51 protein-coding genes (1 of these 51 running past the window's edge) are annotated in these 57,671 nt (G+C 56.1%); 21 read left to right on the top strand and 30 right to left on the bottom strand.

The window, feature by feature from the left end:
* Positions 1-2,534 carry the 5' portion of an EAL domain-containing protein gene (locus PTZ19_RS05985; RefSeq protein ID WP_276353050.1) on the bottom strand. Its footprint begins 529 nt before the window's first position, so 2,534 of the gene's 3,063 nt are visible here — the first part of the coding sequence; its start codon is at positions 2,532-2,534; the stop codon falls past the left edge of the window.
* A gap of 153 nt (positions 2,535-2,687) precedes the next feature.
* Complete coding sequence (locus tag PTZ19_RS05980) at positions 2,688-4,064, bottom strand: MATE family efflux transporter (RefSeq protein WP_276353049.1); 1,377 nt, start codon at positions 4,062-4,064, stop codon at positions 2,688-2,690.
* Between the two features lie 259 nt (positions 4,065-4,323).
* Between PTZ19_RS05980 and PTZ19_RS05975 the strand changes: the two genes are divergently transcribed.
* Together PTZ19_RS05975 and PTZ19_RS05970 are read left to right on the top strand one after the other, a co-directional pair.
* Positions 4,324-4,719: a MerR family transcriptional regulator gene (locus PTZ19_RS05975; protein ID WP_276353047.1), complete on the top strand. Its 396-nt coding sequence runs from the start codon at positions 4,324-4,326 to the stop codon at positions 4,717-4,719.
* On the top strand, positions 4,716-5,477 hold the full coding sequence (locus tag PTZ19_RS05970) for an SDR family oxidoreductase (protein WP_276353046.1): 762 nt from the start codon (positions 4,716-4,718) through the stop codon (positions 5,475-5,477). The genes PTZ19_RS05975 and PTZ19_RS05970 overlap by 4 nt, the downstream gene beginning before the upstream one ends.
* Before the next feature lie 115 nt (positions 5,478-5,592).
* On the opposite strand, the gene PTZ19_RS05965 is transcribed toward PTZ19_RS05970, so the two are convergent.
* Genes PTZ19_RS05965 through PTZ19_RS05955 form a run of 3 tightly spaced genes read right to left on the bottom strand, consistent with a single transcriptional unit; the run spans position 5,593 to position 8,880 of the window.
* Positions 5,593-6,417 (bottom strand): phosphate/phosphite/phosphonate ABC transporter substrate-binding protein, encoded by an 825-nt coding sequence (locus PTZ19_RS05965; RefSeq protein ID WP_276353044.1) that lies wholly within the window; start codon positions 6,415-6,417, stop codon positions 5,593-5,595.
* 36 nt (positions 6,418-6,453) lie between these two features.
* Complete coding sequence (locus PTZ19_RS05960; protein WP_276353042.1) at positions 6,454-7,581, bottom strand: acyl-CoA dehydrogenase family protein; 1,128 nt, start codon at positions 7,579-7,581, stop codon at positions 6,454-6,456.
* Between the two features lie 36 nt (positions 7,582-7,617).
* Positions 7,618-8,880, bottom strand: a complete 1,263-nt coding sequence (locus PTZ19_RS05955; protein ID WP_276353039.1) for a sulfurtransferase TusA family protein — start codon at positions 8,878-8,880, stop codon at positions 7,618-7,620.
* A gap of 238 nt (positions 8,881-9,118) precedes the next feature.
* On the opposite strand from PTZ19_RS05955, the gene PTZ19_RS05950 reads away from it, so the two are divergent.
* The 8 genes from PTZ19_RS05950 to PTZ19_RS05915 all read left to right on the top strand — a co-directional run bounded on the left by PTZ19_RS05950 (position 9,119) and on the right by PTZ19_RS05915 (position 21,040).
* Positions 9,119-11,749, top strand: a complete 2,631-nt coding sequence (locus PTZ19_RS05950) for a glycoside hydrolase family 38 N-terminal domain-containing protein (RefSeq protein WP_276353036.1) — start codon at positions 9,119-9,121, stop codon at positions 11,747-11,749.
* Positions 11,750-11,858: 109 nt separating this feature from the next.
* On the top strand, positions 11,859-13,187 hold the full coding sequence (locus PTZ19_RS05945; protein ID WP_276353033.1) for an ABC transporter substrate-binding protein: 1,329 nt from the start codon (positions 11,859-11,861) through the stop codon (positions 13,185-13,187).
* Between the two features lie 109 nt (positions 13,188-13,296).
* Positions 13,297-15,015, top strand: coding sequence for a sensor histidine kinase (locus PTZ19_RS05940; RefSeq protein ID WP_276353030.1), 1,719 nt, complete (start codon positions 13,297-13,299; stop codon positions 15,013-15,015).
* Positions 14,993-16,567: a response regulator gene (locus PTZ19_RS05935; RefSeq protein ID WP_276353028.1), complete on the top strand. Its 1,575-nt coding sequence runs from the start codon at positions 14,993-14,995 to the stop codon at positions 16,565-16,567. Before PTZ19_RS05940 ends, PTZ19_RS05935 begins: the two co-directional genes overlap by 23 nt.
* Positions 16,568-16,643: 76 nt before the next feature.
* Positions 16,644-17,507: a carbohydrate ABC transporter permease gene (locus PTZ19_RS05930; RefSeq protein WP_276353026.1), complete on the top strand. Its 864-nt coding sequence runs from the start codon at positions 16,644-16,646 to the stop codon at positions 17,505-17,507.
* A 1-nt stretch (position 17,508) separates the two neighbouring features.
* A complete protein-coding gene (locus PTZ19_RS05925) occupies positions 17,509-18,336 on the top strand; it encodes a carbohydrate ABC transporter permease (RefSeq protein ID WP_276353023.1) in 828 nt (275 codons plus the stop codon).
* A 15-nt stretch (positions 18,337-18,351) separates the two neighbouring features.
* Positions 18,352-20,088, top strand: coding sequence for a class I mannose-6-phosphate isomerase (locus PTZ19_RS05920; protein ID WP_276353021.1), 1,737 nt, complete (start codon positions 18,352-18,354; stop codon positions 20,086-20,088).
* The gene (locus PTZ19_RS05915) at positions 20,060-21,040 is read left to right on the top strand and encodes an ROK family protein (RefSeq protein WP_276353019.1); all 981 of its coding nucleotides are present in this window, start codon (positions 20,060-20,062) and stop codon (positions 21,038-21,040) included. Before PTZ19_RS05920 ends, PTZ19_RS05915 begins: the two co-directional genes overlap by 29 nt.
* An 86-nt stretch (positions 21,041-21,126) precedes the next feature.
* Here PTZ19_RS05915 and PTZ19_RS05910 read toward each other — a convergent pair whose 3' ends face one another.
* Together PTZ19_RS05910 and PTZ19_RS05905 are read right to left on the bottom strand one after the other, a co-directional pair.
* On the bottom strand, positions 21,127-21,645 hold the full coding sequence (locus tag PTZ19_RS05910) for a DinB family protein (RefSeq protein ID WP_276353017.1): 519 nt from the start codon (positions 21,643-21,645) through the stop codon (positions 21,127-21,129).
* Between the two features lie 51 nt (positions 21,646-21,696).
* The gene (locus tag PTZ19_RS05905) at positions 21,697-22,710 is read right to left on the bottom strand and encodes a helix-turn-helix transcriptional regulator (protein ID WP_276353014.1); all 1,014 of its coding nucleotides are present in this window, start codon (positions 22,708-22,710) and stop codon (positions 21,697-21,699) included.
* A 108-nt stretch (positions 22,711-22,818) separates the two neighbouring features.
* Here PTZ19_RS05905 and PTZ19_RS05900 point away from each other — a divergent pair, with 108 nt between their 5' ends.
* Entirely contained in the window at positions 22,819-23,247 is a 429-nt protein-coding gene (locus PTZ19_RS05900; protein ID WP_276353011.1) for a DUF2243 domain-containing protein, read from the top strand.
* 43 nt (positions 23,248-23,290) lie between these two features.
* Here PTZ19_RS05900 and PTZ19_RS05895 read toward each other — a convergent pair whose 3' ends face one another.
* Positions 23,291-24,526: an endo-1,4-beta-xylanase gene (locus PTZ19_RS05895; protein ID WP_276353008.1), complete on the bottom strand. Its 1,236-nt coding sequence runs from the start codon at positions 24,524-24,526 to the stop codon at positions 23,291-23,293.
* 180 nt (positions 24,527-24,706) lie between these two features.
* Between PTZ19_RS05895 and PTZ19_RS05890 the strand changes: the two genes are divergently transcribed.
* Positions 24,707-25,972 carry a hypothetical protein gene (locus tag PTZ19_RS05890; protein ID WP_276353007.1) on the top strand — a complete coding sequence of 422 codons (1,266 nt, stop codon included), beginning with the start codon at positions 24,707-24,709 and terminating at the stop codon, positions 25,970-25,972.
* Positions 25,973-26,012: 40 nt separating this feature from the next.
* Here the strand turns inward: PTZ19_RS05890 and PTZ19_RS05885 are convergent, their stop codons facing one another.
* Complete coding sequence (locus tag PTZ19_RS05885) at positions 26,013-26,687, bottom strand: MmyB family transcriptional regulator (protein ID WP_339329309.1); 675 nt, start codon at positions 26,685-26,687, stop codon at positions 26,013-26,015.
* 319 nt (positions 26,688-27,006) lie between these two features.
* On the opposite strand from PTZ19_RS05885, the gene PTZ19_RS05880 reads away from it, so the two are divergent.
* The gene (locus PTZ19_RS05880) at positions 27,007-28,392 is read left to right on the top strand and encodes an MFS transporter (protein ID WP_276353005.1); all 1,386 of its coding nucleotides are present in this window, start codon (positions 27,007-27,009) and stop codon (positions 28,390-28,392) included.
* A 61-nt stretch (positions 28,393-28,453) separates the two neighbouring features.
* Here PTZ19_RS05880 and PTZ19_RS05875 read toward each other — a convergent pair whose 3' ends face one another.
* Complete coding sequence (locus PTZ19_RS05875; RefSeq protein ID WP_276353003.1) at positions 28,454-29,116, bottom strand: hypothetical protein; 663 nt, start codon at positions 29,114-29,116, stop codon at positions 28,454-28,456.
* Between the two features lie 200 nt (positions 29,117-29,316).
* On the opposite strand from PTZ19_RS05875, the gene PTZ19_RS05870 reads away from it, so the two are divergent.
* Positions 29,317-31,404 (top strand): sensor histidine kinase, encoded by a 2,088-nt coding sequence (locus PTZ19_RS05870; RefSeq protein ID WP_276353001.1) that lies wholly within the window; start codon positions 29,317-29,319, stop codon positions 31,402-31,404.
* Positions 31,401-32,081, top strand: coding sequence for a response regulator transcription factor (locus PTZ19_RS05865; protein WP_276352998.1), 681 nt, complete (start codon positions 31,401-31,403; stop codon positions 32,079-32,081). The genes PTZ19_RS05870 and PTZ19_RS05865 overlap by 4 nt, the downstream gene beginning before the upstream one ends.
* Before the next feature lie 38 nt (positions 32,082-32,119).
* Here PTZ19_RS05865 and PTZ19_RS05860 read toward each other — a convergent pair whose 3' ends face one another.
* Complete coding sequence (locus tag PTZ19_RS05860; RefSeq protein ID WP_276352995.1) at positions 32,120-32,755, bottom strand: hypothetical protein; 636 nt, start codon at positions 32,753-32,755, stop codon at positions 32,120-32,122.
* A 644-nt stretch (positions 32,756-33,399) separates the two neighbouring features.
* Here PTZ19_RS05860 and PTZ19_RS05855 point away from each other — a divergent pair.
* Positions 33,400-34,647 carry a saccharopine dehydrogenase family protein gene (locus PTZ19_RS05855; RefSeq protein ID WP_276352994.1) on the top strand — a complete coding sequence of 416 codons (1,248 nt, stop codon included), beginning with the start codon at positions 33,400-33,402 and terminating at the stop codon, positions 34,645-34,647.
* Position 34,648: 1 nt separating this feature from the next.
* Complete coding sequence (nspC, locus tag PTZ19_RS05850; RefSeq protein ID WP_276352991.1) at positions 34,649-35,776, top strand: carboxynorspermidine decarboxylase; 1,128 nt, start codon at positions 34,649-34,651, stop codon at positions 35,774-35,776.
* Positions 35,777-36,350: 574 nt separating this feature from the next.
* On the opposite strand, the gene PTZ19_RS05845 is transcribed toward nspC, so the two are convergent.
* The 9 genes from PTZ19_RS05845 to PTZ19_RS05805 form a co-directional block, all read right to left on the bottom strand.
* Positions 36,351-36,500 (bottom strand): hypothetical protein, encoded by a 150-nt coding sequence (locus PTZ19_RS05845; protein WP_276352989.1) that lies wholly within the window; start codon positions 36,498-36,500, stop codon positions 36,351-36,353.
* Between the two features lie 16 nt (positions 36,501-36,516).
* A complete protein-coding gene (locus PTZ19_RS05840) occupies positions 36,517-37,731 on the bottom strand; it encodes an NAD(P)/FAD-dependent oxidoreductase (RefSeq protein ID WP_276353681.1) in 1,215 nt (404 codons plus the stop codon).
* Positions 37,732-37,942: 211 nt separating this feature from the next.
* Entirely contained in the window at positions 37,943-38,110 is a 168-nt protein-coding gene (locus tag PTZ19_RS05835) for a hypothetical protein (protein WP_276352987.1), read from the bottom strand.
* Positions 38,111-38,308: 198 nt separating this feature from the next.
* Entirely contained in the window at positions 38,309-38,641 is a 333-nt protein-coding gene (locus PTZ19_RS05830; protein ID WP_276352985.1) for a hypothetical protein, read from the bottom strand.
* A complete protein-coding gene (locus PTZ19_RS05825) occupies positions 38,638-39,111 on the bottom strand; it encodes a hypothetical protein (protein ID WP_276352983.1) in 474 nt (157 codons plus the stop codon). The genes PTZ19_RS05830 and PTZ19_RS05825 overlap by 4 nt, the downstream gene beginning before the upstream one ends.
* A gap of 138 nt (positions 39,112-39,249) precedes the next feature.
* Positions 39,250-40,032, bottom strand: a complete 783-nt coding sequence (locus PTZ19_RS05820; protein WP_276352982.1) for an alpha/beta fold hydrolase — start codon at positions 40,030-40,032, stop codon at positions 39,250-39,252.
* Positions 40,033-40,198: 166 nt separating this feature from the next.
* Positions 40,199-41,623, bottom strand: coding sequence for an L-arabinose isomerase (gene araA, locus PTZ19_RS05815; protein WP_276352980.1), 1,425 nt, complete (start codon positions 41,621-41,623; stop codon positions 40,199-40,201).
* 46 nt (positions 41,624-41,669) lie between these two features.
* Positions 41,670-42,365, bottom strand: coding sequence for an L-ribulose-5-phosphate 4-epimerase (locus tag PTZ19_RS05810; RefSeq protein WP_276352977.1), 696 nt, complete (start codon positions 42,363-42,365; stop codon positions 41,670-41,672).
* Positions 42,366-42,367: 2 nt separating this feature from the next.
* Complete coding sequence (locus tag PTZ19_RS05805; RefSeq protein WP_276352975.1) at positions 42,368-43,984, bottom strand: xylulokinase; 1,617 nt, start codon at positions 43,982-43,984, stop codon at positions 42,368-42,370.
* 285 nt (positions 43,985-44,269) lie between these two features.
* On the opposite strand from PTZ19_RS05805, the gene PTZ19_RS05800 reads away from it, so the two are divergent.
* Entirely contained in the window at positions 44,270-45,361 is a 1,092-nt protein-coding gene (locus PTZ19_RS05800) for a GntR family transcriptional regulator (RefSeq protein WP_276352974.1), read from the top strand.
* Between the two features lie 69 nt (positions 45,362-45,430).
* Here PTZ19_RS05800 and PTZ19_RS05795 read toward each other — a convergent pair whose 3' ends face one another.
* The 5 genes from PTZ19_RS05795 to PTZ19_RS05775 all read right to left on the bottom strand — a co-directional run bounded on the left by PTZ19_RS05795 (position 45,431) and on the right by PTZ19_RS05775 (position 50,969).
* Positions 45,431-47,743 (bottom strand): M13-type metalloendopeptidase, encoded by a 2,313-nt coding sequence (locus PTZ19_RS05795; protein ID WP_276352972.1) that lies wholly within the window; start codon positions 47,741-47,743, stop codon positions 45,431-45,433.
* Between the two features lie 236 nt (positions 47,744-47,979).
* Complete coding sequence (locus tag PTZ19_RS05790; RefSeq protein ID WP_276353680.1) at positions 47,980-48,831, bottom strand: MBL fold metallo-hydrolase; 852 nt, start codon at positions 48,829-48,831, stop codon at positions 47,980-47,982.
* A 26-nt stretch (positions 48,832-48,857) separates the two neighbouring features.
* Complete coding sequence (locus tag PTZ19_RS05785) at positions 48,858-50,141, bottom strand: MFS transporter (protein WP_276352971.1); 1,284 nt, start codon at positions 50,139-50,141, stop codon at positions 48,858-48,860.
* Positions 50,142-50,286: 145 nt separating this feature from the next.
* Positions 50,287-50,550, bottom strand: a complete 264-nt coding sequence (locus PTZ19_RS05780) for a hypothetical protein (RefSeq protein ID WP_276352970.1) — start codon at positions 50,548-50,550, stop codon at positions 50,287-50,289.
* The gene (locus PTZ19_RS05775; RefSeq protein WP_276352968.1) at positions 50,547-50,969 is read right to left on the bottom strand and encodes a MerR family transcriptional regulator; all 423 of its coding nucleotides are present in this window, start codon (positions 50,967-50,969) and stop codon (positions 50,547-50,549) included. The genes PTZ19_RS05780 and PTZ19_RS05775 overlap by 4 nt, the downstream gene beginning before the upstream one ends.
* Before the next feature lie 160 nt (positions 50,970-51,129).
* Here PTZ19_RS05775 and PTZ19_RS05770 point away from each other — a divergent pair, with 160 nt between their 5' ends.
* On the top strand, positions 51,130-52,593 hold the full coding sequence (locus PTZ19_RS05770; RefSeq protein ID WP_276352966.1) for an HD-GYP domain-containing protein: 1,464 nt from the start codon (positions 51,130-51,132) through the stop codon (positions 52,591-52,593).
* Positions 52,594-52,791: 198 nt separating this feature from the next.
* On the opposite strand, the gene PTZ19_RS05765 is transcribed toward PTZ19_RS05770, so the two are convergent.
* A complete protein-coding gene (locus PTZ19_RS05765; protein WP_276352965.1) occupies positions 52,792-53,235 on the bottom strand; it encodes an SgcJ/EcaC family oxidoreductase in 444 nt (147 codons plus the stop codon).
* A gap of 153 nt (positions 53,236-53,388) precedes the next feature.
* Between PTZ19_RS05765 and PTZ19_RS05760 the strand changes: the two genes are divergently transcribed.
* Positions 53,389-53,883 carry a MarR family transcriptional regulator gene (locus tag PTZ19_RS05760; protein WP_276352962.1) on the top strand — a complete coding sequence of 165 codons (495 nt, stop codon included), beginning with the start codon at positions 53,389-53,391 and terminating at the stop codon, positions 53,881-53,883.
* A gap of 165 nt (positions 53,884-54,048) precedes the next feature.
* Here the strand turns inward: PTZ19_RS05760 and PTZ19_RS05755 are convergent, their stop codons facing one another.
* From PTZ19_RS05755 to PTZ19_RS05740, 4 genes are all read right to left on the bottom strand, one after another.
* The gene (locus PTZ19_RS05755) at positions 54,049-54,552 is read right to left on the bottom strand and encodes a VanZ family protein (RefSeq protein ID WP_276353679.1); all 504 of its coding nucleotides are present in this window, start codon (positions 54,550-54,552) and stop codon (positions 54,049-54,051) included.
* Between the two features lie 335 nt (positions 54,553-54,887).
* Entirely contained in the window at positions 54,888-55,355 is a 468-nt protein-coding gene (locus PTZ19_RS05750) for a phage tail protein (RefSeq protein WP_276352961.1), read from the bottom strand.
* A 21-nt stretch (positions 55,356-55,376) separates the two neighbouring features.
* Positions 55,377-55,856, bottom strand: coding sequence for a GyrI-like domain-containing protein (locus PTZ19_RS05745; protein WP_276353678.1), 480 nt, complete (start codon positions 55,854-55,856; stop codon positions 55,377-55,379).
* A 124-nt stretch (positions 55,857-55,980) separates the two neighbouring features.
* Positions 55,981-56,403, bottom strand: a complete 423-nt coding sequence (locus PTZ19_RS05740; protein WP_276352960.1) for a DoxX family protein — start codon at positions 56,401-56,403, stop codon at positions 55,981-55,983.
* Between the two features lie 88 nt (positions 56,404-56,491).
* Here PTZ19_RS05740 and PTZ19_RS05735 point away from each other — a divergent pair, with 88 nt between their 5' ends.
* Positions 56,492-57,457, top strand: coding sequence for a helix-turn-helix transcriptional regulator (locus tag PTZ19_RS05735; protein ID WP_276352959.1), 966 nt, complete (start codon positions 56,492-56,494; stop codon positions 57,455-57,457).
* Positions 57,458-57,671 lie beyond the last annotated feature (214 nt).

Here is a 57,671-nt window from a genome sequence, read left to right as displayed (position 1 = left end):
CAGCTTTTCATTTGGCTGCAGGCTTCCCGCAACACCCATTGGCCGATTTCCGTAATCCATCCGGTTTCCTCGGCCAGAGGGATGAACTCCGTCGGATAGATCCATCCGCGATCCGAAGAGTTCCAACGGATTAATGCCTCGACTCCGTAGATCTTGTCTTCGTTCAATTTCACCTGCGGTTGATAATGAAGAACGAATTCCCGGCGCTCCAATCCTTTTCTGAGCTGGTTCTCCATCGAGAAGCGCTCTATCGTCAGGGAATGCGTATGGCTGTTGTACAATTCGCTCCTGTTTTTGCCGTTTTCCTTGGCCTTGTACATGGCGATATCCGCGCTTCGGATCAAGGCATCCAATTGATCCGCATCGTCCGGATACATGCTGATTCCCATGCTTGCCGTGGTGAACATCTCGATCCCTTGGATGAGGAAGGGTTCTTTAAACTTCCGTATGATCCGGTCCCCGATTCGCTGCAAGTCCGCCGCGTGGTGGATATGGGTCAACAAGACGATGAACTCGTCGCCCCCGAATCTGGCGACCGTCGATCGTTCGGATCCCCCCCTCGCGACGGAATCGGAAGAACGGACGACGCCGTCCAGCATATCAGCAACTTGTTTTAGAAGTTCATCCCCCGCTTGATGGCCCATCGTATCGTTAATGACCTTGAACCGGTCCAGGTCGATCAGCAGGACGCCCAGCTTATAGCCGTAACGGTTCGCTTGTTCCTTGCATAAGTGGAAGCGGTCCTGGAATAACTTCCGGTTCGGGAGCCCCGTCAGTACGTCATGAAAGGCGAGATGGGTGATCTGTTTCTCCGCGAGCTTCTTCTCCGTGATATTGGTGAGGGAGCCGATGATCCGGACGCTCCTGCCGTTCTCGTCGCGAATGGAGTCGCCTGCCGCGAATACCCACAGCTGTTGCCCTTCATGCCTCCCCCGGATCCGAAACTCCAATTTCAGAGAAGCCCCGTTCTCCAGATGGTCGCGGAACTTGTCCATGACGGCGTCGTAATCCTCGGGATGAATGAGGCGGAAAAAAGCCTCCGGCTCGCCCGTCAACGTCTCGCCGATCGAGTTCAGCATGTCGTGGCTGCGAATGTTCCAATGGATGCGGCCGGCGGCGAGATCCCAATCCCATATGCCGTCGTTCGTCGTCCGGGAGACGATCTCCAGCTGCTCCGCGATGGATTGCACTTGATGGAACAAGCGGTCCCGCTCGAGTGCCGCCACGGTGATGAGAAAGCTGATCCGGTTAATGTCCGCGCCGGAGATTAAGACCAGCTTGTCGATCGGGGCCACGATCATCACGAATCCCAAGTCTTCTTTATCCGTACGGATCGCTTGGATACGGACGTATTCATGATCCTCCATCTTGGGGATCCACTCGGCAGGCGGGAACCGTTCCATCGGGATTCTGTATCCGATCGGAGGAACGGGATCGCCGTCATTGCTGAACGCTTGCTTGATGATCAGATGCTTATGCTCTTTCTCGCTTGGATCCCATAAAGCCAGACACCCCCACTTGCTGACCTCCCGGAACATATTCGAGAGATGGAATTTGTCTTTACGGGTTGCCGCTACCCAGTTGGATGCCAGCTGATAGTGGCGCTGAACGATGAGATCGATGTTCGTTTGGGCCTTGGCCAGTTTATTATGGATTTCCGTTATCGGTTGCCCTTGGGTTCGATAAGGGCAGCCGCAGGAGGCGCGAACGATGAACTCCGTGGGCAAGTACGTGACGGACTCGCGCGGCTTCTTCCCCATAATCTGCTGATAGAGAAGCTCGAAGCCGGCCTCCGCGAAACTCGAGAACGATTGGCGAACCGTCGTCAAGGGAGGATGGAAAGCCTCGGCCGACGGCAGGTCATCGAATCCGACCACCGCGATATCTTCGGGGATCCGATAACCGGCTTGTTGCAACGTTTCGATCATCCCAATGGCGTTTAAATCGGTGGAAGCGAATACGGCCGTAAAATCGATCCCCTTCGCCAGCATGGATTTCGCGGCCGCCGTCCCCCCGAGCCGGATCGAGTCGGAGGTCCGATAATAAAGCGTTTCGTCGTATATGATACCGCTTTCAAATAAAGCCTCTTTGTATCCTTCGAACCGTTCCACGAGATCCACGTGTTCCATGCTCCCGACGAAAGCGATCCGCCGATGTCCATGCTCCCGGATCAAGTGAAGGACGGCTTCCTTGGTTGCTTGCCGGTTATCGATCACGATCGAGTGAGAGGCAATGGCTTGCTCCCGGTAACCGATCGTCACGATCGGCTTCCCGGTCGATGCTATGGTTCGAAGAAAGCCAAGGTTGGCCGGCAGAACGGACTGAGGGTTCATCATGATCAGCCAGCCGTCCGCCGACTCCGCCCCGACGTGATAGTGGAAGGAAGTCGGATTTTCCACGCCGGCATTCGCCAATATCGCGATCAGCGCAGCGCCTCTTTTGTTCGCTTCGCTGTGCAGGATGGTAAAAATCGTTCCATAATATTCGCCGTCCAGATAGGGAATCAACAAATTGATCCGAGTACTAGTGGTCATGCTGTCAACACTCCTCTAGTAAGCACAAAGTACCATTTGCTAGTTATATCGAACTACCATCTCTTTCCTCAGTATATCGCTTTGCCTGTACTCCGTATAGACCAAAATCGAAAGAGCACCCTGACGGGTGCCCTGATCGCGGTGCGGATTCTATTAGATCGCCATTCCCGTATCCGAAGCGGAAGCCGGCTTGACCAGCGCCTTTTTCTCCCACACCCGGCTTCTCCAACGCAGCAGCATCAGGACCCCGCGCAGCCATTCGTCCAGCGCGAACGCGATCCATACGCCCAGCAACCCGATCCCGAGATGAACGCCCAGCAAATACGAGAGCGGCACCGATACCCCCCACATCGAGAATACGCCCATCAGGACGGGAAAACGCGCATCCCCCGCGGCGCGCAGCGAATTGATGATGACCATGTTGAACGTCCGTCCCGGCTCCAGCACGATGGAAACCAGGAAGATACCGGCGCCGACGGCGATGATCTCCGGATTCTCCGTGAATAGGCCGATGATCTGATGTCGGAATAGCGAGGCCGCAGCCACGACGGCGAACGTCAAGCCGAAGCTGATTTTGACGCTTCGGAGCAGCCTCTTGTATGCCGCGTCCATTTCCCCCGCGCCGACCATTTGGCCGACGATGATCTCCGTGCCGTTGCCGATTGCCATCGCCAGCGCCATGAAATAATTCGAGACGTTCATCACGTAAACGTGGGTGTTGAGCGCCGTGACGCCGATCATGTTGACGAAACTGACGACCGTGAGATATTGCGATTGCCAGGACAGATGCTCGCCCGCGGCCGGCAAACCGACGCTCAATATTTTCTTCACGTAGGAACCGTTCCAGGTGACGTAATCCTTCAGCCGGATCGGCGAGGGAATGCGGCGATACAAAATCGCGAACAGCACGACGATCCCGAGCAAACGGCTGACGACCGTGGACACGGCCGCTCCCGTCACCCCCCATTCCGGGAAGCCGAAAATGAGCAAATAGTTGCCCGTCATATGGATCACGTTGACGCCCAGCGTCACGTACATCACGCTCTTCGTGTGCCCGCCCGCCCGGATAATCGACGAAACCGCGTAAGAGAGCGCCTCGATCCAAATAAACCCGCCGATGATCTTCAAATAACGGCCGGCAATCCCGATTTGCTCGGGACTTAAGTTCATCAGCCGCATGAGCGGCTCCCCGAACCCGACCAGCGCGACGCTGACGAGAATCCCGAACGCGAGATTGATCGAGACGGCCAGCGCCGAGATCCGGCTCGCTTCCTGGCCCCTTCCGGCGCCGATATATTGGGAAACCACGACGCTGGTTCCGATTCCGACGAAACCGAACATCAGGATGCAGAAGAAGATGATTTCGTTGGCCAGCCCCACCGCGCCGGTCGCCGTATCCGAAATCCGGCTCAGCATGAACACGTCCACCGCTCCCAGCAGCATCCGAAGGACGGAATCGACGAAGATGGGCCAGGTTACGGCGAAGAGGCTGAGTTTCTTCCAGGAGGGAAGACGATCCGAAGTTGTCATGTTATTCAAATACTCCTATTATGCCAAATCTGTACATCACCCTAGTCTAGTGCCTATATACGCAAACGTCTACGGTCAATTTTAAAGGGCCGGTCGCCCCCCCTTCTCCTCGGAATATATGCAAAGCTGCGCGGGCGCTTACGAATCTCCGGCGTGTCGTGCCCCGAATTTTTTTGGATGGACCTGTTGACTTAAACCATGGTTTAAGTCGTATTCTATTCCTGCCGACAAGGCAAGATCCGATTTTGGAGGTCTCCAGATGAAATATAGTTCCATCAGCGAAGCTGCGGCCGTATACGGCATTCCCGAATCCACCATCCGTTACTACGAAAAAAAAGGATTGCTGCCGCTCATCGAGCGCGATCAAGCGGGGAGGCGGTTGTTTTCGGAGCGTCAGCTTGCGCTTCTCGGAGCCGTCATTTGTTTGAAAAACACGCACATGCCCATAAGCAAGATTAAGCAATATATGGAATGGATCGTTGAAGGAGATTCCACCCTTGAACGCCGGCTGGAAATGATGCAGCGTCACAGACAAGCCGTGCACGATGAGATTTCGCTCATGACGCAGTATTTATCGGGAATTGAGGAAAAGATCGAACGTTATACGAAACAGATTCAGGAAATCAAAAATGGAGAAGAGGTGCGATCAAGATGAAACTTTCAGGCAATACCATCCTGATTACGGGCGGAAGTACTGGGATTGGACTCGCATTTGCAGAACGCTTTATAAAAGCCGGAAATACGGTCATCGTTACCGGACGGCGTGAACATGTACTGCGGGAAGCGAAGGAGAAATTCCCCGGCCTCGTCACTCGAGCATGCGATTTGAACGTGGAATCCGAGCGCGTTGCCTTGTTCGATTGGGTAACGGCCAACTATCCGGACGTGAACGTGTTGGTGAACAATGCCGGTACCCAACAACGCTTCAATGTGCTGAAAGCGGACGCGAAAAACAACTGGGGTTATTTCAATCAAGAAATCATCACGAACCTGGAGGCGCCGTTTCATCTCTCCATGTTGTTCGCTCCCTATTTCGCGGCAAAACCAAAGGCGGCGATCCTGAACGTGACCTCGGGGTTAGCTTTCACGCCGTTCGCGATCGCTCCGATTTATTCCGCAACGAAAGCGGCGCTTCATTCCTTTACGATGAGCTTAAGACTCCAACTTTCCGATACGTCCGTAGAAGTCATCGAAATCGCCCCTCCGGCCGTGAATACGGATTTAGGCGGGACGGGACTGCATGTCCATGGAGAACCGCTGGATGCTTTCGCGGACGGGATTTTCAAAGGATTGGAAGAGGGGAACCGGGAAATCGGATACGGCACTTCCGTGGCTCGCTTGCGCATGTCGCGCGATGACATCGACGAATACGCGGCCAAGATGTATGCGGCCACGAGGAACGCCATTGAATGATGACGCTCCGCTTCCGGCAAATTTTACGGCCACCCCCGCAAGGGATGGCCGTAATCGGTTGAAGGCACCCGGTTCGGGTGCATTTTTCGTTGCGATCAGCGGAGAATGACGGCGATCAGAGCTTCTGGTCCGCCATCGCTTCGAACAATACCCGATAGCCTTCGAGCCCCGCGCCTTCGGGGCTGACCCACTCGTTCAGCCCTTCCATCTCCATCATCTTGCGGATCTCCGGCTCGGTCGGATCCATCGCGAACAGCAGGTCCGCGAACCGCCGCGCCTTCTCATCGTCGAATTCGGGCAGCGCCGTGAAATTGCAGTGGCTGTAGCCCGGCGAGGTCCAGATCGCCCGGATCTCGTCCGTGTTCACCTGACCCTGCTCCAGCAAGCGGATCCACGTGGACTCGCCGATCGCGCCGGCGTCCGCTTCGCCCTGCTTCAGCGCGCGGACGACCTCCAGCTCGCTCGTGCCGGTGTCTCCGTGCTTGCCTACGTCCAGGTTATAGCGCAGCAGCGTCAGGTCCGTCTCCGGATCGACCCCGCTCGCTTTCACGTAATGGTACGGCAGAATGGCGGCTTGGCCCGAATCCGCGCTGCCGAGCGCCAGGCGCTTGCCCTTCAGGTCGGCGAGCGAAGCGATGCCCTTGTCCGTGCGGGCGATGATCTTCGAGGTGAAGCCGATGTCCGTGTCGCGCATGGCCAGCGCCTTGGCTTTGCCCTCCAGCAGCCGCTGGATGCGCACGTAGGCGACGTTCGTGTTCCAGGCGATATCGATGAACCCGTTCAGCAGCGATTCGACCTGCGCTTCGTAATTGGAGAACAGGACGTAGTCGATCGGAAAACCGTTCCGATTATAGTAGTCCCGGATGATGTCCCATATCGGGATGACCTTGGGGTCGTAGGCGACCGCTCCGATCATGAGCGCGTTTCTTTGCGTAGGCATAACGTTCGGCGAACTCCCTTCCATGTGATCCTCGAATTAAAATAACGGAACGCCGGCAACCGATTTGCCGACCCATTCCTTCAGCACTTCCGTGGTCGGAGCCATAACCGCGCCCGCCCGGGCGTCCCGCAGGTATCGCTCCACGGGCAGCGCCTTGGTGTAGCCTTGGCCGCCGCATACCTGCATGGCGAGGTTAGTGACCCGGATCGCCTGCTCGGAGGCCAGCACCTTGGACTGCATCACGTGCAGGATCGCGTCCCCGTCGCCGCGCACCGCCTTGGCCGCCGCGTTACGGACGAACAGCGAAGCCGACTCGACGCCGCCGAACATGTCGGACAGATAGAACTGGATCGCCTGGATCTCCGCCAAGCTGCGGCCGTCCGCGTACTTGCGCGCCTTCGCGTGGCGAAGCGCGGTCTCGTACGCGCCGCGGGCGATGCCCGCGTTGACGCCCGCCACGCCGAGGATGAATGTCGGCGCCACGACCTGGAACACGAGGCCCATGCCGTCGCCTTCCGCGCCGACGAGCTGCGTTGCGGGCACCTTGACCTGCTCCAAATGCAACGCGATGCTGTTGTTGCCGCTAAGGCCGATGCCTTCCCACTCGCCTTCGAACCGAAGGCCCGGCGCGTCCGTGTCCACGATGATCATGTCCAAACCGAGCTCAGGCGAGGAGGCGTTGGTGATCACGATCAGGAAGTCGGCCTCGCCGCCGTTGGTCACGAAGCTTTTCTTGCCGTTCAGCACGAATCGGTCGCCCTCCAGGACGGCCTTGATCTCCGGCGAGTAGAAGTGCGCCCCGGTGCCGGTTTCGCTGAAGGCCAGCGTCCCGAGCTTCTCGCCGCGGGCGATCGGCTTCAAATACCGTTCGGCCTGGTCGGGCGTTGCTTTGGCGGCAACGACCGCCGTCGCGCAGCAGTGCATCAGATAGCACATCGCGGACGAGCCGCAGGCCGCGGCGATGATCTCGGTGACGGCGGACAGATCCGTCAGGTCTCCGCCGAGTCCTCCCAGTTCCTTGGGTACGAGCAGGCCGAGCAGCCCCGCCTTGCCCAGCGCCTCGATCGACTCCTTCGGGAACCGGCGCTCGGCGTCGACGGCCGCGGCCATCGGAGCGATGACTTCATTCGTGATTTGTCGGGTCATCTCCAGAATTGCGGACATGGGTGAACCTCTCCTTTAGGTATGGGATAAGCGCGACTACATGAAATTCGGGGTATGCGTCTTGGAGATCGCTGCGGCGATGTCGGGCGTGAGGCCGATTTGCAGCAGCCGCTGAACGCGGTGCTCGTACATGACGTCCTTCAGCCGGCGGACCCGCTCGAAGCCGGTCTTGAGCTGCTCCGGCGTTCGGCCGCCTCCGGCCAGAATGGCAAGCGCCTCCATGAGATGGGAGTTCTCGCCGGCATCGGCCGCGCCCAAGTATTCGTTGCGCTCGTTCGCCGCGTCGACGAGCGCCTGGACCATGCCGGGATGGGTCTCGATGATATGGCGGACATGGCCGATCCCGTACGCGACATGGCGGCCTTCGTCGATCTTGGCCAGCGTCACGATCTGGCGGGTGACCGGGTCCGGGGCATGCTCTTCGATGAACGTCAACAGGTCGAGGAAGGTGCCTTCGCCCAGCACGTGCAGGAGGAAGGAAGATTTGAAGTAGTCCTCCTGAATGAACAGGCTGTGCAGCGAACGCTCGGTCAGCGCGGACGAATACTGCAGTCCGCCGCCGCCCGCCAGCGCCCGCTTCGTGAACGCCTCGATATGGCGGGACTCGTCCTGGATCAGGGTGGACAAGTACATGAGCGCCTCGATGTAGTGCGGATTGATCCGGGCCATGAACTTGGCCGGGATGTACAAGGCCGAATACTCGTTCTCCGCGAGGAACGTCATGATCTGGCAGACGGCCCACTCCATCTCTTCGGGCAGCTCCGGCAGTTCGTCCCACGCGATATCGGTCGTCGCGTTCCACTGCTTTTCCTTGGCCTGCTCGTACAAATCCAGCAGGTTGTTCGACCACACGTCGTCCTTTTGGTTCAGGCTGAAGCCGAAATCGGGAACGCCCGGTTCGGCGACCGCCCCGCGCGGCACGAAACCGACATAGGCCGGCGCCTGCTCGCGCAGCTCGCCCACCCGGCCCTGGAACCAGTCCCGGATGTCCAGCCGGCCGTCTTTGCGCAGCGGCAGCTTGATGCCCCAATCGGGCTGCTCCAGCGCCTTGACGGGATTGTTCCGAATGAGGAACCGGTAGTGGTCTCCCGCGTCCATCGCCATCACGAGCGAATGCCGGTTCAGCCTGCACCAGCTCCGCAGATCGTCCTTGATTTCGATGCCGGATCCGATGACCTCCAGCAACTGCCCTTGCTCCATGCGCTGCAGCGCGTTTTTGACCAGCAGAAACAAATCCGCCCCGACGGGAAAATCCACGAGATTCAACTGTCGGTCGGGCGTCAGGCCGTGCACGTCCATTTGGTCTTCCGTTGGCTCGTTTATCGCAGATCTCTCCGTTTCGAATCCTCTGGCGTATTGTTAGATTTATCCTATGATTATACCATGTTCGGACGTTGTATTCGCATCCCTCCCCCGACAATCCGATAGATCTATAAAAATTATAGGATTTCTATATTTCCTTCATTTCTCGCGTCTTCCCGGTTCCCTATAATTTGTTGGGAAATCGAATCATCCTATGTTGGCAGGAGGGACCGGAATGCCTAAAATCAAAACGTTCTATTTCGTCAACCACTCCCATACGGACATCGGATTCACCGACTACCAGGACGTCTGCTTCCGACAGCATATGGAATACATCGACTACGCCTTGGAAATGTGCGAGAGAACCGCGGATTATCCCGAGGAAGCCCGGGCGAAGTGGGTGTGCGAAGTCACGGGCGTGACCGAAAAATATTTGAACGCGTGCTCGTCCTCCCAATTGGAACGGTTTCTTCATTGGCACAAAGCCGGCCAGATCGACATCGCCGGCATGCAGTACAACCTGACGCCGCTGCTCAACGTGGAGCAGCTGCACCGCACCTTGTATCCCGTCAAACGGCTGCGCGACCGGTTCGGGGTGGACATCCGCGTGGCGATGAACTGCGACGTGGACGGGGCGAGCTGGATTTTGGCGGATCTGCTGCCGGAGATGGGCATCGAATTGTTCACGATGTCCATCAACCCGGTGCGCGGCAGCGTGCCCAAACCCCGGCCTTCCGCGTTCTGGTGGGAGGGCCCGGCCGGCGGCAAATTGCTGGCCTGGAACGGCTATCATTATTTATTCGGCGGCCTGGCGGGATTGGGCCACCGGGAGCTGGCCGACAAGTTCGTGCCCGGCATCGTGTCCAAGCTGGAGAACGATCCCGACTATCCTTTCGATTTCGTTTACGGTCCGGCCACCAACCCGGTCCGGGTGGACAACGGGCCGCCGGACGTCAGGCTGTACGACTTCATCCGCGAATGGAACGAAGCCGGCAAAACCCCGCGCATGGCGCTCATTACCGTATCCGAACTGAACCGCCTGCTGCGGGCGGAATACGCGGACAAGCTCCGCACGGTCAAAGGCGATTGGCTCGACTGGTGGTGCGACGGCGTCGCGTCGAGCGCTTTCGAGACCGGGCTGAACCGGTCGACGCACGAGCTGCTGCACGGCTCGGAAATGATGGGCGCATGGCTCCACGCCCTCGGCGAGAAAGGCTGGGACGTGCAGCGGCTTACGCAGGCCTACGAATCCATGACCCTGTACGACGAACATACGTGGGGCGCTTTCTCCAGCATCGAATCGCCGAACGGCTTGTTCACGCGTTCGCAGTGGAACAAGAAAGCCAACTATGCCTACCAGGCCGCCGCGGAAGCGCACGACATTCTGGCCAGGGCGGCGCGCCGACTGGCTTCCGGGTTGGCGCGGCAAGAGGACGAGGTCCGGTTCGACCTGGGGCATCTTCCCCCGGAGCTCGCCAAGCCGGCCCCGACCTACCAAGAACTGCTCGTCTTGAATACGCTCCCGCACGACCGGGAGATCGTCGTCGAGGAACCGATCCGCCGAGGCGGCCAGGCACCGAACGGGATGCTGGAAATGTTCATGCCGCGCGGCTTGACCTGGGGCATCAAGCCCGACGCGGAGGGCCGCAGGGTGGCGGGCAAGGTGGCGGGCTTCGGCTACGCCTTCCTGCCGCTGGCCGATGCGCCCAAGGGCGACGATCTGAAGGCCGGCCCGGGCACGATCGAGAACGCGTACTACCGCATCCGGATCGACCCGGCAAGCGGCGGCTTGTCCGAGTTCTACGACAAGCGGCTGAATTACGACTTCGCGGGAACGTACCGCGGCTGGCGAATCGGACAGTATGTCTACGAATGGGTGGACAGCCCCAAAGGCCGCGACGCCTTGTACGAATCCGACTGGTCCAACGAGTATTTCGGAACGGGCGTGCGCGATACGCCGTTCCGCCGCGAAACGCCGACGGAGGTCGAAATCGCCGAGCCGACGCTGACCGCCTACGAGGCCCGCATCGCGGTCACGATTCGCGCCCAGGGCATCCGAGCCGCGACTTGCACGTTCGTCTTGCCGACCAACGAACGGTCTTTGAGCATCCATTGGCTGCTGGACAAAGAACACGTCACCGACCCGGAATCCGTGTATATCGCGTTCCCGTTCCGTCTGCAGGAACCCCGGTTCCGGGCGGACATCAACGGCATCGCCCTGACGCCGGACCGGGAGCAGCTGCCCGGAACGGTCCGGGACTGGTTTCCGATCCAACGCTGGATCGACGTGGGCGACGGCCGGCGCGGCGTAACCCTCGTGCCGCTGGACGCCCCGCTGGTGCAGCTCGGCGGGATCACGACGGGCCGCTGGGCTGAAGAGCTGAACGCCGAATCCCCGACCGTCATGTCCTGGGCGCTGAACAACCATTGGATGGTCAACTTCAAAGCCAGCCAAGGCGGTCAAATCCCGCTCCGCTACAAATTGACGACCCACGACGGAACGGCGAAGGACGCGGACCGCGCCCGCTTCGGCGCGGAGGCGGTAACGCCGCCGATCGTCCTGCGGGATTTCGTGCGCCGGGACGGCGTCAAGCCGGCCGGCCGGTTCATGGAAGTCGAGGGCGCCGAACCGTTCTGGATTACCGCCAAACCGGCGGAGGACGGCAACGGAGTGATCGTCCGCGTGCAAAACATGGAGGAACAAGCAGGCGGCTGCCGGATTTCCTTTCCGGAGCTGCGCCCCGTCTCGGCTCATCTGGTGTCACCGGCGGAGGAGAACCTGCGGGAGCTCGAATGGGCCGGTGGCGCCGTCGCATGCGAAGTGCCGGGAAGGGCGGTCCGTTCGTATCGGATCTCGTTTCGCTAAAAATTTTACAAGATATCCATAGATCCTCCATAGGTTGCGAAAATGGCGGTTCTTATAATGGGAGATGCATCAACCGAAACCTGTCCCATTGAATAAAGGAGGTCACGACATGAAGAGAATCGGATTATTCGCGCTTCTGACCGTGCTGATCCTGTCCGCGCTCACGGCCTGCGGCGGAAACGGCAAGGAGCAGGCGCCGTCCAGCAGCGCGCCGGGCAGCGCGCCGGCCGGCAGCGCGGCGGCGTCCCCGACCGGGGGCGGCGAGCAAGGAACGGTTCAGGCGGATTTCTATTACGACAATCCCGCCTGGACGGATTATTTGAAAGAAATCAATCCCATCACGCTGAAAAACAGCCAAACCGAACTGAAGGGCGTCCCCTACAACGAGCCCACCTCGTTCCAGACGGCGATCCGCGTAGGATTCACGACCAAAGAAGCCGCCGATATTTTCAAGTGGTGGAACGGTTATCAGATGAAAGAGCTGGTAGACGCGGGTTATTTGGCCGACATGACGAACGAGTGGAAAGAAATGGTGGCCGACGGCGTTGACCCGGCGGTGGCCAGCACGCTGACGTTCGACGGCAAAACGTACGGCATTCCGGCCGGCATCCATTATTGGGTGATGTTCTACAACAAGAAAATTTTCGACGAGAACAACCTTCAGCCGCCGAAGACGTGGGATGAATTCATCAACATCAACGAAACGCTGAAGTCGAAGGGGATTACGCCTATCGGCACGACGTCGGTCGACGTGTGGAACGGATTCATCTGGTTCGAGGAATTCATGATCCGCACCCATCCCGACGTCTACCGGAAGCTGGTGGTCGGAGAAGCGAAGTATACCGATCCGGAAGTCGTGGAAGCGATGAAGCTCTGGCAATCCTTCTATGACAAAGGATATTTCGACAAACCGACCGACTTCCAGAAAGAAAGCGCTCCCGCTTTCGCCAAAGGGCAATTCGCCATGTACCTCATGGGCAGCTGGTACTCGGATTATTTCAAAGGGGCGGGCATGGAGCCCGGCAAAGACTTCGGCGCGTTCGTGCTGCCGTCGGTCACGCCGGAAGCCGGCAACGTCGTCATCTCGGAAGTCACCCCGTTCCTGGTCTCCCAAAACGCGAAGAACAAGGACAACGCCGTCAAGGCGCTGGTGGCGCTGACGAAGAAAGAAGCCAACGAAAAGATGCTTTCGCTCTACGGCGGGGTTCCGATCCGCAAGGACGTCGAATCGCCGGACCCGATCATCCACTCGCTCACGAGCGATATTTCCGCGGGCCAATACCAGACGATCACGCGGTTCTGGGAAGCGACGCCGTCCGAGCTGTCCGAATACGCGTCCAGCGAATTCATCCGCTTCATGCTCAATCCCGACCAGCTCGATCGCGTGCTTGACAACGTTCAGAAAAAGGCCGAACAATATTGGGCGGAACATAAATAAACCGCGATTCCGCGATTCCGCGATTCCGCGCTTTCGAATTTCCATAACGTTTCCAGAAGGGGGCCCTTGCCGGGGTCCCCCTACTTGCTTTTCATCCGGAGGGGTTCCCGTGTCCATTTCGTTTCCTAATCGGCTCGTGTTCATTCTGGTCGTGGCCGTGCTCCTTCCGACTTTGCTGATCAATCTGGCCACGTTCAGCTTCATCAAGAAGGAAATGCAAGCGGACGCCACCTCCTGGCTTCAAGACATGACCTTGAACACGGGAAAGACGATGGACAATTACGTTCGGCTGCTCAGCGGCATTACCAAAAATCCGGCTTACGACTTCACGCTCAACAACATTCTGGAGAAACACTTGAACAATCGCGAAGGACTGCTTGGGTACTCCTATGAAGATACGGCTCAGATCAACGGGTGGCTGTCCATGATGCTGGCGACGGATCGGAGCAATATCGCGTCGGTGGAAATCTTCGACCGCAACGGGAACCGGTTCCATCTCGGGAGCCAGATCGCGGACCCCGATACGTCCTGGATCCAGCGGACCAAGGCGCTGGCCGGAGCGGCCTACCTGTTCCCGCCGATCGAGGAAGAGGACGGACGCGCGCTGTTCGCGATTTCCCGGCTGCTGTACAACCCGCAGACGTTCCATGAGATCGGGATGGTCCGCATGTACTACCGGCTCGATTTCACCTTGGACGCCGGCCGCAAATTGCTCAACCAGAACGGGAATCTCTACTTGGTGAACGACCGGAAGCAGGTCCTCTTCGATCTCCAGCATCGGTGTCTCGGCCGCTCGTTGACCCAATGCGCCGGATCGGACCATTTCCAAAGCCGGTTCGTTTCGGACGTGACCAACTGGACCTTGGTGACCGCCATTCCGAAGAGCCAGCTCTTCCTGAAAGTCGAAAGCATCCAGCGCCTCATTCTCCTCGTCAACCTATTCTTCTTTCTCGTCGCCCTGATCACGGTCGTCGGCGTCAGCTACCGGATCTCGCTGCCTCTGAAACGGCTGAGCCGGCTGATGCTGAACGCGCCGAAGCACCAATTCAACATCGAAATTCCCGATACCCGAAGGACGGACGAAATCGGCGTCATCACGGCCAGCTTCAAGCACATGATCGGGCGCATCCACGAGCTGATCCGGGAAGTGCTGTCCATCGAACGCCGGCGCAAAAGGTCGGAGATCGCCTCCTTGCAAGCCCAGATCAATCCGCATTTCCTGTACAATACGCTCAGCGCCATCGTCATGCAGGCGGAGATCGACGGCAATTACAACATTTCCACGATGGCTTCCAAGCTGGGCAAGCTCCTTCGCTATTCGATCGGCAAGGAGGAAGAGCGGGTCACCGTCCGGGAGGAATGCGCGTATATCCAGCTGTACATCGAAGTCATGAAATACCGCTACCCGAAGCTGATATTGGATCTGGAGGCCGAAGAAGCGGTGCTCGACTGGCCCATGATGAAATTGCTGTTTCAACCGATCGTGGAAAACGCGATCATCCACGGCATCGTCCCCTCGGGCCAAGAAGGGGCGATCCGGATCGAAATCGCGGGAGATCAGGAGTCGGGAACCGAAAGCCTCTTGATCCGGATCCGGGACTCCGGCGCCGGCATGAGCGAAGATCAACTGCGGGATCTGAAGCTCGCGCTGCAGGAGGAAGATGTCCTGTTCAAGGAACATCTGGGCGTCCGCAACGTGTACGGCAGAATTCAACTCGCTTATTCGAACGGGAGGTATTCCTTTGACATCGACAGCGCCCTCGGACAAGGAACCACTTATACCATCCGGCTTCCCCGAATGGACCATGAAGCTGCTGATCATCGATGACGAAGAGCTGATCCGGATCGGCCTGACGAAAATGATCGAGCGGATGGATCTTCCCGTGGAGGTCGCGGGCACCGCCGCCGACGGGGAGCAGGGGCTGCGGATGATCGCGGAGCTGGAACCGAACGTCGTGTTCACGGATATCCGCATGCCGAACATGGACGGCCTGGAGTTGATCGAACGGCTGGCGGAGTCGCACTTCGGCATCCGTTCCGTCATCCTGAGCGGATACGACGACTTCGAGTACGCCAAACAGGCGATCAAGCTGGGGTGCAAGGATTATTTGGTCAAACCGCCCGACTTCGCGGAGATCTACGATTTGCTGCGCAGGATTTACGAAGAGTTCGCGCAAGAACGGACGAAAATCGTGGAGGAAAGCCGCAAGAACGAATTATTGAACCGGAATCGATGGCTGCTGCAATCCGATTTTCTCCGCAAGCTGGCGACCGAACCGTCGAAGCTGTCTCTCCGGACGATCGAGGAGCAAGCCGGCAAGCTGGGCATCCGCTTGTCGCCCAGCCTGCATGCCGTCGCGCTGTTCCAATGCGAGAACCGCTATGAAGTCGGCCGGAAATACGACCGTTCGGAATGGGAGCTGCTCAAATACGCCTGCTGGAATATCGCTTCGGAAGTCACGCAGAACCTGCCCTGCTTCTACGACGGAGAGGACAGGCTGGTCATTCTGATGCCGGCGCAGCATGCTTTCGAAGACAGCTGCGAGAAGCTGCAGGAAATCCGCAGACATCTTTCGCACTACTTGAATTTGTCCTTCTCCGCCGCGCTGTCGTCCTCCGCGTCCCTCCCCTTGCTCGCGAACGGGTATGCCGAAGCCCGCCAGCTGCTCGCGCTGCGCCGGCCGCGCGACAACAGCGTGCTGATCACGTACCGGGACGCGGTCGCGCACGTCAAGGCCGACTGCCAAGCCCACGTGTCGCAGTTGAAGGCGTTGCAGCAGCCGGGAGCGCCGGAGGACGCCGTGCCCGCGCTGAAAGCTTGGCTTTCCTCCGTGAAAGCGTCTTCCTATGCGCCGGCGGCGCTGGACGTTCTGGCGCGGGAACTGCAAATCGCGCTGATCGTCCTGTCGCGCAAGCTGCCGGCATTGCCCGAAGGATGGACGGAGCGGCTGGCGCTGGCGGATTCTTTCGCCGAGCAAATCGCCCTGTTCCAAGAGCTGGCCGAACCCGAAGACCGGCAGGAACCGGGCAAGCCGTATGCCAACCAGACGGTCGACAAGGCGATCGCCTTCATCCGCGCCCATTACGCCCGCGACATCAACCTGACGGCCATCTCGGAGCACGTCAACATGAATCCCGCCTATTTCAGCGTCATGTTCAAGAAAAAGACCGGGCTCGGGGTCATCGAGTATTTGACCGACTTCCGGATCGAGGCCGCCAAGAAGCTGCTCGCCGAAACCGGGATGAAAATGTACCAGATCGCGGATGCCGTCGGATATCGGGACGCCGCCTATTTCTCCAACATTTTCAAGCGCTGCGCCGGCATGACGCCGCAGGAATACCGGAATTCGGCGGCTATAAATACTCCAAGAAATCCATAGATCCTCTATTATCCCTCTCCGCTCCCCTCATTACAATGAAGGTACCAATGCCATCATGAGGACAGGAGGAGAGCGGATGAACGCTTGGAAGAAGCATGGCGCCGCCTTGTGCTACACGTTACCCGCCGCGCTGATCATTGTGGCGTTTTTCATAACGTCCATCGCATACACGCTTTACGTCAGCTTCACCGACTACGACGGGCTGGATTCGCCTCACTGGGTCGGCTTCGAGAATTACGCGCGTTTGTTCCAGGACATGACCTATATCACCTCTTTGAAAAACACGTTGATCTGGGTGGTCGCGACGCTCGTGTTTCCCGTCGGGCTGGGCCTGCTGTTCAGCGTGATGCTCCAGAGGATCAAGGGGCAGCGCCTGTTCAAAAACATTTTCTATCTGCCCTACGCGATGTCGCTTACGGTGGTCGGCGTCATCTGGGTGCTGCTGTTCTCCCGGACCGGCATCAACTTCGTGCTGACGCAGGTCGGCCTGGACAAGCTTGCGCTGGATTGGCTGAACACGCCGCCTTACAATACGTACGCCATGATCGTCGCTTCGATCTGGCAGGGCACCGGCACGAACATGCTGCTGTTTCTGATCGGACTGGGCTCCTTGCCCAAAGAGCCGTTCGAGGCCGCCGCCATCGACGGGGCCGGCCGCGCGCGAACGTTCTGGAACATTACGCTGCCGCTGCTGAATCCGATCACGATCGTCGTCTTGGGCATGTCGCTCGTCAACAGCTTCAAAATTTTCGACATCATCTGGGTCATGACCATGGGGGGACCTTACCGTTCGTCCGAGACGCTGGCCGTGACGATGTACCGGGAGTCGTTCGTCATCTTCCACTTCGGGCAAGGCGCCGCCATTTCCATCGTCCTGACGGTCATCTCCATTGCCGTGTCGTGGTTCTACTTGAGACAAACGATCGTGAAGGAGGCCTGACATGCGGACGTTCTCGAACGCTCTCCTCTATGGCTGCATGATCGTGCTCGCGGTGCTGTGGCTGCTGCCGATCGCGCTTGTCCTGATGAACGCGGCCAAGTCGCTGGAAGATTTCACGCAAGGCAACATCTGGGCCCTGCCGCATTCGTTCAGCCTGTTCGCCAACATGAAAGAGGCGCTGCACATGGGCGAATTGGGCCGGGGGATGCTGAACAGCTTCGGCTACAGCTTCCTCGGCGCCGGCATCAGCATCCTGCTGGCGGCGATGGCCGCGTTCGGCGTCGTCATCCTTCGCCTGAAGGGCGGATTCTACTGGTTCCTGCTGATTTACAGCGGCACGGTTTTCCCGTTTCAAATGTATTTGGTCCCGCTGTTCAAAGGCTATCAGCAATTCGGCATTTACGACACGTTCGGCGGGATGCTCCTGTTCTATGTCGCGATCTCCATTCCGTTCTGCATGTTCCTGCTCCGCAACTACATGACGACGATTCCGTTCGAAGTCGTGGAAGCGGCGCAGATGGACGGGTTCCGCAGCTTCGGCATTTTCGCGAGGATCATCTTCCCGCTGCTGCTGCCCCCGGTATCCGTGCTGATGCTGTTCCAGTTCACCTGGATTTGGAACGATCTGGTATTCGGCTTGACGCTGAGCCGCTCCGAGTCCGTAAGGCCGGTCATGGCCGGGCTGGCGTCGATGCAGGGGATCTTTTTCCGCTCCGGGGTCACCACGCTCATGGCGGGCATCGTCCTGACCTCGATTCCGACGATCGTCCTGTTCTTCTCTCTTCAGCGGAACTTCATCAAAGGCATGGTATTGACCGTGAAATCGTAAAGGAGCGTTGTCGAATTGACGAACTACGATAAACATCCTGAAATCCGGATTCGAGGCTGGCAAGGTCATGCTTGGAAAGGGTATGCCGAGATCGGGCGGGAACTGGCCCGGCATGCGGACGGCCGGGAGAAATTCGTCCTTACGGTCGAGTGCTACCCTTCCGTCCGGACGGCGGAAATCGTCGACGGCTTGCGGGAGCGTTTCCGTTTCGCGAAGATCGTCGAGGCCGAGTTGGCCGCCAAACCGCTCGGCGAGTTGAAAGCGATGCTGGGCCCCTACGTGACGGACGACCGCGTCTTCGGCTTCATGGCCCCCTTCGAGATCGGGGATTATTACGACGAGGACGAATTGGGCCGGCTTCGGGAGTCGGTCAACGCGGTAACCGAAGGAGTCGTGCTCGTGATCGGAACGGGCGCTTCCCTGGTCTGCAAGGGAGACTGCACGGTCTACGCGGATTTGGCGCGTTGGGAAATCCAATCGCGCTACCGGAGCGGCGAATTCGGCAATTGGCTGCTGGACAACCCGCAAGAAGAAATTCTCCGCAAATACAAAGTCGGCTTTTTCGTCGAATGGCGGGCGGCCGACCGGCTGAAGCGCAAGCTGCTGCCGGAATCGGACTATTATCTGGATACGAACCGCGGCGGCGATCCCCGGATGGTCAGCGGGAAAGCGCTGCTGGACGGTTTCCGCCAGGCGGTCCGGCAGCCGTTCCGGCTCGTGCCTTACTTCGATCCCGGCGTATGGGGAGGGCATTGGCTGGAGGAGCATATCGGTCTGGAGAAGCGCGAGCATCCGTACGCGTGGGGATTCGACGGCGTGCCGGAAGAGAACAGCGTCTATCTGAGATACGACGACGTTCGCGTGGAAGTGCCGGCGATCAACCTCGTCTTCTTCGAGTCGATCGGCTTGCTCGGAGAGCGGGTATTCGCCCGGTTCGGCGCGGAATTCCCGATTCGATTCGATTTCCTGGATACGATGGGCGGACAGAATCTCAGCCTGCAGGTTCACCCGCTTCCGGAATATATCCGCAAGGCGTTCGGGATGAGCTACACGCAAGACGAAAGCTACTACATGCTCGATGCCGGTCCGGACGCGACCGTATATCTGGGCTTGAAGGAAGGCGTAGACCCGAACGCCATGCTGGCGGATCTGGCGAAGGGGCAAGAAGGCGTCTCTTTCCCGGCCGACAAGTACGTGAACGTATTTCCGGCGAAAAAGCACGACCACTTCTCGATCCCGGCGGGTACGGTTCATTGCTCGGGCACGAACGGCATGGTGCTGGAAATCAGCGCGACGCCTTATATTTTCACCTTCAAATTATGGGATTGGGACCGGCTGGGCCTGGACGGAAAACCGAGACCGATTCATCTGGAACACGGCGCGTTGAACATTCGCTGGGATCGGACGACCGGGTGGGTGCAGAGGGAGCTGGTGAACCCCATCGTGCCGATCGGCAGCGGAGACGGCTGGCGCGAGGAGCGTACCGGCTTGCACGAGAGCCAGTTCATCGAAACGCGGAGGCATTGGTTCGAAGGCGTTACGCCCCATCATACGAACGGCGGCGTTCAAATGCTGAACCTGGTGGAAGGCGCGGAGGCGATCGTCGAGAGTCCGTCTCAGGCATTCGAGCCTTTCGTCGTCCATTATGCGGAAACCTTCATCGTACCCGCCTCGGTAGGCGAATACACGATCCGCCCCGGCGAAAGAAGCGGCGGCGGCACGCATGGAACGATCAAAGCCTATGTACGGTAACGGAGGGACCGACGGACGGGTCGCCATCGCCGTCGATTTCGGCGGGACGAACATCAAGCTCGGACTCGTTCGGCAGGGGCAGGTCGTCTCCCGCGCCTCGCTGCCCTCTTATTCCGATCAAGGGCTGATCGGACGGCTGCCCGCCGTCGAACGGGAAATCGGGCGGCTGCTGGCCGAACGGCGGCTGCGGCCGTCCGACTGCGCGGGACTCGGGATCGCGACGCCCGGGATGGTGGATGCGGAGAAGGGCACGATCCTGTCCATCAACGAGAAATACGCCGATGCCGTCGGCTTTTCTTTCCGGGATTGGGCGCGCGGCGCCTTCGACCTGCGATGCGTGCTGGAGAACGACGCGCGGGCGGCGCTTCTGGGCGAGATCGCCTACGGCGCGGCCGTCGGGGAGACGGACGCCGTCTTGCTGACGTTCGGCACCGGCATCGGGACCGCCGCCGTGATGAACGGCCGAATCGTCAGAGGCAGGCACGCGCAAGCGGGCATCCTCGGCGGCCATTTCGCGACGGATATCCGCGGGAACGCCTGCAACTGCGGGAATACGGGCTGCCTGGAGGCGCAAGCCGGGCATTGGGCGCTGCCCGCGTTGGCCAAGCGGCATCCCGGCTTTGCCGGCAGCTCGCTTTCCCGGCACGGCTCGCTCGGCTATCGCGAAATCATCGAGGCCGCCGGGAGCGGCGACCGGGTCGGCGCCGAATTGCTGGAGACGCTGGTCGCCCATTGGAGCGCGGGCATCGTGAACATGATCCATGCCTACGATCCCGAGACGGTCGTGCTGAGCGGCGGATTGATGAAGTCGCAGGCCGTCCTGGTCCCCATGCTGCAAGAGAAAGTCCGGCAGCGAAGCTGGACGCCCTGGGGAGAGGTGAAGATCGTCGTGTCCCGCGATCCCGACGCTTCGGTTTTGTGGGGGTTGGCTTCGCTATTGAATCCGAAGTAAACGCATAGAGACCGAAAGGGCCGTTCCCCCGCGGGGCACGGCCCTTTTCCTTTCCAATTCCGAACGCGAACGGCCGGCGCCGCGGCTTACCGCCGGTCTTCCTGTCGTTCCACCAAAAAAAACATATAATCGGTCGGGACCCCGGCATACCCTTGTTGTCTCAGCATCGCGGCCACGTTGCCTCGATGATACGTTCCGTGGTTGACCACATGCTGCAAGATGTCGGAGAAACGCGTGCCGAGACGGCCGTACTGCGGATGCTCGATCGTCATCGCCTTGTCCGGGTCAGGCGTGCGCCGCAGCAAGTCGCGGAACTCTTCGGCGGCGCCGGCGAAAAGCTGCCGCATTTCGTCCACCGTTTTGTCCTCCGTTTCCTCTTCCCAGCCCTGGATCTTCTGAAAAATGACCTCGTTCGGAACTTCCGCAAGCACGGACATGAAGAGCCTTTCGAATTTGTACATGTGCCCGAGCACTTGCGACACGGACGCGAATACGCTCTTCACCTCCGCATGGAATGCATCCTTCGGAAGCTGCTCCAAGTGGGCGAACAGCTGGTCGTTCGCCCAGACATGATAGTCGTATAATCGGTGCGCTTGATGAGGCATGGAACCCGTCACCTTACCTTCCGTAGTCGTTTGGCTGCTTCAGCCATGCCTCTATCGTACACCGGGTTTCTTGACAAACTTTGTCAACGAAGATGGATCGGGTTCTCTTTCGTAATGTTCCGCGATTTCGCAAGCCATCTCCCGGATTCGACGCCTGAGATCCTGCGGCTCCCGAATCCGAATCGCCGTGCCGAACGTCATCAGATACGCCGGAAGGTACTTGTTCATCGTCGGGACGTCGAGCTGAAACCGCGCCTCCCGATCGGTTCGCTCGATCAAATAGTGACGCATGTGCCAGTGTCCGCAAACCGCGTTCAGCGTGTCCGGCTCCCCCTCGATCCGGATGATCGCCAGCGGTCCTTCCGCCTCCCGCTCCCGCTCGGACTGGTCGCGGAAAAAAGCGGACGCGGAGAACCGCTCCGGCTTCTCGAACCGCGTTTCGGTCGGCTCCAACCGCTCGATGCGGTCCACGCGGAACGTCCGGACGGCCTGAGACCGATGGCAGAACGCGACGGCGTACCATTCGTTCCTGTCGTAGGCCAACCCGTACGGATCGATCTCGCGTTCGTCGGCCTGCTCCGCATTCGCTTTGCGGTAGGCGAGGCGGACCGTTCGTCCGTCCTTCGCCGCCTCCTCCAGGTCACGCAGCATCGGAACGACGGACGGCGGGCGCGCGTGAGAAATCACGTCCAATCCGCTCGTCTGAAGGGCCAGCTCGTGGCGCTGCTCTTCGTGCAATCCGTTTTCCACCTTTTTCAACGCGCTTTCCAGCACTTCCGTATACGGATAACCGGCGCCTTGCGCGAATTTAGACGCGTCCACGAGCGCCTTGAGTTCCGCGGAGTTGAAAAACAAGGGCGTCTCTTTAAAGCTTTCCAGAATGCGAATGCCGCCGTCATGGCCCGATTCCGCGACGACCGGCACGCCGCTGGCGCCTAAGGCGTCGATATACCGGTATACGGTGCGGACGCTGATCTCCAGCCTGTCCGCGATCTGCGCGGCGGTAAGCTTCCTTTCGGATCGCAGCATCCAAAGCATGGACAGCATGTTATCCCATTTCGCCATCGGGCGTATCCTCTTTTCCTGTCAGCTATGCCTATTGTATCAAATTTGCATGGCCAAGAACCGTTTTGGGCAAAAATGGGGATAGGTCGGCGAAGGGCGGAGCATGGAATGTGGAGGAATAAAAGCTTTCTCGGAGCGTTATTCACGGGGATGGGAGTCGTCGGCATGCTGGACGGCATCGTCTTCCATCAAATCCTGCAATGGCACAGCGTGATCATGGAGACGGACCGGACCGGCCAAATCCAAAGCGACGGATGGTTCCATTTGTTCGTCACCGCGCTTAGCTTCACCGGAGCTTTGTTGCTGCGAGACGGCGCGGCGGGCGATCGTCCGCGTCTCTTTTGGGGCGGGATTCTCATGGGAGCCGGCATCTTCAATTTAGTGGAAGGCATCGTGGATCACCATCTGCTGCAAATTCACTACGTCCGATTGGTGACGGACCATTTCGCTTATGATGTAAGCTACGATCTGTTCGCGGCGCTTCTGATCCTCGCGGGGTGGACGATTTGCCGCAGAGCCCGTGCTTATACGGATTAGGGCCGTCCTTGGCGGGACGGCCCTTCCTGCGGCAACCTATCGATCACGACAGGACCAACCGTACGGTCCCCTCGTCCCGATCCAACGTGAAGCTCGCTTTCCGACCTTCGCATGCCAGTTCGTATTCGCCGAGGTAGCCTTCGAAGTTCAAGATTCCGGCATCATCGGTTCGGCATGCCGCATGCGTAGACCAGTCGCCCTTGATCCGCTTCTTGAGGAGCTCGTAAGCGGGTTTGGGACTGTTGTCCTTGCGGACCAAGCCGGCCGGAGCGCCGAGCCATGCGCCCGCGTCCGTGAAGTTCCAGGCGGTAATGGCTTCGACCAAGGGATGCTTGAACAGAATCGTATACATTTCGTCGATTTCCCTGGCTTGGCGTTCTTCGAATTCCGGCGTAGACGGCCACTCCGGGATTCGATAATCGTTCAGGTCCTCGATCTCGGGCGGCATCAGATGTCCCGAAGTCAGCGTGTTCTCCGTGAAATGGATCGGAAGACCGAAGGAAGAGAACCGTTCCAACACTTCCTCGAGCTTCTCCCGTCCCCAATATCCCTGGTGCTGATGGGATTGAATGCCGATCGCGTCGATCTTGATCCCCGCGTTCAAGCATCCGTCGATCAAGATTTCATAGTTGATCGAAGTATTGAAATCATTCAACAATAGCGTCGCATTCGGGTTGGATTCGCGCGTCTTCGCGAACATTTCCTTGATGATGCCCACGCGGCCCAGCTCTTGGCTGATTCTCGTAATCCCGTTGTCGTACTTGTCGAAGATCGGCATGATCACGACTTCGTTGATGACGTCCCACATGTCGATCAACCCTTTGAAGGCGGTTACGTCGCGTTCGATGCGGGCGAACTGCTCCTTCAGGATCTCTTCGTTGCTCAGATTCAGAAGCCATGGGGCCGTCAGCGTATGCCAGCACAACGGATGTCCTTTCACCGCGACGTTCCTTTCTTTTAACCATCGGGCGGCGGCCAGCAGTTCCTTCGTTCTCGGCTTGCCTTTCTCCGGTTCGAACAGGGCCCAGTAGAAAGGCAGCGTCGCGAAGTTGAAGACGTCGAGAAACAGATCCATTTGCCTATCCAGCCAGGGCCGTCTGTCCGCCGGCGCGTCCGGATCCGCGGCTTGGATCGCGTCGAATATGCCGCATCCGAACAAGAACTTGTGATTAGTCTGACGGAGCGTGATTTCCTTCCCGGCAACGGGGGTTCCGGACCCGTCCACAAGCTGGATCGTCTTGGCTGCCATCCGGTGTGCGAGTTCATTCGTCTGCGCCATTTCACGATTACCCCTATCCTCAGTATTGTGGTAAATCCGCGTGGGGGAAAGCGATTTCATTCTGCTCGTATCCATTGTACTAAACTTTCAACTTCATGCGTACTTGCGCTCAGCTTGGATATTTCAGGAATTTAATGGTTATGTTAGGCGGAGATAGTAAAATGCAGGAGTCGTTACCCTATGCCGAAGCCGAAGCATTTCCAGTCCGCTAACGTCAAACCCCGCTATTCCAAAGGGCAGATCTCCGTTTTCGGGATTAATTCCGTCTATCCCCGCACGCCTTGGGTTACCGCCTTATGGTCCGTTTGTTTTCCGGGGTTCGGACACATGTATATCGGGAAGTTCCTGCATGGTTTCATTCTGATTATTTGGGAACTCGTGGTCAACAATCTGTCCCATCTCAACGTGGCGATCGCCTTCTCTTTTCTCGGCAGGTTCGAGGAGGCGAAGGCTCAACTCAACCAGGACTGGGCCCTGCTCTATATTGCCGTATATGTATATTGCATCTGGGACAGTTACCGCTGCGCGGTGGAGATCAAAAAAAACCACATTCTTTCCGAAATCGAAGATGCGCCGATCACCCCTTCGGATATCAACTTTTTCGAAGTCGTGACCCTGGACAAAAAAAATCCCTGGGTGGGTGCGCTTTGGTCCGTCTTCTCGCCTGGCCTGGGGCAACTATACGGAGGCAGCACGGTTGTCGGCGCCTTTGTTTTGGCTTGGTGGATCGCGGTTTGCTATAAGGCCGTGGCGGTTCGTACCTGGCTCTATTCGTTCCTTGGGGATTTTAACCGCGCGACGGAAATCGTCGACTGGCAGTGGTTTCTTTTCCTGCCTTCCATGTACGGCTTCGCCATTTATCAGGCTTATGTATCCGTAACGGAGAATAATACCTTATTCGATATCGAACAAATCCGATTCCTGAGAGTGAGGGCCGAAAACTTGGGACACCGGAACGCAGCCGAAAGCCATACGGTACAAATCCTCGCCACTTTCGACCATTCGCCCTTCGTGGAGATGGCGATCCATGAGATCGAGAAGCTGGGCGTGCCGCCGCAGGATATCGTGGCGCTGCCTCTGGAGAACCTCGATTCCCAAACCCATATCCTCGACACGATCCATCGGGTCGACGGCAGAAGCATGCTGGATGGAGCCATGATGGGCGGAACCATTTTGGCGGTCCTGGGAGCGATCTATGGGTTCGTCTTGTACTGGGGACCCGTCATTTGGGGACTGATCGGCTTTGCGGCAGGTTTCATCTTGGGGCTGCTCATCGAATTGGCGTTCAATAAGCAGAAAAAAATAAAAGTTTCCTCAGGCCGCAAAAGCGAGGTCGTGATCGAGGTAACCTGTCAAGCTTCCCTGCAAAACCAGTTGATAACCGTTTTGAAATCACGGAAGTCACAGGGATTCGCGGTGATGCCTCGACGGCCGCCGTCAAATTGAAGACCGCCCGTATCTTGGCAGGCGTTTTCGCTCATTCGCTTTATGCTTGGCGGTTGACCCTCCCCGCTGCCGCGACTTGTTCCGCGATCAGCCGGCGAATCTTATTCGCCGTGTCGTACTCGGCCAGAGGCGTGCTCACTTTGATTTGCAGATCCGGGCTCTCGCTCGCTTGAAACGACACATTCTCAAATGCCAGCTTGCCCGCGACGGGGTGATAGATGAGTTTCCGGCCTTCCGGCGAGTAAAGCACGTTCTGATCCGGCCACCATTGCCGGAATTCCGGGCTGATGCGGGTCAACTCGCGAATCCGCTCCGTCCACCACGGGTCGCCTACGAACCGGCCGTACCCGGCGCGGAAACGCGCCAGCTGCCGCTTGGCATGTTCCTCCCAACCTTCTCTCTGCAATTCGCGGATGTAGGGCGACGTAAACGTTCGCCATACCGAGTTCCGTTCCAGCTCCGACATCGCCGCGTAATCGCCGTAAATGGCGGCAGCGGCCTTGTTCCAGGCGATCACCGTAATCGTGGGGTCGACCACGAATGCGGGAGCCGGCTCTTGCATGTCGAGGAAACGCCGCAACGCCGGAGACACGGTCGGCTGGGGCGTTCGCGATTCGAGCGGTTCTTGCCGGAGCGCCAGATGAAAGAGGTGCCTGCGGTCATTGGCGCTGAGCCGCAGCGCGCGCGCGATGTTGTCCAGCACCTGCGTCGACACCTGGATGTCCCAACCTCGTATACCAGTCGACGCTCACGCCGGCCAAAGAGGCGACCTCTTCGCGCCTGAGCCCGGGCGTGCGCCGCCTGCCGCCTTCCGGCAAGCCGACGAGCTCCGGTGTCAGACGTTCGCGGCGGCCGCGCAAAAATTGGGCCAGCTCCGTCAGCCTACTGTTCTTCGTTTGTTCCATGCGTACATCCTTCCTATCCTAAGAGTATCTGTCCCAGGATAAACCCTCATCTCGTTATGCGCTTTTTTCCATTGTACACTACGGAAGCGTAACGAAAATTCCCATTTTGGGATAACGGGGTGATGTCGCATGAATCCAACTTCCCTCTCGCGGCCGTATGCAACGAAAGGCAAATCGAACGCTTTCCTGTTGCTCGGGCTGTCGCTCGGCTATTTTATCGTGCTGCTCGACATGACGGTGTTGAACGTCGCCCTCCCGGCGATCCGGCACGATTTGGGCGGCGGATTCGCCGGCATGCAGTGGGTCTCGGGCGCTTACACGGTCGTATATGCCTGCTTGCTGCTGGCGGCAGGCTCGCTGGCCGATCGCTTCGGCGCCAAGCGGATGTTCATCGCTGGACTCGCCGTCTTTCTCGCCGCTTCCGTTCTATCGGCGTCTGCCTCTACGCTCGTCGTGCTGATCGCCGCGCGGGCATTTCTCGGGGTGGGCGGCGCGGCGCTGCTGCCGGCTTCCATGGCCTTGTTGACGCATGCCTACCCGAATCCGGCCGCCCGCGCCCGCGCGCTCGGCGTCTGGGCTTCCGTATCCGGCATCGCGATGGCGGCCGGCCCGATCGTCGGCGGCGTGCTCGTCGACTCGTTCGGCTGGCGCAGCATTTTCCTGCTGAACGTACCTATCGCGCTCGCGAGCATTGCCATTGCCGCAGCGGGAACGCAGGAGACGTCCCGCCGCCTGGAAGCGAGTTTCGACACCGGCGGCCAGCTATCCGCGATCGTCGCCGCCGGCGCGCTTACATTCGGCTTGGTACAGGGCGGTGTGGTCGGCTGGTCCGCTCCGCAGGTTGCCGCCGCTTTTGTCGCCGCTGCGCTCGGCGCGGCGCTGTTCGTGCGGTTCGAAGCGCGCGGCAAGTCGCCGATGCTGCCGCTCGGCCTGTTCCGCGTATCCGATTTCTCCACGGGGATCGCGGCGGGGTTCGCGGTGAATTTCGCTTTCTCCGGCCTGCTGTTTCTGCTGTCGCTGTACTTTCAGCAAACGCTCGGCTACTCGGCGTTCACCGCCGGTCTTGCGTTCCTGCCGTTTATGCTTCCGCCGGCCTTCAACCCGATGCTGACGGGGAGGCTTGTCGGCCGGATCGGCGCCCGAATTCCGGCCGCTATCGGCTTTGCCCTGCTTGCCGCAGGCACGCTGGTCTTGCTCTGGGCGGGAGAGGACAGTTCCTATGCCGTCGCCTTGATCGCGCAGCTATTGGCCGGCTTCGGCATCTCCTTCGCCATCCCCTCGCTGGTCGCCGCAGTCGCCTCGTCCGCGCCCAAAGAACAGGCCGGCATCGCCTCTGGCGCGCTCAACGCCAGCCGCCAGCTCGGCGCCGTGCTCGGCGTCGCGCTGCTCGGCACGATCGCCGGCTCGAGCGGCTCGTTCGTCGCCGGGATGCACGCGGCGCTGTACGTCGCTTCGGCCGCGCTGCTGGCCGGCGGCGCGCTGTCGCTGGCCGCTCTTGGCCGGCGCGGACGCTAGTCGTCTAGAGCGCCGATAAACTCAGACCCTTCCGCAAGGACATGGGTCTGAGCCCCTCCGCTCATAAATGTCCCGTTTCCGCCCGGTCGGGGTAGGCGCCTTCTCTTTTCTCGAAAGCCAGAATCCACCCGTACCAGGCAAAAATGAGATAAGGAAATAAACCCGCCAAATATTTGGTTTCCGGCGTGTAAGGAATAAAGATGAACACGGTCGATACGAGCATCGCGACGGCCGGCCATTGGGATAAAATCTTCGCCCGCAGCATCGAGATCCCCATCAGCAGCGTACCCAGCAAGATGAGCGGAAACAGGGCCGTCATCATGGCGAAGCCCGGCCCAATCGATCCGATTTTCATCGCCAGATCGTTCGCGGCTTGCAGCTGTTCCGCGTTCTGGATCCGTTCGTATATGACCGGGTATCCGAAAATTTGGATCGGAGAGTGGGTCCCGTCCAGCGTGAAAAAGAGAAAGAAGCACACGAAACTCAGCCATCCCCACCATTTCAATCCTGCCGCTTGCCTCAAATAGAGCCCGACGAACCCCATCAGAAACATGGCGAACGCGAGGACCAACCCGATATGGGTCCAGACCGCCACATCCACGAAGTAATCCATCTGCTCCATGCCGGACGGCACGTCTTCCAGATGAACGAATTGAATCACGATCGTCAAAATGCCGGAAATCAGCAACATCCAACCGCAGAAGCGAAAGAATCGGTCGGGCACCGGAATCACGATCTCCTCAACACCCTTCTAAACCGAGTATGGCCTTGCACTTTCACTATCGTAAGAACCGTTCTTTCCCGCAGGCAAGGCCCTTGTTCCCGACGTATCGGGAAGTTCGCCGGGAACAAAATTCCCACGCAGCCGGGACCAAAGGCATGCTATACTTCCGGTAGATATCCGTCGGATGAGAGGATCCCTTCATGGAGAGTGTTCTGAATCGCGTGCGGCTCGGGGGACGTGCCGGTCTGCATGCGTTGTGGTGGGTCGCGGCAGCCGTGTCCGTCTTCCTCTCCTTCATCACTCACGGTCTGGGCATCGGCGTTTACGAGAACGCCTGCGAAGGAACTCGGTGCGCCAGCTTTTTAACGATGAACCGGGGTCAAATGACGGATCTGGCTTCCGTCGGCATCAGTCCGGACTTGTACGGGAGCTTGACCGTCATCCTGCTGGCCATGCAGTGCATCTCGGCCTACGCCATCGGATTCCTCCTGTACCGTTACGGCTGGAAGGACCCATACTGCGTCGTCGCCTCCCTGCTGCTGATCGTTTGCGGCACCTACTTCAGCGCGGATGAAGCGCTGCTGGCCTCCTCGGACAAGTTCGCCTTCCTCTTGAAATGGTTCATGGTTCTCGATACCGTGGGATCCGTCTATATTTCCTTCCTGTTCCTGCTGCCGTTCGGGCGGTTCATTCCCCGGTGGACCTTCATTCCCGCGGCCGTCTGGTTTTTCGAAACGGCGATCTTGATGCTGCCGCTTCCCCCGGTCTTTCGGTACGTGAACATCCAGTACTTGCCCCCCAATGCGCGAATGGCCTATGTGACGGTCATGCTCTTATTGGTCATGTACGTGCAATGGTATCGTTACCGCCACCATGCAACGCCGGATCAACGACGGCAAATCCGTTGGTTCTGGGGGGCGATGGGCTGCTATATCCTGGCGGGCACGCTGGGCACGCTGGAAACGCCGGGCACGAACGGGATCGCCAAGATGCTCGATCTGGTTCTCCTCTACTCCGGCCTGTTGTTTCTCCCTTTCTCGATCGGCATCATCGTGCTGGAAAGCCGGGTCCGTCATATGTCCTCGGCCTTCAACCGCACGCTGGTCTATTTCGTTCTCAGCGTCGTGATCGTCATGGCCTACGCCTTGCTGGTCGGCGTACTCGGCTTCTTCCTGCAGGGGCAAGTGCCGGCGATCAGCGCCTTGATCGTGACCGGGCTGGTGGCGGTCATGTTCCAGCCGCTGCGGCAAAGGGTCCAAAGAGCGGTCAACCATCTCGTATTCGGGGAACGGGACGAGCCTTACCGGATGTTGTCCAATCTGTCGCAACGCCTTGAAGACTCGCTCACGCAGCGCAACCTGCTGCCGACGATCGTGGAGACGGCTGCGCGCGCCTTGCGCGCCCCCTTCGCCGCGATCGAGATTCATGACCGTGACGGCACGCGCACGCTGGCCTCCTTCGGGACCCCCACCGAGCAGATCAGCACGATCCATCTGGATGTCAAAGGCGAAACGGTAGGCTTGCTCATCCTCGGCATCGAGCGGGTACACGAAACGCTGCCGCCCGGCGGGCGCCATATGTTGCACGACTTGGTTCGCCAGATCAGCATCGCCGTCCAAACGATCCGGCTGACGGAAGAGCTGCATCTGTCGCGGGAGAAGATCATTCTGACGCGCGAGGAAGAGCGCAGGAGGATCAGGCGGGACTTGCACGACGGACTCGGCTCCACGCTGGCGAGCATCATGCTTCGGCTGGATGAAGCGGTACTGTATGAAGGCGAACTGCCGGAGCCTCTGAAGAAATCGCTCGAGACGGCTCAATCGCTTACCCGTAAAGCCATTACCGATATCCGGCGGCTGGTCTACTCGCTGAGACCGCCTGCCCTCGACGAATTCGGCTTGACCTTCGCGCTGAAGGAACTGGTTTTGCAATTCGAGGATTCGTCCCTGCGGTTCAACCTGGTCGGCTTTGACCGGCGGCTCACCCTGTCCGCCGCCGTGGAAGTCGCGGCGTATCGGATCGTTCAAGAAGCGCTGACCAACGTCGTCAAACATGCGGAGGCCGATAGTTGCGAGGTCCGGCTTCAGCTGCAAGACGACGTACTGCTCCTGGAGATTTCGGACAATGGGAAAGGGTTGCCGGAAACGCTGAGGCCCGGCATCGGGATTCGTTCGCTACGCGAACGAGCGGAGGAATTGGGCGGAACCTGCGCGCTGGATTCCAGCCCGGGGCATGGCACCCGGATTTCGGTCATGCTGCCCTTCAGAAGAGAGGAGATCGTGGGATGAAGGAGAACGGCAATGAGAAGCTGCGGATTTTGCTGGCGGACGATCATCCGATGTTCTGCGAAGGGCTCGTTGCCACGCTGCAGTCCGTGGAGGAACTGGAGGTTGTCGGCATCGCGTCGAACGGGGAAGAGGCCGTGCGGCTTGCCGAAGCATTGCAGCCCGACATCGTCCTCATGGACGTCAGCATGCCGGGCTTGAACGGAATCGAGGCGACGCGGGTAATCAACCGCGTCAGCCCGCACATCGGCGTTCTGATGCTTACGATGTTCGACGATGACAGCTCCGTCTTTTCCGCCATGAGGGCCGGCGCAAGAGGCTACCTGCTCAAAGGAGCGCAAAAAAACGAAATCATCCGTGCCATTAACGCCGTCGGCGGCGGGGAAGCCATCTTCAGTCCGACCATTGCCCGCAAAATGATGTACTACTTCGACAGCATCGTGGGCAAGACGGCCGATCACGCCTTGTTTCCCCAGCTGACCGATCGCGAACGCGAAGTCTTGAGCTGGATTACGCAGGGATTGTCCAATGCGGAGATTTCCCGCAAGCTGGGGCTTACGTTGAAAACGATCCGAAATCACGTATCCAATATCCTGAACAAGCTTCAGGCGGTGGACCGGACGCAAGCCATCCTCATTGCGAGGGAAGCCGGCATGGGGAGAAAACCGGGAGAAAGCTGACCTGCTCAAAGCCGGCATTTGGCCGGACAAGCGCGTTCTTAGGCTTTCCCTTTCCGTTCCGACCAGAGCGAGCAGCCCAGCCAAGCCAATGCCGCGCCCACCGGCACCGCCATGATCCGTCCGAGTTCATGCGGGAGAAGCGCGGCCGCAAGCGAAGCGACGGCTCCGACGGCAAGCAGGCCGGCCGCCCAGCGGGATAGGATGCGGGCACGGATCAACGCGATGCCGAACAGCAGGCCTCCGAGCAGATAGGATACCGCCGATAGGACGCCCGCCCCTGCGAGGGGTCCGAGATCGATCTCGCTGCCGGCCCCGCTGGAAAGTCCCAAGAAGCCTTCCACGAACTTGGGTGCGTCGGCGGTGAGAAGCGGCAAGACGAACGCTTCTACGAAGGTAGCGGCTGACGTCAACACGAACCATAAGATCATGAGGAGAAAGCCGATCAGGCCAAGCCAGCCTGCTTCTTTCACTTGCCTGGCGTAAACCCCCATGATCCCGAAGACGCCGAAAACGCACATGGCGATCGTTAAGTCGTGAACGGCTGCCCATCTTCCGGTGGTGACGGAAGACAAGGTTTCGGATGGATGGAGCGGCTGAATGACGATGAAGAGGATGCCTGCCAACAGTGCGGATAAGCCGGCCAAGCGAAGTAAAGCGGATGCGGATGGTTTCATTTTCTCACTCCGTTTTTGAGGTCGTTGTACCTCGCGATTTCATTGCAAGGGTTCTATGGATAAATGTAAATTTAACCATCCATCGTGTCAAGTATTTTTTACATTGGAGCACTCGACCATAGACGACAAATCGTTAAAAATATTTTCATTGATATAATCGGAGTTTGTGATATTATGAGATTGCATTCGTCATGATATTCAATATATATGGAGGATCTTAGTAAACAAATCATTTTTGACCACATCCACTAAGGAAGTTAAGGCCATTCGGACAGCCGGGTCAGATGCCGACTGGCAACTTTGGTTGCCTTATTGATTGAGCGTAAAAGCTCGAATTTTATAAGTTTGGTTCCATAACCAGTGCATACCATCGCACAACAACTTGTAAAACGGTCAATAAGAGTGGTAAAAGTGATTTTTTGCTATATAGACTCTGATCCGTTAACGATATATATGAATATTAAATAGCCTCCTTAAACAAGAGCTGTGTCCCGGTTGCCGGCGACATTTAATATTTCTGATTTATATCTAAAACAAGTGTGTTACGCGATGATGCGTTTTGTTCACTTGTTTTTTTGTGCGTAAAAAAAGCGGTTTGTTCAGAAAGGCATTTCAAACATTCATGCGGTAAGGGAGATCGGGAAATGGGAAAAGCACTGATCATCGGTTGCGGCGGAGTGGCATCGGTTGCCATTCACAAATGCGTGCAAAACAGCGAGGTATTCGAGGAAATTTGCATCGCCAGCCGCACCAAGTCCAAATGCGATGCGTTAAAGGCGAAACTTGACGGCGGCAAGACGAAAATCACGACGGCGCAAGTGGATGCCAATAACGTGGACGAACTCATCGCGTTAATCGAGAAGGTCAAACCGGACATCGTCATGAACTTGGCGCTGCCGTACCAGGATCTGACCATTATGGACGCCTGCCTGGCCACCAAAACCCACTATTTGGATACCGCCAATTATGAGCCTGAGGATACCGCCAAATTCGAGTACAAATGGCAATGGGAATACCGCGAGCGGTTCGAGAAAGCCGGCATTACCGCGCTTCTGGGCAGCGGCTTCGACCCGGGCGTAACGGGCGTATTTTCGGCTTACGCGCTCAAGCATTACTTCGACGAGATCGAGTATATCGACATTCTGGACTGCAACGGCGGGGATCACGGCTATCCGTTCGCCACGAACTTCAACCCGGAGATCAATATCCGCGAAGTTTCCGCCAACGGGAGATATTGGGAGAACGGCGAATGGATCGAAACCAAGCCCATGGAAATCAAACGCGTCTATAACTTCGCCGACGTCGGCGAGAAGGACATGTACTTGCTTTACCATGAAGAGCTGGAGTCCCTTGCGGTCAATATTCCCGGGCTGAAGCGGATCCGCTTCTTCATGACCTTCGGCCAAAGCTACCTGACCCACCTCAAGGCGCTGGAGAACGTCGGAATGACTTCGATCGAGCCGATCGAATTCGAAGGCAAGCAGATCATTCCCCTCCAGTTCTTGAAGGCCGTACTGCCGGATCCGGCGTCGTTGGGGCCGCGCACCGTCGGCAAAACCAACATCGGTTGCATTTTCCAGGGGAAAAAAGACGGCAAAGACGTGAAGTACTACGTTTATAACGTTTGCGATCACCAAGAATGCTACAAGGAAGTCGGCTCTCAAGCGATTTCCTATACGACCGGCGTTCCGGCCATGATCGGAGCGGCTATGATTCTGACGGGCAAGTGGAACAAGCCGGGCGTATACAACGTGGAAGAGTTCGATCCGGATCCGTTCATGGAAGAGTTGAATAAGTGGGGACTTCCGTGGGTAGAAGACTTTAATCCTGTACTCGTTGACGACGGTGAGGAATCGCTGAGCCCTCCCAAACAACCGGCGCTGGTTCGATAAGATGCGGTTTGACCAATTGCCAACGCCTTGTTTCGTCGTCGATGAGGCCCTCATCGAGAACAATCTGAAGATCCTAAACGGCGTCATGCGGCGGACGGGAGCCAAGATCGTTCTGGCCCAGAAGGCATTCTCCATGACAACCCTGTATCCCCTCATCGGAGAATACTTAAGCGGCACGACCGCGAGCGGCTTATTCGAAGCCCGGCTCGGCTACGAACAGATGGGCAAAGAAAATCACGTCTTTGCCCCTGCCTACCGGGAAGACGAGATCGATGAGATCATCTCGATCTGCGATCACATCATCTTCAATTCCTTCTCGCAGCTGGAGAAGTTCAAAGACCGAGCGCTGCGGGCCGGCCGCAAGGTCGGCTTGCGCATCAACCCGGAATGCTCGACTCAAGTCGGACATGAGATCTATGACCCGTGTTCGCCCGGATCCAGATTCGGCGTCAAACGGGAAGATTTCCGCCCGGACTTGCTGGATGGCGTATCCGGACTGCACTTCCATACCCTCTGCCAGCAAAATTCCGACGACTTGGAGACCACGCTGCAGGCGGTCGAAGCCAAGTTCGGCGAGTGGCTGCCGCAGATGGAATGGATCAACTTCGGCGGCGGTCACCATATCACGAGAGCCGATTACGATCTCGATACCCTCGAAGCTTGCATTAAGAGAATGCAGGATCGATATGGTCTTGAGGTGTATTTGGAGCCGGGGGAAGCCGTTGCGCTGAACGCAGGATACTTAGTCGCATCCGTGCTGGATCTTCATAAGAACGGAATCGACATCGCGATTCTGGACACCTCGGCGACTTGCCATATGCCGGACGTGCTGGAGATGCCGTACCGTCCCCCGCTTGCGGAGTCCGGCGAGCCCGGGGAGAAGCCGTATACCTATCGGCTTGCGGGCTCGACCTGCCTGACCGGGGACGTGATCGGGGATTATTCCTTCGATCAACCTTTAAAGAGCGGCGACCGGCTGGTGTTCGGGGATATGGCCATTTATTCCATGGTGAAGACCAACACGTTTAACGGCATGCCGCTGCCGGCGATTGCCGTCAGAAGCAAAGACGGCGATTGCCGCGTGGTGCGTGAATTCGGCTATCAGGATTTCAAGACGCGTCTGGCTTAGAATCACCTGCCGGCACCGGCATTCAGCCGGTGTCAGTTTCCTTGCGGCAATAAGAAAACCGTCAGGGAGAAATTCGTCCCTGACGGTCCTTTGTTTCGTGCCTCTGCAGTCACTCCTCAGCAATTTTCCCACGAACATCCTCAATCCTGTAATCGAATGAACATGACCATTGGGACCCGTTTGTCCAGAGGGACGGGGGTTAAGTTTGCGCGGCAGGCTTAATCATCTGTTGCCCCTCCTCCCCGTCACGGGTTCCGATTCTAACGGACACCGCAGCCGCTATTGGATCAAATTCCCTCATTTTCAAAACGTAACGGACACAGCGGCCCTTATCCGTAACCTGTTATGGTTATACGCGGGGCTTTTCCCCCAATAAGCGCAACTCTGTCCGTTAAAATGCGCTTTGCCGAGGAGCGACCCACATAACGTCCGCTGTGTCCGTTAACCTTACCGCCTCAGCGAATGGGCAGCCGGCGTCGGTCGCTCTCAGAAAGGGATGGAGCATGACTTCACCCGAAAAGTTATAAATTCTGATCGGTCGAAAAGAGCCATCCTTGACGGATGGCCCTCTTGTTTAGCTTGTCGTACTGTACACGATGATCCGGCGCGCTTCTTCCATTCGGCCGTCATTCGGGTGGGCAGCGGTCCACAGCAAACCTGCCGCCACCATCGCCGCGATGGCCAACCAGGTCCACCGCTTGCGGCCATTCGATTTTCCGTTCATCCTTCGTCTCCTCCTCTCAACCGGATTCGTTCATCGCCAGCAAGCTCCCGATCAACCGCTCGAAATCCGATGGCTCATTCGCATGATTGTAGATGCCGAGAAAAGACCGGGCGGCTTCGGGATGAGCGGCGATCAGCCGGTTCACCGCTCTCTGCTCCGGCGTAAACGGAACATTCTTCGTAAACTGGCAGGCCATATGAAACCGGGACATCATTTTCGCTTCCATCAAGCTCTGATACGTCTGGGCCATTTCCTCCCAATGGGCTCCCCAGTCGTCGTATCGGGATAGGACGTCGGTCAATAGATACGCGCTATACAGCGCGTCCTGCATGCCTTGCCCGACGGCCGGATCTTTGAACGAAAAAGCATCGCCGACGAGCGCCCATCCTTCTCCCATCCCTTGATACCAATCGTTGTCGTAGCCGCGCAGCCCTCGCACTTTGCCTTCTAGCCTGGCTTTGCGCAGCCGATCCGGCAACGGGGAACCCGCGAACCCGCTGTCGATCAGGTCGCGCATCGCGGCTTCGGGAGAGAGGGAGAAGCGGCGGCTCCAATCTTGATCGTCCAGCGGAAACATCACGCCCACGACGTACAGGTTGTCGCTGGTCGGAAACACGATGCCGATTTTGTCTTTGATTTTATACAGCTCAGCATGAAGGTCGCCGCTCTGCTCATAACCCGAGAAGTAGCCGACATAGGAAGCGAAATCCGTCGGCACGGCCAGGATTCGCGCACTGTTCGCCCGCTGCCGCAAGGTCGAGTTGCGTCCGTCCGCGCCGACCACGAGCCGGGACGTAAACCGCCCCTTCTCTCCGTCCCGGCGAACGCCTTCGATCCCGATGACCGCGTTGCCCTCCCGGATGACATCCGTGACGCGGAACCCTTCGATCGAGGTCACGCGAGCTTGAACCGACGCATGTTCGAACAAAAGACGATCCAGATGAACTCGCCTCATGCACAAGCATTCCGTCTCTCCGTCCACTTCGGGAAATTCCCCGTCGATGACGGCATCCTCGAACTGAACGACCGCTCGCTTGTAAAGAGGAGTATCCGTTTGCAGCAGTCGATCCAAAACGCCCATTTCCCGCAGCATCGCCAAGGAGTTGCCGAAAAAATTATGCGTCGATAAAACATCGCTCGGAAACGTGCTCTTATCCGCCAGCAGAACCTCATATCCCGCCTGTGCCAACTTGCAGGCAAGCGGCGAGCCGGCGACCCGGGCCCCGACAATGATGACGTCGTAATGATTGTTCAGACGTGCATCCCTCCCCTAACGGTTTGCCGATGATCGGCTCTCCTACGCTTCATCGTAGAACCCCCGATATCCCGCGCGCAAGGGTCGGTTTCCCGGGCTTCCGGGAACTTTGCCGGGAATCGATTTTTCCGGGATCAAAATAAAAAACACCAGCCGTTAACATGCCGGTGTTGGCGAGCGAAGATCGTCAAAACATCCCATTCTCGTTGACGGAACTCTCCGGTATGGACTGACCTAAATCCCAGAGTTCGACGATGAGTCCGTCACCTATGTAATATCGGTATGCTTCACGCACTTTCCCCGAAGCCGCCATTTGCAAAAACGATACGGCCTTTTCCTTGAAAGAAATCTCCATTCCCCATCATCCTTTCTCCGAAAAGAAACTAAAAACGTTTGTCTCCATGAATCCGAATGACGCCATAGAGAAGCGCCCAAATGCTGATTACCAATAAATATATCACAAAAGAATAAAAGGTATTATATCCATGCTGGTAATGAAAAATCCCTAGAGCCACGCACAATCGCTCGAATCCGCAGCTCATCAACGCCCACGCTAAAACGTACAACGGCGAAGAAGCCGGTTTGATGTTGAAAAAGTCATATAGATAAAAGAAAAGATAGCTGTAGGGTGCATATATGACGTGGGAAAAAAGTCCATCACTTCAAAGCGTGGGGCATCGTTAATGACATAATAACTAACCGGAAACACGCTCAACGTATGATCGAAAAAGAACCCCCAAAACATGCCGCACATGAGGTACACGCCCGTTGTCTTTTTAGGAAACCGTCGTGGCAGCCACAACACCATTAAGGTTCCGACGAAGAGGGCCGCGACGATAAACCACTCGTTCAAATTGAAATGATGGTCGAAACGGATTGCGTTCAAGATGTGCTGGAGGCCTCCTTATCCAGCCCTGCGTACCAACGGGCAATCCCCCAGATGAGGACGATAAACGCCCCGTACATGAGAACGGAATAGAATTCATTCCATCTTACGTACTCGATAAGTTCAAGCCGCAAATAGATCCGGTCTGCTGCGCACAAAGCCGACAGGATGAGCGCCAACGATGCCCCTCGCCATCTTGCTCTCAAGTTCGAGAGGAGCACGCATGTTGCCATGAGAACCAGAAGAGGGATGAAGATAAATCGGCAAATGTACATGGCAAAGGAGCCTTCCACTTGTCGAGTGAGCGGAACCCAGTGCAAATTGACGTCCATTACGGTGAATAGGGTAATCGTCAGGACCGCGATCACGAAATACAGAAAGATCATTTCTTTAAGCGTTAACCCTTTGGGGATCATCGCGAATACGATCATGACCAACCATGCCATGAAGGCAAGAACCGCGAGGGACATCGCCATCATCCTCATGAAGTAGGACTCGGAACCGGCAAATACCGGTTACATTATTCCCATACATCTCCCAAACCATCCGAATCGTCTGTCCACCTGCAAATTTATAGGGCCATCCTCTACAGGACGGCCCTAGGATGATCATTCGATAAATCGCGTCAGGAGCGGATTAAACTTATCGCGCTCTTCCCAGAATGCGCCGTGACCGCTGTAATGAAACGGGACAAGCTGCGAATTCCGGATTTGGCGATTCATTTCCCGTGCTTGCGCAAAAGGGATCACCTTGTCATGAACGCCGTGAACGATCAAGGTCGGCACTCCGATTCGGGGCAAATCGGCGTCCAGCCTCTCGTCTCTTAGCATGACGATGATCGCCGCGGTTGACCGGCCCGCCGCCTGAAGTCCCAACTGCATAAACCAGTCCGCGAAAGGACGGGTGATATATCGAAAGAAAAAGGTATCCATGACTTCTTGCATCATCTTGGGCCGATCGTTAAGCGCTTCGGAAAGCAATCGGTCGGCCGTTTCTTTCGTAAAACCGGCAGGAGCCGCGGCGTCGATGAGGACCAGTCTGGATACTCCGTATCCATGATGCCTGGCTATGTAGCGAATCGCGATGGCTCCGCCCGTGGAATGCCCCGCAAGCACGAAGTCGTTCAGTTGAAGCGCGTCAATGACCATCCGGATATCGTCGGCCAGACGGTCAAAATGGTAACCGTGGAAAGGTTTATCCGACTTTCCGAAGCCTCTCCAGTCGATGCCGATACATCGGTACCCCTTTGCGGGAAGAGTATCGAATTGGTACTCGAATTGTTCATGGCTTAACGGCCAACCGTGCAAAAACACGATCGTCTTGCCGCCCTTGGGATTGATATCTTCCACGTATAAATTTACGCCCGGCTCCACGGTGACGAAATACCCCATGCCGATTCCCCCATCGAACGAAATGGCTGCTGCAATAAGATACACACCCCATAAAACATAGGTGAATACCTATTCCCGAAAACATAAAAACCGTTTCTTCGTAAAGGGAACGCTTTACGAATGAAACGGTTTTTAATGTTTTTTATGGAAGCTACGACGTGCCCGATTACTTAATGACGACGTATTCCAAGTTGACCAATTTCGCGTAAGTCACGATCTGATCCGTCGTCAGGTTCAAGGAAACGACCGTATGGTGGCCGCCGCCGTTCTCGATCCAGGCTTTCACCCCGTCCTGGAAGTTCGGCTTCACTTTCCACAGTACGCGAGCCACGGGAAGCTTCGGAGCGGGAACCGTCGGCTCGAACGCGGTAACCTCGTTGATCAACAGCTTGTAGTGGGTGCCGAAGTCCGCCATGGAGACGACGACGCCTTCGCCGGCTTTGCCGTCGAATACGAGACGCGCCGGATCTTCGCGGTCGCCGATTCCGAGCGGGGAAACGACGATTCTCGGACGGTTGGCGGCTAAGCTCGGATCCACCTCGAGCATGTGGGATTGAAGAATGGCTTCCTGACCCACCGCGAGCTCGTACGTATAGTCCTCCATGAAGCCCGTGTTTTGGTTCCGGCTCATGACCTTCATCAAGCGGTCAAGCGCGGCCGTCTTCCAGTCTCCCTCGCCGGCGAAACCGTAACCTTGCGCCATCAGACGCTGCACGGCAAGGCCCGGAAGCTGCCTCATGCCGTGCAAATCTTCGAAGTTCGAGGTGAACGCGTTATATCCTCTCTCGTCCAAGAAACGCTTCAAGGCGACCTCATAGCTGGCCTGGATTCTCACGCTGGCTTCCCAAGCTTCTTTGCTATAATTGCCGTAATCGAAATCGTAGAGCTCCGCATATTGGGCCATCAGCTCGTCGATTTCCTTCTCCGTGACGGCATTCACGTATTGGACAAGGTCCCCGATCCCGTAATAGTCCACGGTCCATCCGAACTGGATTTGCGCCTCTACCTTGTCGCCTTCCGTTACGCCGACATTGCGCATATTATCGCCGAAACGGGCGACCTTGATGTTGAAGCTTTCGTTATAGGCAACCGCAACGTCCATCCATTCCGCGATCTGCTTCTGTACTTCCGGACGCTCCCAGTAGCCGACGACGATCTTATTCCGTTTCTTCAGGCGGGCATTGATGAACCCGTATTCGCGATCGCCGTGAGCGGCTTGGTTCAGGTTCATGAAGTCCATGTCGATCGTCGCCCAAGGAATGCTTTCATTGTATTGGGTCGCCAAATGAAGCAGCGGCTTCTGCAGCAATTTCGTGCCGCGGATCCACATTTTCGCGGGCGAGAACGTATGCATCCAAGTCATAACGCCTGCGACCTCGTCGCGATAGTTGATCTCTTTCATGATGCTGGTGATCTTATCCGCGCTGACGGCCAGATCCTGCAGGACGAGCGGATAAGGAAGCAGGCCGCTGTTATTCAAAGCATCCGTCATCTTCTGCGCGTGGGCTTTTACTTCGGCAAGCGCTTCTTCCCCGTACAGATGCTGCGACCCTACGACGAACCAAAACTGTTTCGTTGCTGTTGCCGACATCCCGATCATCCTCTTTTCCCATTATGAAATATCGTTCACCATTCCATTACTTCTGCCCGTAGTAGGCGTCTTTCCCGTGTTTGCGGAGATAGTGTTTATCCAGAATGCCTTGCGGCAATTCTTTCGCGAAATGATTCAACTGACGCGCGTATAAATTCATCTTGCAAACCTCTTCCAGCACGACGCTGTTCACGACCGCCGATTTCACGTCTTTTCCCCAGGTGAAAGGCGCGTGTCCTTGGAGCAGGACAGCCGGAATGGCCATGACGTCCAAGCCCCGTTGCTCGAAAGTTTCGATGATGACGCGGCCCGTCTCGGCTTCGTATCCCCGGTCGATCTCTTCTTGGTTCAGGAAACGGGCGCAGGGGACGGTACCGTAGAAGGTGTCGGCATGCGTCGTTCCCATAACCGGCACGTCAAGCCCGGCTTGCGCCCAGATCGTGGCCCAGGTCGAGTGGGTATGCACGATGCCCCCGATCTGCGGATAGTGCTTGTATAACACGGCATGAGTCGCGGTATCGGAGGACGGTCTCAAATTCCCCTCAACGACCTTGCCGTCGAGATCGACCACCACCATATCGCTCGGTTTCAACGTTTCGTAGCTGACTCCGCTCGGTTTAATGACGAAAAGGCCGCTTTCCCGATCGATTCCGCTTGCATTGCCCCATGTGAATTTCACGAGTCCGTGTTTGGGGAGATCCAGATTCGCTTGATACACTTCTTCTTTCAGACGTTCCAACACCGTTAAGCCCTCCCGTTCTCCAGCAAATGGTCCACGGCAGCCCGTTCGATGGCCAGCCCTGCCCGATACCGTTCGATGAATGCTTCAAATCCTTGTACGTCCGTTGCATCCGGAGCGATCTCTTCACCCGCGACATCTTGGAACACCTTCTGCTGAAGGAAATCTTCCAAGCTTTCTCCCGGGCCTTGGTTGATCAGGTAAGAGGCCAGAAGCGCCATTCCCCATGCTCCGCCTTCTCCGGCCGTGGACATGACCGACACCGGTACGTTCAGCGCGGCGGCCAGCAATCTCTGCCCGACGACAGGGGTCTTAAAGAGGCCCCCGTGAGCCAGTATGCTGTCGATGGCCACCCGTTCATTCTCGGTCAGGATATCCATTCCGATCTTCAAAGCGCCGAACGCCGCGAAGATGTGCGTACGCATGAAGTTCGCGAGATTGAACTGGCTTTCAGGCGAACGCACGAATAACGGCCGGCCTTGCTCGAGCCCCGTAATGTTCTCGCCCGAGAGATAACCGTAGCTGAGCAAGCCTCCGCCGTCCGGATCGGCTTCCAACGCCTTATTCAGCAACACGCTGAACAGCTTTCCGGAGTCCGCGCCATAACCCATGGCATCGGCAAATTCGCGGAACAAATCCATCCACGCGTTGAGATCGCTGGAGCAGTTGTTCGCATGCGCCATCGCGACCGGGCTGCCGCTTGGCGTCGTGACCATATCGATCTCGGGATAAACCTTGGATAATTCTTTCTCCAATACGATCATCGCGAAGACGGAAGTGCCGACGGAAATGTTGCCGGTGCGCTTCCGCACGCTGTTCGTCGCTACCATGCCCGTTCCGGCATCGCCTTCGGGAGGACAGAGAGGAATGCCCGGCTGCAAATCCCCCTCGGGGTCCAGGATGCCGGCCCCCGATGCCGTCAGTTCGCCGGCTTGCTGGCCGGAGAGGTACACTTGGGGCAGGAGATCCTCCAGCTTCCATGGATAACCTTTTCCCGCGACGAGCTCATCGAATTGCTTAACCATCGACGGATGGTAGTTACGGGCGGCTTCATCGATCGGGAACATGCCGGATGCATCTCCGATCCCGATCGCTTTACGGCCGGTCAACAGCCAGTGGATGTATCCGGACAGCGTCGTCACGTAATCAATGTGCGGCACATGTTCTTCTTCGTTCAATATGGCCTGATATAAATGGGCGATGCTCCAGCGCTCAGGGATATTGAACCGGAACGACTCCGTCAGTTTCCTCGCGGCGGCGCCGGTCGTGGAGTTGCGCCAGGTACGAAACGGCACCAGCAGTTCGCCCTTGCGGTCGAATGCCATATAACCGTGCATCATGGCGGAGAAGCCGATCGAACCGACGGTCCGGAGCGTGACGCCGTATTTCTTGTCCACGTCCCGCTTCAACTCTCGATAAGCGGTCTGGAGACCCGTTAGAATATCCTTCTGATCGTATGTCCAGTATCCGTCCTTCAACTTGTTTTCCCATTCATAGCTCCCCGATGCGATCGTCCGGAAGCGACGATCGATCAGCACCGCTTTAATCCGCGTAGATCCGAATTCGATGCCCAGCGAGGTGTCACCCTTGGCAATCGCGTCTTTCCGTTCCATATCATTCATGTTCACGAAAGTCCCCTTTCCGAGAACTGCAAGTCATAAAGAAGACGCTTTCTCTACCGACAACTCGAGTATATTTTTTGTACGTACATATGTCAATATGTACTGTTATTTATACATACATAATAGAGGCGAGAATGATCCTCAATAATCATTGAATTTATTTGCAGCCGAGTTAAAGACACCATTTTCCGACAAAAGATGACGTTACATTTTCAAATGACGAACTTCATGCTAAAATGTACGTACAACTTTTAAACCTGTACGATGATGAAAGAAGTGGTCTGCGTGAAGCCGAAGTACCAGATCATCATTGATGATATTAAAAGCGATATTTTGTCGGGGACGTACAAAGCGGGCGATCAAATCCCTACGGAGTCCGCCCTGCAGGAGATCTACAATGTCAGCCGGCAGACTGTCCGTACGGCGATTCTTGAGTTATCGAACGAAGGGTTTCTCCGAAGCGAGAAGGGATCCGGAACATACGTCAGCAGCCAGTACAGGTCGAGATCGAACGGCAAACCGGCGAATAAAACGATCGGCGTCATCACGACCTATATCTCGGACTATATCTTCCCTTCCATTATCCGCGGCATCGAAAGCCGACTAAACGAAGATAACTATTCGTTGCTGCTGGCCAGTACGAACAATGATGTCGCGCAAGAAAAAAAGGCGCTGGAAATGATGCTGTCCTACGGCGTGGACGGACTGATCGTCGAACCCACCAGAAGCAACGTTTACAATCCCAATATCGCCTACTACTTGTCGTTTCAAGAGCAAGAGGTCCCCTTCGTCATGATCAATGCCTACTATGAAGAATTGGATGTCCCTTTCTTCTGTCTGGACGATGTGTTGTCCAGCTATCTGGCAACCGGCGAGCTGATTGCCAAAGGGCATACCCGAATCGGCATTATCGCCAAAATGGACGACTTGCAGGGGAAGTATCGAATGAAAGGGTTCATCAAGGCGCTTGGGGAAGCCAAATTAAGGTTCCATCCCGAGCATGTGCTTTCTTTCGATACGGCGACGAAACCCGATTTGTCGGCGAACTTGGAGAAATTTCTTCACGATCATTCGGATGGATTAACCGCGATCGTATGCTACAACGACGAGGTCGGATTGGAACTCATACAAGTTTGCAGACGAATGGGAATCTCCATTCCGGACGAACTGTCGATCATCGGCCAGGACAATTCGTATATCGCCAAAAGCGCGAATATGAAACTCGCTACGCTTACGCACCCGCAGGAACGGATGGGACGCGACGCGGCGGACTGGATCATCAAGCGGCTGCAAGGAAAAAGGGATCTGCCCGCGACCACCTTCTATAAACCCGAACTCGTCGAAGGCGAAACCGTCAAAGCGATCGAAGCGGAATAAGGATCGAACGGTTTCATGAGAAATAAGGGGCACCCTAGCGGGTGCCCCTTCATTGTGATGATCGGTTCCTTACCAGATGGAAATGCGCCGGTCCGGCGACACGTACATCCCGTCTTTTTCCGTAACGTGATACACGTCGTAGAATTCGTCGAGCATTTGCAGGACGAAATTCACCCTTACTTTATTCGGCGCATGGGGATCGATCTGCAGATTCCCGACGATCAGCTCTACCGGCATCCAGGACGCAAACGCGCGCGAGAATCCCTCGAACACTTGGGAGAGGTCCGCATCGGGGTTGTCGTCCGCAATATCGAGGACGCACGACAGGCCGCCTAAATCCGCTATCGTTTCCGCCAGCGTCAGCTCGCCGTTGACCTTATTTCCGGGAACGAATTCGATGCCGGACAGCTCTTCCGCCAATTTTGCCGTACGCTTCCGGAATTCGGCGTAGTCGGCCTCCGTCCACCAATTGACCAGATTGCCGTCTTTGTCGTATTGAGCGCCGTTGACGTCGAAGGCATGGGAGATTTCGTGGCCGATAATCGCCCCGATGCTGCCCAAGTTCTGCTCCCGGCTCGCCTTCGGATCATAGAAAGGCGCTTGCAGGATCGCGGCCGGGAAAATGATGCTGTTCGTCGAAGGATTGTAGAACGCGTTCACCGTCATGACCGGCAGCATGCTCCAGATGTCCAAGGAATACGGCTTCTTCATCGCTTCTTTTGCTGCCGCATCCATGGCGGCGTTCATGCTCATCAGCGCGTCGATCAAGGTGCCGCCGTCTGCCTTGCTAGGGAAGGTATAGGAAGGCGCCGGTTTCCATTCGTCGGGATAGCCGATGTATACGTTCATGTCTTTCAGCTTCTCGATGGCCTTGGCTTTCGTATCGGCGCTCATCCAGTCAAGGGCTTGGATCCGGACTTCGTATTTCGCGATGATCTCGCTGACGATGTCCTTTACGTCGATTTTGCTGGACTCGGGAAAATACTTGCCGACGAACACTTTGTCGAACGCTTGCGGTTCCACGCTTTGCGCCAAGGCGGCCGCCCGTTCTTCCAGCGGAAGCTTCTCGGGTACGATGCCCATCATCGCTTTGGCCAGATCGTCCTCGAAGCTTTGCGTGGATTCGGAAAACGCGGCCGCGTATTCCTGGAACGCGCTTACGGCCAGCAAATCTTTGATCGCCTGCAGGTTTTGATCGGTGATGAGGCTGTCGGCGAACCGGATATATTCATGCTCGGGAGAGTACACCGTCATGTCGGCCGGCAAGCCGTATAACTGGATCGCCATTTCGGCCAGCCCGGAGTTCGGCGTTGCCTTCTTCACTTCTTCCCATGTGGACTTCTTAAACAAAGCTTTCGGATCTTGCATTTGTTCCGGCGGCGTCGCCTTGGCGGAAAGCCGTTTCTCCAGTTCGAATATCGCCTTTGCCCGATCGGGAAGCCGATCTTTCTCGCCGCTGTAGCTTAACACCCGCTGAATGTATTCCTGATATGCCTTCTGAACGTTCGCCATCGACGCATCGTCGGAATAATACAGCGGCGTGCCCAGACCCAATCCCGTTCCCAAGAAGGCCGCCGCGTATTTCGTTCGGTCGCCCAACGTATCTTCAATCGGCGCAAAACCGATAAAGGGGATGAAGTTGAACCGATCCGAATACTTTTCGGCGATCGCTCTCAAACCCGCAACGTCTTTCACGGCATACAATTCATCCAAATAAGGACGAAGCTTATCCATGCCCTTCTCTCTCGCGGCCGTATCGGTATACATCGCGTAAATTTCGGCCGCTCTCCATTCCGGAGATCCGCTGGCCGCGGCAGCTTTGTCCTGCAGCAGCTGTTTCATGATTTCGGATCCGGTGCCGTCTACTTTCTTCATGACATCAACGAAAGTTCCCGCCATCGGATAACCGGGATGGATCACCGGATCGGCCACGTATTTCCGATTGGTGTAGAGGTAGAAGTCGTCCTTCAAACCGACTTGCTTAGCCCCGTAGGGATTATTGGCCGCTGCTTGCGCCACGTAAGACAATTTCGCCAAAAATCGCTGCGCTTGTTCGTAGGTGACGTAGTCGGCAGGAAGCCCCAAATCGTCAAGCAATCCGAAGTCGTCAAGCGCCGCATAATACGGAGCGGCCCATGCCGGGATGTCCGCGGCGCTGCCGTTTGCCTCGATGCCTTTCCAGGAAAGGATTTGACAAGCGATAACGGCCAATTGCGGCCCGGTAACGTTCGAATTCGGCTGGAACCGATTCGCTCCGGTCCCTTTCATATATCCGGCAGCTGCGGCGATCGCGATATCCTTGGCATTCGCGTCGCTCGCGGGTACGTCGGAAAAAGCCGATTTCGACTCGTCCCCCGTAATCCGGAACGTCTCATTGATCAAGGCGGCCAGTTGCCCCCTTGTGATCAACGGATCGCCGGCTGCATGCGCATTCGCGAGTCCAATGCTGAGGGATAATATTAACGCTGACAAAAGGGCGGTGAAACGTTGTAGCTTTTTCAAATTTGCACCTCCGGGTTCATCTTACATTCCGATATTTTAACATATAAGGGCAGAAGAACCACCCGAAAAGGCGGCTCATCTGCCCTTATATGTTAAAATTTACATTAAAATCGAAATTACGAATACCCATTCACGAATTCATCGATGACTTGCAATTCGTCTTCGGAAAGGTCCCTGCCAACGGCGTTTTTATATTCCGCTATGATCTTTCGTTTGTTGCCTTTAAAAGAATCCGTAAAGGCAGCAACGGTTCTCAGCATGGTAACTTCGGCATCGAATTCTTCTTTCGGGATCGGTTTCCAATGGGAGAGTATGTAGGTTTCCGCGTCGAATGCCTCTAATTGATCGAGAAGCCGAATCGTTTCATGGATTTTATAGTTTCTTTGGTCCGCATATATATCCGCATACATGCAGTCTCCCAAAAACAGAAGCTTCTCTTCTTTCAAATACGCCACGACGGAATCGGAGGCATGACTCCCTCCTACTTGCTGCAACAGGCAGGTCACTCCTCCGAGATCGATCTCCAATCGGTTTTCGAATCCTACGTCCGGTAACAAGATCGTGATATTTCGATCGTCGGCGAATTCTTTTTTGATGGCATTGGCGCAAAACTCGATTTCCGTTCCTTCTTCGACCCGCGTATCCAATGCCTCATCCGACCAAGAAAGCGGCCGTAATTTTTCCACTTCCTTTTTCGTTTCTTTGGAAGCAATGGATACGGTGTCCGTTAATGCGGAAAGACCGAAAATATGATCCCAATGCCAATGGGTCAGCACGACCAGATCGGGATCGGGGACGTTCCTTTTGCGCAGCTCGTCCAGAAAACGGCGGGCGTGCTTTTCCGAGTTGCCCGCATCGATCATGAGCGTCTTCTTATCGCCGACGACCATCCCCAAGATGGGACGGTCGGTATCCGATACGGGCGTCATATACCAAAAACGATTGCCGATTTGATCAATCGCATGCAGACCGATTTCCCCTTTCGCATGACTCCTCAACGGCCGCCCGCCCGATCGGGCTTGTCCATGTTCTCCCGCAGCAGCCATGCGCCGAACAAACCGATCAGGGCGAATGCCGCCGGGATGAGAAAACCCTGATGATACCCGGCGATCGTCCCGGAGCCCGCGAAGCGATCCAGCACCCGGCCGAACAGGCTCGGCAGCAGAATCGCGCTGAGGAACCCGCCGGTATTGGCGAAGCCCGAGGCGACTCCCGCCTCCCGGATATCGAACGAATCGCGCACGACCGCGAAGGTCAAGGCGCTCGAACCGTTGCCTAATCCGATCAGCACGAACAACGCCGTCGCGGCGGCGACGGGCGGCTTTCCGTCCCACAGGAAGATGGCCATCCAGCTCAGGAAGGCGACGGCGTGGAAGACGGCGTATAGACGCTTCATCGAGCCGATACGGGAAGCCAGCCAAGTCGCCGTCGGCCCGCCGACCAGCGCTCCGATGAGGCCGGCCATGACCAGCCCGCTCGCGCCCGAGCGGGACATCCCGTACACGTGCATCCCGTACGGGACCGCCCACGAGCCAATGAAGCCGACATACGTGCCGACCAAGCCGAAATGGCAGAGGAATGCCGCCCAGCTTTGCCGATTGGCCAGAATCCGCCCCAGCACGGCGGTTACCTTGTCCCGCTCCTGCTTGACCTTCGCGTCCGGTGCGATTGCCGGAAAATTCCCCGAATTCCCGACCGGCCGCCGTTTAGGATTCCATACCAGGACATAGTAGAGCAATCCGCCGCACAGGATCAACAAGATCCCCGATACGAGGAAGGGCACTCGCCAGCCCGCCGTCGCGATCCACTTCGAGAACGGAGCCGTCGCGGCAAGGAAGCCGAGACTGCCGATCACCCCGGCCAGGCCGATCAGTTTCACGAATTCCTTCGCCCGGAACCACCTGCCCAGAATCAACAGCATATTGATCCAGATCGTCGAATCCCCGATCCCCACGAGCAGCCGTGCGATCAGCAGGATCGATTCATGGGGAGCCAAGCTGTATAGCAGCGTGCCCAATCCGTTCAATATAGTCCCCGCGATGAGGAATCCATTCGGGCCATAGCGGTCGGATAGAATGCCCACGGGAATCTGTAGTCCCGCATAAGCAAGAAATTGAATGCTGGCCAAGACTCCGATCGTCGCAGCCGTTACATGGAAGTCCGCCATTAATCGATCCGAGATGAGTCCCGGGGCCGTCCGTTGAATCACGATCAGGAAATAGTTCAGCAAAATGCATGCCAGCACGACCCACCGATAGTTGCTATTCTGTCTCTCCACCTGATGCCGCTCCCTTGTTCTTCTTCCTTCTATTATGACGTAAAGGGGCGCATAAGTGGGAAACCAAATGCTTCATTTGCCTCCGCTCTCCGGATTTTCCGGAAAAACCCTCCTGCAGGGTATGTTTCGCTTAACCCGGCAGCGGCTATTTGTGGAACAAGTTCCGGATGATTTCCGATACTTCCCCTTTCTTGAGCTGTTCCGGCGACACGGCCTTGCCGTCCAAAGTGACCGCCGGCCAGGAATCGATTCCGTATTCGGCCGCTTTGGCTTGCAGCGCCGCTTCGGATTCCGGACTGCCGGCGTCGTAAACGAGAATGGAGCATCGCGGGCAAGCCAGCTGTCTGACCCGGGCTTCGAGATCATCCGCTTGCGGGCTGCCGTCTTTGAAAATTTCAATCATACTCATGGCGCATCGTCCTCCCTGATTTTTTTCAGCACGGGGCAATTCGGTTTGGGAGAAGGATCGGAAAACGCAGGACGTTCGACCGCTTGCTCCAGCAGCGATTTGAAGCTCGCGAGCCGGGCGAGCTTAACGTTGATTTCCGCGATCTTCGCCATCGCAAACGCCTGCATCTCCTCCATCGGAAAGCAGCTCTCCTGCTTGATCAACGCCAGAAGCTGCTTGATTTCGTTCAACGTGAATCCGATCTCTTGCGCTCTCTTGATCAGCCGGATGTCTTCGACAACGGACTTCGAATACAACCGGTACCCCGAATCGCTTCTGACCGGCTTCTGCAGCAGCTCGCATTTTTCGTAATATTTGACGGTTTCCGGGTTGACGTGCGCCGCTTTGGCCACTTGACCGATCGTGAGCCCATCCTCCATCCCGCATCTCCTCCCTTCATGATGATAAACCCCGGACTATGGTACCGGGTCAAGGGTAAATTTTCCTTTTCGTCAATGATTAGCAGGATTCGACATGCGTGATGTCGAATCCTCAATTTTCGAGTACCATGCTAGCTGATTATGGGAGGCTGGGATGACGATGCCACGTTCGCCTCGCGCTTTAGTCGCCGCCATATCGATAACGGCTGTCGTTCTTCTTCTTGGCTACGAGTACCTGCTAACGTTCCCTGGACACAGTACCCTGTGGAGTCTCCCCCGGTTCCACTTTTACGTGATTACGCCGACGCTTTTGGCGCTCGCCGTTAGTGCCGTTGCCGTTGGCTGGACGGGGATTCGGCTTCGGGACATGAATGTGCTCATGCTGGCATTGGCTATCTTATCCTTGAACGGGTTCTTTCTGATCCACGGACTTTCGACTCCTGGGTTCATTATCGCGGATCAATACCATTTGGCGGGCGTCGCTTCCCAAATCGCGATGACGACGTGCGCGATGTGGATTTTCCTTTCGACCTTGTCATCGGACAACCCCTTGATCCGTTATGTCTCGAAGCATCGGAGAAGCATCGTCGTCGGTTGGGTAACCGTTATCGTCTTGATGAATATCGCGGCTCTTCTCGATCCCGGCATCTCCGAATTCATTCCCATCGATCTCGAGCCGTTGAATATCGTGATGGCGGTTCTCACGGTCTTTCTGTATCTTTGGGCGGCGGGGAGATATTATCAGCAATATCGGTTAGTCAAATTTCCGTTGCATGCCGCTATCGTATTCGGCTCCGTTCTGCTAGCCATAACGGAATGCGTCATGGTGACGACCATGATGTGGACATTGGCTTGGTGGCTGTATCATTTCATCCTCGCGGTGTCGGCCCTGATGCTGTTGTACGGGATCATCGCCCAGTATCGGTCCAACCTATCCATAACCGAAACCTCACGGCAAGCGATTCCCTATCAACCGTTGGGCTCGCTCCGGATCGGCATCTCCAGCAGCATGCGAAATCTGATCGCCGCGACGGAAACCAAAGACGAATACACGGCAGGTCACAATTACCGCGTAGCCATGTACGGATTGCAGCTGGCTACGGCCATGAATCTCGATCCGGAGCGATTGCGAGCCCTGACTCGGGGAGGTCTCATTCACGACGTCGGGAAAATACGGGTTCCCGGCGAGATCCTCAACAAACCGGGAAAGTTAACCGCGGAAGAGAGAGTCGTGATCGAGCAGCATCCCGCGATCGGTTACGAAATGTGCAAATATACCGGCTTCATGACCGAAGAGTTGTCCGTGATCCGGCATCATCACGAAAAATGGGACGGGACGGGATATCCGGACAAGCTGAAAGGAACGGAGATTTCCCTGCTGGCCAGAATCCTGGCCATCGCGGACGTATACGACGCGTTGACCTCGCGGAGATCCTACCGCGAGCCCTGGCCGCATGAACGCGCCATGCAAGTGATCGTCGAGGGAAGCGGCACCCACTTCGATCCCGAATGCGTTTCCGCCTTCGTGCGGCTTTGCGATAGAGGCGAATTTGTCGTTCTGCAGTCCGCGGAACCCCCTCTTTCTCGCCTCCTTGGCGATTCGGATCTTCACGCTAACCTGTAACGGCAATTGATAAGGGGCTCTGCAATGGAATGGTATTCCTGCTAGACATTCTTCATGGAGCTTGGAGAATCCTCCGGACCATCATTCGGTATTTTGCGAACGGAAGGCAAATACCCCCTCCGCCATGAGGGCGGAAGGGGCGGAACGATCATCCATCCAGGATATGCCGGTCGGTATCCCTTACCCCGACGGTTTTCGCTATTTGCTTAGCTTCATGAATATTTTTTGCATCAGGTTCGGTCCGGAGATCCTGCCGTTCTGAAACGCTGCGATCACCCATCTGCCATTCTGTTTCACGACGATGTTGGTATTGATGGAGTCCCTTTTGCTCGGGGCGCTTTTTTGCCACCTTAATTTGACGGCTCCGAGTCCATGAAAGATCGCCGTCTCCGGCGAAATGAAACGGATTTTTTTGATCTCCCCCTCCAGCGTCGACCCTCTCAATACACCGTTCCACAGTTCTTGATGGGTTTCGGCTATCGCTTTTCTCCCCTGCAAATGTTCTCCCTGAAACGTCACATAGTCGGCATCTTCCGTAAAACAAGTACCATAGGCGGTTCCATCCCCGCTGTCCCATGCGAATTTCAAATTCCGAAATAGCGCCTCGATCTCTTGAATATCCTGAGCATGCTTGGTCTCCATGTTGACCCTCTCCTTTTTCACGATCGAATTGTTTGGCCAATCTAATTACTTGTGTTATACTCGGGGCAACAAAATCTTAATCCATAAATTTTCTTGATTTATTTATTATCTTGATTCATTAAGATACTTTTATGTTAACGTGGAGGTATGGGAATGTCAAGGGATGTTTTTCCTTCCGCCGAACTTTCTGCATTGCAGCAAAATGTACTGCATGAACTGCGTCAAAACAGCGCGCGCGCCGTCATGTTTCACCAATTCATTTCCGAACATTTAGGGCTGAATGCCACCGATCACAAATGCCTGGATTACTTAAATCGCACAGGCCCCGTAACGGCCGGACAATTGGCGCAACTAACCGGCCTTACAACCGGGGCCGTTACGAGTGTCATCGATCGGTTGGAACAAGCAGGGTACGTCGTTAGGGATAAGGACCCGAACGATCGAAGACGCGTAGTCGTCAAGCCCGTGCCGGAGAGCTCGGCCCAAATTTCGCCCCTGTTCCAATCCGTCATGCAATCGACGCTTCGGATCCTCTCGCAATATACCGATCAGGAACTGCAGTTGATTCTTGGCTTTATCAAGCAATGCAATGAGATGACACTAGCTGAGATGAACAAACTGAAGAAGGAAAATGAGCGTACGCCGTAACCGATGGGGAACGCCGGCAAAACAAAAAGCAGGGTAAGGTCAAAGACCCCCCTGCTGATGAAACCCAGACTTATTTCCGACCAAACGACAGGCTTTGTCGCAATTGGCCGCCCACCTGCTCACCAATGTTGTTTTTCCATATCCTGCAGGCGCCAATATCGATAATCAGAATCTCATTTTTATCATGAACAAGTAATAATAGATGACAGGTAATCCTATAAGCACAGATAATCCTGCGATTGCAGTTTGTACTCTTTTCACATCTCGTAATATGAACAGTAAAGACTTATACACTAAAATACCTATCCATCCACCTAAAGCATTTAGGATGATATCATCAATATCCGCTGCCCCAATGCCTAACAGCCCCTGAATAATTTCAATAAATAAACTCACCATAAACAAAAACAATAGATTCATCATTGATCTACTCTTACTCTTAAATAATGACAAATATACGCCAAGGGGAATGAAAACAAGTATATTCCCAACCACATTAGCAGAAGCGAATCTTTTTAAGTTAGCCGTGTTGCCCGAAATGTATTCACTTATGCTATGAAAAGGGATGAGATTAAATGACCTATTTATAGCCCTTTGGCTATTAAACAACTCCAAAATCGAAACTCTCGATAAGAAAAATATTTTAATTAACAAAAGTGCGTAACAGATGAAAACACCATATAATAAAACTTTTTCTACTCGTTCTCGTTTATCTATAGTATCTCCTTCTTTCTTCGATCAGCTTCCAGACCGCTTCGGTCTTTTGCGAATAGGAAAGTCCGGCTTTTGGAAATCAACAATTGCCGCAATCATACGATACCCTCTTGTCTTGAAGAAAATCAAGGAATGTACGGCACGGTCGTACTCGACCCTTGGAGAATGCGAAATCACTCGCCGGTTTTACTCCGGATAAAATATAATCGCAAGTTTTTTTACCGCAAAATAAAAGACACCCAAACGGGTGCCTTGCTTTAGCCGATCCATCCTAAGGGGCGTTGATTGCTTCAATATTCTCCTTTAATGACGAAGAACGAACCCCGAATCGTCCCGGCCAGTTTGGACTTCTGTTTGGCGAATTTGAACTTCTTCTCTTCCAACTCCTTAGGTACTTCCATCCCCTCGGATAGCTTGAATCCGACGGCCCGCTTCTTAGGATCATCCACCGTATACATGACGTTGACCGCAAGACCATCCTCATAGAAGACGTAAGCCATTTTGATATTTTCCACTTGAAAACGCGAAGTTTCTAAGGGTTTGGCCGCAAACTCAATCCCGCGTTCTTCTTTCAAAACCCGGTTCACATAATCCAGGGTCTCCCGGCTTTCGCTGGCTGGTACGACCGTAAATTCATGATCGTATTTGTTCATGAAGTATCGGGCTTCATTCGCACGCATCCCGGCTAGCGCTTCCGCTACTGGCGAAGACTCCAGGCCGACCGTAGATACGTTTTTAAAATCGACGATAGCAGACATCCTCATCCCTCCCGATCTCGTTTACTTCTTCACAACCGGAACCCACATTTCCCCATAGACGAAGCCGTCTCTCTGCCCCATCTCAACCGTTGCATTGGGCCCGCCGACATAGGCGTAATCATCGGCTGCCGGCAAAACTTGACCGAAGGCAATGCCGGTCAGCATGCTGCTCAACTCATCAGCCGATTTCCCTTCGCCTTTCACGACGAGGTATTGTCCCTTAGGGAATTGAATCACTCTGTGTTCTTCCGGTATCGAAGAATCGGTCATGACGCCGGCATAATACATCATCTTGTGATTTACCGCTTCGCTTACGGCGAAGATATAGTCGTTCGCGGCGATAGCCTTTAAAGCGTCAAGCCTTCCATCCTGCTCCACTGCCCGCCAAAAGTTTTCCTTCTCCTTGTTCATGCCGGCATAATCCGTGTAATCGCTCTTCAGCTCCGTTCCAATACCAAGAACGATAAAGCCGTCTTTTTCCTCGAAGGTATACGTTGCCATCATTTCAGCTCTCCTTTTTATGAATGGTTCGGTTGATTTGTTTTCCGCTTGATGGGTTTATCATAACCTTAAATCATGTCAAAACGTGATACTTTTTATAGGGCCGATAAAAAATCACGATCCGCTAAAGTCTGCGGCTTTTCGGACGCAGCGCCCAGGAGGCGATGCCAAGCGCGGCATAGAAAAGCGGAAGAATCACATGGAATCCATACTCGCCGTAATCATGAGCGAACCCATGGGATAAGGCCGCACCCGTCATGAGGAAAAAGATACCGCTATAGGCCCATTCCTTAAGACGGGGAAAACCCGGCATTACGATCGCAATGATTCCAAGCAATTTCCAAGTTCCGAGAATGTTCGTGACATACAACGGGAAACCGATATCGGTCACTAAATCGACATTGCCCCCATATCGCATCAATTGCCCGATCCCGCTTAATGCCAGAGAGAATGCGAGAAACAGGGTGACGGTCCAATAAGCGGCCATCCTTCCAGTCGGGCGGGATTCTACCTTCGCGATCTTTTCATTTCCGACAATCGTACTCATTTCCATTCCTCCATCATTTGTTTTTCCGCTTGATGGGTTTATAATAACGATAAATCATGTCAAAAAATGATACTGTTTAGAGGTCCCGATGAAAAAAGTAGAGCGGATCAACGTCATCATGCGGTACATCAACAACCGCGCCCATTTTACCATTTCGGAAATCATGCAGGAGTTTAACGTCTCCCGTTCCACGGCGATTCGCGATATCAGGGAAATCGAAGCGATGGGCATGCCTCTGGTCGCCGAAGTCGGGAGGGACGGGGGCTATTTCGTGATGAACAACTCCGTCCTGCCCACTGTCCGTTTTACCGATAATGAGATTAAAGCTCTTTTCATCGCCTTCATGGCCACGCGAAATTTACAACTCCCCTATCTCAAGAGCCGCCACTCTTTAGCGGAAAAATTGCTCGGCCTCATCTCCGAAACCCAGCAAGACGACCTGGTCCTGTTAAATCAAATCTTGCTTTTCGAGGGTACCAACCCCCACAATCCCGACCTGCTTGATCTATCGGACCTGCCCCATCCGATGCTGGAGCAACTCATCCAAATCCTTCTGAAGGACAGATACTTAGCGGTTTCCGTCGAAGAAGGAAGGGAAATCAGGTCTTATTCCATCTATCTCATGCACCTATATCGCGAAAAAAGCTCTTGGCAAATCGAAGGCTTCGACCTGGAGGAGGAAAAGAGGCGGATTATTCCCGTCGACAATCTAACCGATGTCAAACCATATCCGGAGAAAAAAAGAATCAGCAAGATGAAGATTGCGGAACAACTAAGCAAGCAGGAAGAAGCCGTCAACCTCATCCTCGAACTGGGTCCCAAGGCGATTGCCCAGTTCAAAAAGTACCATCCATTAAAAATCACGATTTCATACACGAATCCTTTTCAAACGACGGCTATTTTAAAGACTTTCATCCACGTTCGTCATCCGGATGAATTGGCCGAAATGACCAATTGGCTGCTTTTCTTGGGCGGAAATATCAAGGTCAGGGAGATCCCGAAAGAAATCGTAGAAGGATTACGGGAGAGAGTGGATGTTTGGGGGAGCAAGTAATGGACCAAGAATCGGAACCGTATATCGGAACGCAAAAGGCGATGGAATCCAGCGCAAGCCGCAACTAGCCGCTCCCCTGCCGGATCCCCGACAAAGGGCAAAGCCGCGAAAACATCGCGGCTTTTTGACGAATATCGTTATCGTTGACGTAATCATATGATGTCTGTTTTTCATGCCCGCTTTTTATACGCCCTCATCGCGAAGAGATAAGCCG

The organism is Cohnella caldifontis, from assembly GCF_029360585.1.
GTDB classification, from domain to species: Bacteria; Bacillota; Bacilli; order Paenibacillales; family Paenibacillaceae; genus Cohnella; species Cohnella caldifontis.
Note: the sequence above shows the minus strand (reverse complement) of the source record. Positions and strands in the feature narration are given on the sequence as shown.

What these genes read in the sequence shown, in the direction of transcription:
- PTZ19_RS05910 (WP_276353017.1), bottom strand. Translation starts at nt 21,645, where the DNA reads ATGCCTCATCAAGCGCACCGATTATACGACTATCATGTCTGGGCGAAC.
- PTZ19_RS05950 (WP_276353036.1), top strand. Translation starts at nt 9,119, where the DNA reads ATGCCTAAAATCAAAACGTTCTATTTCGTCAACCACTCCCATACGGAC.
- PTZ19_RS05955 (WP_276353039.1), bottom strand. Translation starts at nt 8,880, where the DNA reads ATGGACGTGCACGGCCTGACGCCCGACCGACAGTTGAATCTCGTGGAT.
- PTZ19_RS05750 (WP_276352961.1), bottom strand. Translation starts at nt 55,355, where the DNA reads ATGTCTGCTATCGTCGATTTTAAAAACGTATCTACGGTCGGCCTGGAG.
- PTZ19_RS05775 (WP_276352968.1), bottom strand. Translation starts at nt 50,969, where the DNA reads ATGGAGGATGGGCTCACGATCGGTCAAGTGGCCAAAGCGGCGCACGTC.
- PTZ19_RS05870 (WP_276353001.1), top strand. Translation starts at nt 29,317, where the DNA reads ATGGAGAGTGTTCTGAATCGCGTGCGGCTCGGGGGACGTGCCGGTCTG.
- PTZ19_RS05895 (WP_276353008.1), bottom strand. Translation starts at nt 24,526, where the DNA reads ATGGCGCAGACGAATGAACTCGCACACCGGATGGCAGCCAAGACGATC.
- PTZ19_RS05945 (WP_276353033.1), top strand. Translation starts at nt 11,859, where the DNA reads ATGAAGAGAATCGGATTATTCGCGCTTCTGACCGTGCTGATCCTGTCC.
- PTZ19_RS05975 (WP_276353047.1), top strand. Translation starts at nt 4,324, where the DNA reads ATGAAATATAGTTCCATCAGCGAAGCTGCGGCCGTATACGGCATTCCC.
- PTZ19_RS05980 (WP_276353049.1), bottom strand. Translation starts at nt 4,064, where the DNA reads ATGACAACTTCGGATCGTCTTCCCTCCTGGAAGAAACTCAGCCTCTTC.
- PTZ19_RS05740 (WP_276352960.1), bottom strand. Translation starts at nt 56,403, where the DNA reads ATGAGTACGATTGTCGGAAATGAAAAGATCGCGAAGGTAGAATCCCGC.
- PTZ19_RS05900 (WP_276353011.1), top strand. Translation starts at nt 22,819, where the DNA reads ATGTGGAGGAATAAAAGCTTTCTCGGAGCGTTATTCACGGGGATGGGA.
- PTZ19_RS05805 (WP_276352975.1), bottom strand. Translation starts at nt 43,984, where the DNA reads ATGAATGATATGGAACGGAAAGACGCGATTGCCAAGGGTGACACCTCG.
- PTZ19_RS05930 (WP_276353026.1), top strand. Translation starts at nt 16,644, where the DNA reads ATGAACGCTTGGAAGAAGCATGGCGCCGCCTTGTGCTACACGTTACCC.
- PTZ19_RS05835 (WP_276352987.1), bottom strand. Translation starts at nt 38,110, where the DNA reads ATGGAGATTTCTTTCAAGGAAAAGGCCGTATCGTTTTTGCAAATGGCG.
- PTZ19_RS05770 (WP_276352966.1), top strand. Translation starts at nt 51,130, where the DNA reads ATGCCACGTTCGCCTCGCGCTTTAGTCGCCGCCATATCGATAACGGCT.
- PTZ19_RS05760 (WP_276352962.1), top strand. Translation starts at nt 53,389, where the DNA reads ATGTCAAGGGATGTTTTTCCTTCCGCCGAACTTTCTGCATTGCAGCAA.
- araA (WP_276352980.1), bottom strand. Translation starts at nt 41,623, where the DNA reads ATGTCGGCAACAGCAACGAAACAGTTTTGGTTCGTCGTAGGGTCGCAG.
- PTZ19_RS05890 (WP_276353007.1), top strand. Translation starts at nt 24,707, where the DNA reads ATGCCGAAGCCGAAGCATTTCCAGTCCGCTAACGTCAAACCCCGCTAT.
- PTZ19_RS05745 (WP_276353678.1), bottom strand. Translation starts at nt 55,856, where the DNA reads ATGGCAACGTATACCTTCGAGGAAAAAGACGGCTTTATCGTTCTTGGT.
- PTZ19_RS05860 (WP_276352995.1), bottom strand. Translation starts at nt 32,755, where the DNA reads ATGAAACCATCCGCATCCGCTTTACTTCGCTTGGCCGGCTTATCCGCA.
- PTZ19_RS05970 (WP_276353046.1), top strand. Translation starts at nt 4,716, where the DNA reads ATGAAACTTTCAGGCAATACCATCCTGATTACGGGCGGAAGTACTGGG.
- PTZ19_RS05735 (WP_276352959.1), top strand. Translation starts at nt 56,492, where the DNA reads ATGAAAAAAGTAGAGCGGATCAACGTCATCATGCGGTACATCAACAAC.
- PTZ19_RS05925 (WP_276353023.1), top strand. Translation starts at nt 17,509, where the DNA reads ATGCGGACGTTCTCGAACGCTCTCCTCTATGGCTGCATGATCGTGCTC.
- PTZ19_RS05915 (WP_276353019.1), top strand. Translation starts at nt 20,060, where the DNA reads ATGGAACGATCAAAGCCTATGTACGGTAACGGAGGGACCGACGGACGG.
- PTZ19_RS05765 (WP_276352965.1), bottom strand. Translation starts at nt 53,235, where the DNA reads ATGGAGACCAAGCATGCTCAGGATATTCAAGAGATCGAGGCGCTATTT.
- PTZ19_RS05780 (WP_276352970.1), bottom strand. Translation starts at nt 50,550, where the DNA reads ATGAGTATGATTGAAATTTTCAAAGACGGCAGCCCGCAAGCGGATGAT.
- PTZ19_RS05880 (WP_276353005.1), top strand. Translation starts at nt 27,007, where the DNA reads ATGAATCCAACTTCCCTCTCGCGGCCGTATGCAACGAAAGGCAAATCG.
- PTZ19_RS05965 (WP_276353044.1), bottom strand. Translation starts at nt 6,417, where the DNA reads ATGCCTACGCAAAGAAACGCGCTCATGATCGGAGCGGTCGCCTACGAC.
- PTZ19_RS05845 (WP_276352989.1), bottom strand. Translation starts at nt 36,500, where the DNA reads ATGAACGGAAAATCGAATGGCCGCAAGCGGTGGACCTGGTTGGCCATC.
- PTZ19_RS05820 (WP_276352982.1), bottom strand. Translation starts at nt 40,032, where the DNA reads ATGGGGTATTTCGTCACCGTGGAGCCGGGCGTAAATTTATACGTGGAA.
- PTZ19_RS05855 (WP_276352994.1), top strand. Translation starts at nt 33,400, where the DNA reads ATGGGAAAAGCACTGATCATCGGTTGCGGCGGAGTGGCATCGGTTGCC.
- PTZ19_RS05935 (WP_276353028.1), top strand. Translation starts at nt 14,993, where the DNA reads ATGAAGCTGCTGATCATCGATGACGAAGAGCTGATCCGGATCGGCCTG.
- PTZ19_RS05960 (WP_276353042.1), bottom strand. Translation starts at nt 7,581, where the DNA reads ATGTCCGCAATTCTGGAGATGACCCGACAAATCACGAATGAAGTCATC.
- PTZ19_RS05905 (WP_276353014.1), bottom strand. Translation starts at nt 22,710, where the DNA reads ATGGCGAAATGGGATAACATGCTGTCCATGCTTTGGATGCTGCGATCC.
- nspC (WP_276352991.1), top strand. Translation starts at nt 34,649, where the DNA reads ATGCGGTTTGACCAATTGCCAACGCCTTGTTTCGTCGTCGATGAGGCC.
- PTZ19_RS05865 (WP_276352998.1), top strand. Translation starts at nt 31,401, where the DNA reads ATGAAGGAGAACGGCAATGAGAAGCTGCGGATTTTGCTGGCGGACGAT.
- PTZ19_RS05825 (WP_276352983.1), bottom strand. Translation starts at nt 39,111, where the DNA reads ATGTCCCTCGCGGTTCTTGCCTTCATGGCATGGTTGGTCATGATCGTA.